The sequence below is a fragment of the Burkholderia sp. AcTa6-5 genome, from assembly GCF_017815075.1.
GTDB classification, from domain to species: domain Bacteria; phylum Pseudomonadota; class Gammaproteobacteria; order Burkholderiales; family Burkholderiaceae; genus Burkholderia; species Burkholderia sola.
Map to the genome: position 1 here is coordinate 170,401 of NZ_JAGIQE010000012.1, position 51,087 is coordinate 221,487.

The 51,087-nt window shown below is 66.7% G+C and carries 47 protein-coding genes (1 of these 47 only partly in view); 33 read left to right on the forward strand and 14 right to left on the reverse strand.

The genetic code is table 11. The annotated features are described in order from the left end of the window. Positions 1 to 41: the final stretch of a winged helix DNA-binding protein gene (locus tag J8I33_RS18115; protein WP_057924555.1), read on the forward strand. 472 nt of this gene lie to the left of the window's left edge; the window shows 41 of its 513 coding nt (coding positions 473–513); the start codon falls outside the window, past its left edge; the stop codon is at positions 39 to 41. Between the two features lie 73 nt (positions 42 to 114). On the opposite strand, the gene J8I33_RS18120 is transcribed toward J8I33_RS18115, so the two are convergent. After that, complete coding sequence (locus J8I33_RS18120; protein WP_124557366.1) at positions 115 to 723, reverse strand: 5-formyltetrahydrofolate cyclo-ligase; 609 nt, start codon at positions 721 to 723, stop codon at positions 115 to 117. Positions 724 to 731: 8 nt separating this feature from the next. On the opposite strand from J8I33_RS18120, the gene J8I33_RS18125 reads away from it, so the two are divergent. The 4 genes from J8I33_RS18125 to J8I33_RS18140 all read left to right on the forward strand — a co-directional run bounded on the left by J8I33_RS18125 (position 732) and on the right by J8I33_RS18140 (position 5,652). Next, positions 732 to 2,684 carry a lytic transglycosylase domain-containing protein gene (locus J8I33_RS18125; protein WP_050014253.1) on the forward strand — a complete coding sequence of 651 codons (1,953 nt, stop codon included), beginning with the start codon at positions 732 to 734 and terminating at the stop codon, positions 2,682 to 2,684. 58 nt (positions 2,685 to 2,742) lie between these two features. After that, positions 2,743 to 3,702, forward strand: a complete 960-nt coding sequence (locus J8I33_RS18130; protein WP_124680326.1) for a complex I NDUFA9 subunit family protein — start codon at positions 2,743 to 2,745, stop codon at positions 3,700 to 3,702. Positions 3,703 to 3,766: 64 nt separating this feature from the next. Continuing rightward, positions 3,767 to 4,414: a glutathione S-transferase family protein gene (locus J8I33_RS18135; RefSeq protein WP_124557368.1), complete on the forward strand. Its 648-nt coding sequence runs from the start codon at positions 3,767 to 3,769 to the stop codon at positions 4,412 to 4,414. Continuing rightward, a complete protein-coding gene (locus J8I33_RS18140) occupies positions 4,411 to 5,652 on the forward strand; it encodes a multifunctional CCA addition/repair protein (protein ID WP_124638315.1) in 1,242 nt (413 codons plus the stop codon). Before J8I33_RS18135 ends, J8I33_RS18140 begins: the two co-directional genes overlap by 4 nt. Positions 5,653 to 5,716: 64 nt before the next feature. Here J8I33_RS18140 and J8I33_RS18145 read toward each other — a convergent pair whose 3' ends face one another. Then, positions 5,717 to 6,496 carry an XRE family transcriptional regulator gene (locus J8I33_RS18145; protein WP_089488900.1) on the reverse strand — a complete coding sequence of 260 codons (780 nt, stop codon included), beginning with the start codon at positions 6,494 to 6,496 and terminating at the stop codon, positions 5,717 to 5,719. A gap of 373 nt (positions 6,497 to 6,869) precedes the next feature. On the opposite strand from J8I33_RS18145, the gene J8I33_RS18150 reads away from it, so the two are divergent. Further along, positions 6,870 to 8,720, forward strand: coding sequence for a M24 family metallopeptidase (locus tag J8I33_RS18150; protein WP_209938462.1), 1,851 nt, complete (start codon positions 6,870 to 6,872; stop codon positions 8,718 to 8,720). Between the two features lie 56 nt (positions 8,721 to 8,776). Here the strand turns inward: J8I33_RS18150 and J8I33_RS18155 are convergent, their stop codons facing one another. From J8I33_RS18155 to flgA, 3 genes are all read right to left on the reverse strand, one after another. Next, positions 8,777 to 9,217 (reverse strand): flagellar protein FlgN, encoded by a 441-nt coding sequence (locus J8I33_RS18155; RefSeq protein WP_124557371.1) that lies wholly within the window; start codon positions 9,215 to 9,217, stop codon positions 8,777 to 8,779. Positions 9,218 to 9,295: 78 nt separating this feature from the next. After that, positions 9,296 to 9,625: a flagellar biosynthesis anti-sigma factor FlgM gene (gene flgM, locus J8I33_RS18160; protein WP_050014260.1), complete on the reverse strand. Its 330-nt coding sequence runs from the start codon at positions 9,623 to 9,625 to the stop codon at positions 9,296 to 9,298. Positions 9,626 to 9,742: 117 nt separating this feature from the next. Then, the gene (gene flgA, locus J8I33_RS18165; RefSeq protein WP_124631183.1) at positions 9,743 to 10,981 is read right to left on the reverse strand and encodes a flagellar basal body P-ring formation chaperone FlgA; all 1,239 of its coding nucleotides are present in this window, start codon (positions 10,979 to 10,981) and stop codon (positions 9,743 to 9,745) included. Between the two features lie 204 nt (positions 10,982 to 11,185). Between flgA and flgB the strand changes: the two genes are divergently transcribed. From flgB to tssF, 21 genes are all read left to right on the forward strand, one after another. Further along, a complete protein-coding gene (gene flgB / locus J8I33_RS18170; RefSeq protein ID WP_050014261.1) occupies positions 11,186 to 11,674 on the forward strand; it encodes a flagellar basal body rod protein FlgB in 489 nt (162 codons plus the stop codon). 55 nt (positions 11,675 to 11,729) lie between these two features. Further along, entirely contained in the window at positions 11,730 to 12,155 is a 426-nt protein-coding gene (flgC, locus tag J8I33_RS18175) for a flagellar basal body rod protein FlgC (RefSeq protein ID WP_050014262.1), read from the forward strand. Between the two features lie 67 nt (positions 12,156 to 12,222). Continuing rightward, positions 12,223 to 12,969 (forward strand): flagellar hook assembly protein FlgD, encoded by a 747-nt coding sequence (locus J8I33_RS18180; RefSeq protein ID WP_050014263.1) that lies wholly within the window; start codon positions 12,223 to 12,225, stop codon positions 12,967 to 12,969. Positions 12,970 to 12,996: 27 nt separating this feature from the next. Then, positions 12,997 to 14,238, forward strand: coding sequence for a flagellar hook protein FlgE (gene flgE, locus J8I33_RS18185; protein ID WP_050014264.1), 1,242 nt, complete (start codon positions 12,997 to 12,999; stop codon positions 14,236 to 14,238). 19 nt (positions 14,239 to 14,257) lie between these two features. Next, positions 14,258 to 15,016 (forward strand): flagellar basal-body rod protein FlgF, encoded by a 759-nt coding sequence (flgF, locus tag J8I33_RS18190; RefSeq protein ID WP_209938468.1) that lies wholly within the window; start codon positions 14,258 to 14,260, stop codon positions 15,014 to 15,016. A 34-nt stretch (positions 15,017 to 15,050) separates the two neighbouring features. Beyond that, positions 15,051 to 15,839, forward strand: coding sequence for a flagellar basal-body rod protein FlgG (gene flgG, locus J8I33_RS18195; protein WP_006477564.1), 789 nt, complete (start codon positions 15,051 to 15,053; stop codon positions 15,837 to 15,839). A gap of 21 nt (positions 15,840 to 15,860) precedes the next feature. Next, positions 15,861 to 16,550 carry a flagellar basal body L-ring protein FlgH gene (gene flgH, locus J8I33_RS18200; RefSeq protein WP_050014266.1) on the forward strand — a complete coding sequence of 230 codons (690 nt, stop codon included), beginning with the start codon at positions 15,861 to 15,863 and terminating at the stop codon, positions 16,548 to 16,550. 5 nt (positions 16,551 to 16,555) lie between these two features. Next, a complete protein-coding gene (locus J8I33_RS18205; protein WP_050014341.1) occupies positions 16,556 to 17,731 on the forward strand; it encodes a flagellar basal body P-ring protein FlgI in 1,176 nt (391 codons plus the stop codon). Next, complete coding sequence (gene flgJ / locus J8I33_RS18210; protein ID WP_089488897.1) at positions 17,732 to 18,724, forward strand: flagellar assembly peptidoglycan hydrolase FlgJ; 993 nt, start codon at positions 17,732 to 17,734, stop codon at positions 18,722 to 18,724. It begins immediately after the preceding gene. A 221-nt stretch (positions 18,725 to 18,945) separates the two neighbouring features. Beyond that, positions 18,946 to 19,701, forward strand: a complete 756-nt coding sequence (locus tag J8I33_RS18215; protein ID WP_050014268.1) for a flagellar brake protein — start codon at positions 18,946 to 18,948, stop codon at positions 19,699 to 19,701. Between the two features lie 183 nt (positions 19,702 to 19,884). Then, positions 19,885 to 21,885 carry a flagellar hook-associated protein FlgK gene (flgK, locus tag J8I33_RS18220; protein WP_050014269.1) on the forward strand — a complete coding sequence of 667 codons (2,001 nt, stop codon included), beginning with the start codon at positions 19,885 to 19,887 and terminating at the stop codon, positions 21,883 to 21,885. Positions 21,886 to 21,907: 22 nt separating this feature from the next. Then, on the forward strand, positions 21,908 to 23,149 hold the full coding sequence (gene flgL, locus J8I33_RS18225; RefSeq protein WP_050014270.1) for a flagellar hook-associated protein FlgL: 1,242 nt from the start codon (positions 21,908 to 21,910) through the stop codon (positions 23,147 to 23,149). A gap of 271 nt (positions 23,150 to 23,420) precedes the next feature. Then, positions 23,421 to 24,728, forward strand: coding sequence for a solute carrier family 23 protein (locus J8I33_RS18230; protein WP_050014271.1), 1,308 nt, complete (start codon positions 23,421 to 23,423; stop codon positions 24,726 to 24,728). Between the two features lie 430 nt (positions 24,729 to 25,158). Continuing rightward, entirely contained in the window at positions 25,159 to 27,630 is a 2,472-nt protein-coding gene (locus J8I33_RS18235; protein ID WP_209938470.1) for a type VI secretion system Vgr family protein, read from the forward strand. 10 nt (positions 27,631 to 27,640) lie between these two features. Further along, positions 27,641 to 28,411: a DUF4123 domain-containing protein gene (locus tag J8I33_RS18240; RefSeq protein ID WP_209928122.1), complete on the forward strand. Its 771-nt coding sequence runs from the start codon at positions 27,641 to 27,643 to the stop codon at positions 28,409 to 28,411. Continuing rightward, positions 28,408 to 30,972, forward strand: a complete 2,565-nt coding sequence (locus tag J8I33_RS18245) for a T6SS effector BTH_I2691 family protein (RefSeq protein ID WP_209938472.1) — start codon at positions 28,408 to 28,410, stop codon at positions 30,970 to 30,972. The genes J8I33_RS18240 and J8I33_RS18245 overlap by 4 nt, the downstream gene beginning before the upstream one ends. A gap of 18 nt (positions 30,973 to 30,990) precedes the next feature. Then, entirely contained in the window at positions 30,991 to 32,067 is a 1,077-nt protein-coding gene (locus J8I33_RS18250) for a DUF6708 domain-containing protein (protein ID WP_235356236.1), read from the forward strand. 27 nt (positions 32,068 to 32,094) lie between these two features. After that, positions 32,095 to 32,568 (forward strand): hypothetical protein, encoded by a 474-nt coding sequence (locus J8I33_RS18255; RefSeq protein ID WP_209928111.1) that lies wholly within the window; start codon positions 32,095 to 32,097, stop codon positions 32,566 to 32,568. 69 nt (positions 32,569 to 32,637) lie between these two features. After that, positions 32,638 to 32,898 (forward strand): PAAR domain-containing protein, encoded by a 261-nt coding sequence (locus tag J8I33_RS18260; RefSeq protein ID WP_050014342.1) that lies wholly within the window; start codon positions 32,638 to 32,640, stop codon positions 32,896 to 32,898. 33 nt (positions 32,899 to 32,931) lie between these two features. Then, positions 32,932 to 33,249: a hypothetical protein gene (locus J8I33_RS18265; RefSeq protein ID WP_209928107.1), complete on the forward strand. Its 318-nt coding sequence runs from the start codon at positions 32,932 to 32,934 to the stop codon at positions 33,247 to 33,249. Positions 33,250 to 33,253: 4 nt separating this feature from the next. Beyond that, positions 33,254 to 35,131, forward strand: a complete 1,878-nt coding sequence (gene tssF, locus J8I33_RS18270; RefSeq protein ID WP_209938474.1) for a type VI secretion system baseplate subunit TssF — start codon at positions 33,254 to 33,256, stop codon at positions 35,129 to 35,131. A 119-nt stretch (positions 35,132 to 35,250) separates the two neighbouring features. Here tssF and J8I33_RS18275 read toward each other — a convergent pair whose 3' ends face one another. Beyond that, entirely contained in the window at positions 35,251 to 36,135 is an 885-nt protein-coding gene (locus J8I33_RS18275; RefSeq protein WP_050014276.1) for a transcriptional regulator GcvA, read from the reverse strand. A gap of 96 nt (positions 36,136 to 36,231) precedes the next feature. On the opposite strand from J8I33_RS18275, the gene J8I33_RS18280 reads away from it, so the two are divergent. From J8I33_RS18280 to gor, 6 genes are all read left to right on the forward strand, one after another. Further along, positions 36,232 to 36,900, forward strand: coding sequence for a chromate transporter (locus J8I33_RS18280; RefSeq protein ID WP_176017039.1), 669 nt, complete (start codon positions 36,232 to 36,234; stop codon positions 36,898 to 36,900). After that, positions 36,897 to 37,424: a chromate transporter gene (locus J8I33_RS18285; RefSeq protein WP_050014278.1), complete on the forward strand. Its 528-nt coding sequence runs from the start codon at positions 36,897 to 36,899 to the stop codon at positions 37,422 to 37,424. Before J8I33_RS18280 ends, J8I33_RS18285 begins: the two co-directional genes overlap by 4 nt. Before the next feature lie 58 nt (positions 37,425 to 37,482). Further along, entirely contained in the window at positions 37,483 to 38,229 is a 747-nt protein-coding gene (locus J8I33_RS18290; protein ID WP_050014279.1) for a YoaK family protein, read from the forward strand. Positions 38,230 to 38,564: 335 nt separating this feature from the next. Then, entirely contained in the window at positions 38,565 to 39,686 is a 1,122-nt protein-coding gene (locus J8I33_RS18295; protein WP_050014280.1) for a porin, read from the forward strand. Between the two features lie 373 nt (positions 39,687 to 40,059). Beyond that, positions 40,060 to 40,284 carry a hypothetical protein gene (locus J8I33_RS18300; RefSeq protein WP_050014343.1) on the forward strand — a complete coding sequence of 75 codons (225 nt, stop codon included), beginning with the start codon at positions 40,060 to 40,062 and terminating at the stop codon, positions 40,282 to 40,284. Positions 40,285 to 40,525: 241 nt separating this feature from the next. Then, positions 40,526 to 41,881, forward strand: coding sequence for a glutathione-disulfide reductase (gor, locus tag J8I33_RS18305; RefSeq protein ID WP_089488890.1), 1,356 nt, complete (start codon positions 40,526 to 40,528; stop codon positions 41,879 to 41,881). Between the two features lie 55 nt (positions 41,882 to 41,936). Here the strand turns inward: gor and J8I33_RS18310 are convergent, their stop codons facing one another. From J8I33_RS18310 to J8I33_RS18345, 8 genes are all read right to left on the reverse strand, one after another. Then, complete coding sequence (locus J8I33_RS18310) at positions 41,937 to 43,238, reverse strand: FAD-binding oxidoreductase (RefSeq protein WP_209938476.1); 1,302 nt, start codon at positions 43,236 to 43,238, stop codon at positions 41,937 to 41,939. A gap of 25 nt (positions 43,239 to 43,263) precedes the next feature. Further along, positions 43,264 to 44,568 (reverse strand): FAD-binding oxidoreductase, encoded by a 1,305-nt coding sequence (locus J8I33_RS18315; protein WP_209938480.1) that lies wholly within the window; start codon positions 44,566 to 44,568, stop codon positions 43,264 to 43,266. A gap of 93 nt (positions 44,569 to 44,661) precedes the next feature. Continuing rightward, positions 44,662 to 46,227: a DUF3138 family protein gene (locus J8I33_RS18320; RefSeq protein WP_204383453.1), complete on the reverse strand. Its 1,566-nt coding sequence runs from the start codon at positions 46,225 to 46,227 to the stop codon at positions 44,662 to 44,664. 112 nt (positions 46,228 to 46,339) lie between these two features. Beyond that, on the reverse strand, positions 46,340 to 47,179 hold the full coding sequence (locus J8I33_RS18325) for an ABC transporter permease subunit (protein ID WP_050014285.1): 840 nt from the start codon (positions 47,177 to 47,179) through the stop codon (positions 46,340 to 46,342). After that, positions 47,176 to 48,162: an ABC transporter permease subunit gene (locus J8I33_RS18330; RefSeq protein ID WP_050014286.1), complete on the reverse strand. Its 987-nt coding sequence runs from the start codon at positions 48,160 to 48,162 to the stop codon at positions 47,176 to 47,178. The genes J8I33_RS18325 and J8I33_RS18330 overlap by 4 nt, the downstream gene beginning before the upstream one ends. Before the next feature lie 10 nt (positions 48,163 to 48,172). Continuing rightward, positions 48,173 to 49,327, reverse strand: coding sequence for a polyamine ABC transporter ATP-binding protein (gene potA, locus J8I33_RS18335; RefSeq protein WP_089488887.1), 1,155 nt, complete (start codon positions 49,325 to 49,327; stop codon positions 48,173 to 48,175). A gap of 186 nt (positions 49,328 to 49,513) precedes the next feature. Next, on the reverse strand, positions 49,514 to 50,629 hold the full coding sequence (locus J8I33_RS18340; protein WP_050014288.1) for a polyamine ABC transporter substrate-binding protein: 1,116 nt from the start codon (positions 50,627 to 50,629) through the stop codon (positions 49,514 to 49,516). Positions 50,630 to 50,691: 62 nt separating this feature from the next. Continuing rightward, positions 50,692 to 51,087 (reverse strand): aminotransferase class III-fold pyridoxal phosphate-dependent enzyme (locus tag J8I33_RS18345; RefSeq protein WP_124557380.1); only part of this gene is annotated, 396 nt, incomplete at its 5' end.

Here is a 51,087-nt window from a genome sequence, read left to right on the forward strand (position 1 = left end):
GCCTCTACGACACGGCCGCGCGCGCGGCGGCGTCGCTGTAACCGAGCGCGGAAACGGTCGGTCGCCGCGACGCGCTCACGGCAAGCCGCGACGATCGCGGCGCCGCGCGCGCCATCATCCGGCGGCCGGGTAAAGCGCACCGTCGGTGACGATCCAGCGCAGCGCGAGATCGTGCGCCTCGGCCGGCAGCGCATCGACGCGGCACGCTTCGTACGCGATGCCGACCGTCACGGGCAGCGTGTCGCCCGGCCAGGCGGCGAGCGTGCGATCGTAGTAGCCGCCGCCGTAGCCGAGCCGGTAGCGCTGCGGATCGAATCCCACGCACGGAATCAGCAAAAGATCGGGCACGACGACGATTCCCGACGCCGGTTCGGGAATCCGGTGATGGCCTTCGCGCATCGGCGTGTGCGCGTCCCACGCGTGGAACGCGAGCGGCGTGTGACGCTCGCCGATCACCGGCAGCGCGGCGCACCGGCCGGGCCCCGCCGCGCACCATGCGAGCACCGCGTCGCGCGCATCGAATTCGCCCGGCAGCGGCCAGTAGAACCCGACCGTGCGCGGCGCCAGACGGTCGAGCAGCGTGCGCAGCCGCGCATCGAGCGCGGCGTTCGCGGCGGGTTGCGACGCGGCGTCGCGACGGGCGCCGGACAGCGTTTTGCGCAGCGCAACCTTCGGGTTCGGCACAGGGTTGCGTGCTATGCTTTCGGTCACTTCGTGCTCCATTCAAAACGATGTCGAACAGCCTTTTCCGAGTATATCGCGCGGTCGCGCTCGCGCTTTCGGCCGCCGCGCTCGTCGCCGGCACGGCCGCATGCGCCGCACCGAACGACGACACGCTCGCCGGGGACGACCAGATCTTCGTGCAGCTTCGCGAAGCCGCACGCCGCAACGACGCCGCGAAGGCCGCGCAGCTCGCGTCGATGATCCCGAACTATCCGGTGCCGTCCTACGTCGAGTATTTCCAGATCAAGCCGCAGTTGTTCGATTCGACGGGCCGCGCGCGCGTCGATGCGCCGGACGCGCCCGTGCAGTCGTTCCTGCAGCGCTACGACGGCCAGGCGATCGCCGATCGCCTGCGCAACGACTACCTGCTCGTGCTCGGCGCGCGCCACGACTGGCGCAATTTCGACGACCAGTACAAGCGCTTCGTGCTCGACGACGACACGCAGGTCAAGTGCTACGCGCTCGAGTCGCGCGCGGCGCGCAACGAGAACGTCGCCGACGCGGCGCGCGCGCTGCTCGTCGAGCCGAAGAACTACGGCGATGCGTGCGTCGACCTGATCACCGCGCTCACCGTCAACCAGCAGTTCACGAGCGACGACGTGTGGCAGCAGGCGCGCCTCGCGTACGAGCAGAACTACACGACGCTCGGCGGCAAGATCGTCGACGCGCTCGGCCCGCGCCCCGTCGGCTTCGACCAGGCGACGAGCGCGCCGCCGCTGTACCTCGCGCGCGGCGTCGGGGCTGACGCCGCATCGCATCAGATCGCGCTGATCGCGCTCAGCCGCATGGCGCGCAACGATCCGGACGCCGCCGCCGGGATGCTGACGACGGTCGCGCCGTCGCTGACCAAGCAGGAGCAGGCGATCGCGTGGGGCGCGATCGGCTACCAGGGCGCGATCAAGCGCTCGCCGATGGCGTCGGTCTGGTATGCGAAATCGGCGAACGCGCCGCTGTCGAATCCCGGCTACGAATGGCGCACGCGCGCCGCGCTGCTCGCCGGCAACTGGCCGATGGTGCGCTGGTCGATCGAGCAGATGCCGCCGTCGCTGCGCAACGACCCGGCGTGGATCTACTGGCATGCGCGCGCGCTCAAGCAGAGCGGCGACACGCTGCAGGCGAACCAGGAATTCGAGCAGGTCGCCGGCCAGTTCAACTTCTACGGGCAGTTGGCCGGCGAAGAGCTCGGCCAGCGCACGACGATTCCGCCGCGCACGAAGGTGAGCGACGCCGAGGTCGACGCGATGGGCAAGATTCCGGGCTTCGCGCTCGCGCAACGCTTCTACGCGCTGAACCTGCGCCTCGAAGGCAATCGCGAATGGAACTGGCCGCTGCGCGGGATGACCGATCGCCAGCTGCTCGCGGCCGCCGAATACGGCAAGCGCGTCGAACTGCTCGACCGCACGGTCAACACGGCCGACCGCACGAAAGCCGAGCACGATTTCACGCTGCGCTATCCGTCGCCGTACCGCACGACCGTCGAGCGCTACGCGCAATCGACGGGACTCGACGTCGAATGGGCGTACGGGCTGATCCGCCAGGAATCGCGCTTCATCATCAGCGCGCGTTCGTCGGTGGGCGCGGGCGGCCTGATGCAGCTGATGCCGGCGACGGCCCAGATGGTCGCGAAGAAGCTCGGCATGGGCACGATCTCGCGTGCGCAGATGCACGATATCGACACCAACATCCAGCTCGGCACCTGGTATCTCGCGGACATCTACAACAACTTCGACAGCTCGCCGGTGCTCGCCACGGCCGGCTACAACGCGGGCCCGGGGCGGCCGCGCCAGTGGCGCCAGGTGTTGACGCAGCCGGTCGAAGGCGCGATCTTCGCGGAGACGATTCCGTTCAACGAGACGCGCGACTACGTGAAGAACGTGCTGTCGAACACCGTCTACTACGCGGCGCTCTTCGAGGGCAAACCGCAGTCGTTGAAGAAACGTCTAGGCATGATCTCGCCCTGATACGCAATCTTCACACTGCCGCGCGAGACGCGGCAGTGTTCTTTTTAGGACTCGAACAATGGATCGCCAGACCGTCGCGCTGCTGGGCGGCACCGGCTTCATCGGCAGCCGGCTCGTCAATGCGCTGATCGACGCCGGCAAGCAGGTGCGGATCGGCACGCGGCGGCGCGACCACGCGCGCCACCTGCAGATGCTGCCGGTCGACATCGTCGAACTCGATGCGCTCGACACGCGCACGCTCGCGCGCTTCGTCGCCGGCGCGCACGCGGCGATCAACCTGATCGGCGTGCTGCACGGCGGCCGGGGCACGCCGTACGGGCCCGGCTTCGAGCGCGCGCACGTTGCGCTGCCGGCCGCGCTGGCGACCGCCTGCACCGAGGTCGGCGTGCAGCGCCTGCTGCACATGAGCGCGCTCGGCGCCGATTCGCACGGCGCGAGCATGTACCAGCGCTCGAAGGGCGACGGCGAAGCCGCGCTGCATGCGGTCGCGGCCACCGATTCGCTCGCGCTGACGATCTTCCGGCCGTCGGTCGTGTTCGGCCCGGGCGACGCCTTCCTCAATACGTTCGCGAAACTGCAGCGCACGGTCCCCGTGTTGCCGCTCGCGATGCCCGACGCGCGTTTCCAGCCGGTGTTCGTCGGCGACGTCGTGCGCGCGTTCGTCAACACGCTCGATCTCGCGGGTGCGCACGGCAAGACCTACGAACTCGGCGGCCCGACCGTCTACACGCTCGAGCAACTGGTGCGCTACTGCGGCACGCTGGTCGGCCGGCAGGCACGCATCGTGCGGCTGCCCGACGCGCTTGCGCGGCTGCAGGCGAGCGTGTTCGAATGCCTGCCGGGGGAGCCGGTGCTCACGCGCGACAATCTCGCGACGATGTCGGTGCCGAACGTGCTGTCGGGGCCGCTCGCGCCGGAACTCGGGCTCTCGCCCGCGAGTCTCGAAAGCATTGCGCCCGCGTATCTCGGCGAAGCGCCGACGCGCTCGCGGTTCGACTGGTTCCGCTCGCGTCGCTAATACCCGCGGGGCGCCGCCGGTCGGCGCCTTTCGTTTCCTGTTTCGCATTTTTCGGAACCCCGTCATGAAGCTCGTCATTGGAGACAAGAACTACTCGTCGTGGTCGATGCGGCCGTGGCTGCTGCTCGCGCATTTCGGCATCCCGTTCGACGAGATCGTGGTCGAACTGCGCCGCGACGACACGGCCGCGCGCATCCGCGAATACTCGCCGACCGGCAAGGTGCCGTGTCTGGTCGACGATCACGGCGCGGCGATCTGGGATTCGCTCGCGATCGCCGAGACGCTCGCCGAGCGCTATCCGCAATTCCCGATGTGGCCGGCCGACCCGCTCGCGCGTGCGCATGCGCGCTGCGTGTCCGCCGAGATGCATTCGGGCTTCATGGCGCTGCGCACGCAGATGGGCATGAGCATCCGCGCGTCGATGCCGGGGCGCGGCGCGACGCCCGACGCGCTCGCCGACGTCGCGCGCATCGACGCGCTGTGGAGCGAATGCATCGAGGCGTCGGGCGGGCCGTTCCTGTTCGGCGAATTCGGGATCGCCGATGCGATGTATGCGCCCGTCGTGATGCGCTTCAACACGTATGCGCCGGCGCTGTCGCCGGAGGCGGCCGGCTATGCGGCGCGCGTGACGGCGCTGCCGGCGGTGCAGCGGTGGATCGATGCCGCGCGCCGCGAAACCAACGTGATCGCCGAATACGAACCGCAGCCATGAACATCTACGCAGTAGGCGGAGCAATCCGCGACGAATTGCTCGGCGTGCCGGTGCAGGATCGCGACTACGTGGTGGTCGGCGCGACGCCCGAGCAGATGACCGCGCAGGGCTTCCGGCCGGTCGGCAAGGATTTCCCGGTGTTCCTGCATCCGCAGACGCAGGAGGAATACGCGCTCGCGCGCACCGAGCGCAAGACGGCGGCCGGCTATCACGGCTTCCGGTTCCATTACGCGCCGGATGTGACGCTCGACGAGGATCTCGCGCGGCGCGACCTGACGATCAACGCGATGGCGCGCGAGGTGAGCCCGGAAGGCGCGCTGGTCGGCCCGGTGATCGATCCGTTCGACGGGCAGGCCGACCTGCGCGCGCGCGTGTTCCGGCACGTGAGCGACGCGTTCGTCGAGGATCCGGTGCGGATCCTGCGCATCGCGCGCTTCGCCGCACGGTTCGCGGATTTCACGGTCGCCGACGAAACGCTCGCGCTGATGCGGCGGATGGTCGACGCGGGCGAGGTCGACGCGCTCGTGCCCGAGCGCGTGTGGCAGGAAATCGCGCGCGGGCTGATGGAGGCGAAGCCGTCGCGGATGTTCGCGGTGCTGCGCGACTGCGGCGCGCTCGCGCGCATCCTGCCGGAGGTCGACGCGCTGTGGGGCGTGCCGCAGCGCGCCGATTACCACCCGGAAGTCGATACCGGCGTGCACGTGATGATGGTCGTCGACTACGCGGCGAAGCAGGGCTATTCGCTGGCGGTGCGCTTCGCGGCGCTCACGCACGATCTCGGCAAGGGCACGACGCCCGCGGACGTGCTGCCGCGCCACGTCGGCCACGAAAGCCGCAGCGTCGAGCTGCTCAAGCCGTTGTGCGAGCGGCTGCGCGTGCCGAACGAATGCCGCGATCTCGCGCTGGTGGTCGCGCGCGAGCACGGCAACCTGCATCGCGTGATGGAGATGGGCGCGGCCGCGCTGGTGCGGCTCTTCGAGCGCAGCGACGCGCTGCGCAAGCCGGCGCGCTTCGCCGAGTTGCTGCAGGCGTGCGAATCGGACGCGCGCGGCCGGCTCGGGCTCGATGCGCAGCCGTATCCGCAGGCCGAGCGGCTGCGCGTCGCGCTCGCGGCCGCGCGCAGCGTCGATGCCGGCGCGATCGCGCGTGGCATCGGCAGCGACACGGAGAAGATCAAGGAAGCCGTGCATCGCGCGCGGATCCAGGCCGTCGCGCAGGCGCTCGCGATCGGCGAGTAGTCGACGAATAGTCGGCGAGTAATCGGCGCGGAACCGGGCGCGCGGCATGTGCGCCCGTCGGCCGTTACGGTTTCTTCCTGCGCGCCGGCGTCGCGGCCGCCGGGCGTTTGCCGGCGGCGGCGCGCGGCTTCGCCGAACCCTTCTTGTCGGCTGCGTCAACCTTGGACGGCCGCGCCGCGGCGGCGTCGCGAACATCCCGTCTGGGCGTCGGCGCACGGCGGCTCACGCGCGGCTCGGCGGGCTTCGACTGCCGGATTTCCGTCGTCGCGGACGCGAATTCCGCCGAACTGTCGTCGAACAGCGGCAGCGTGCTGACGGTGATCAGCTCGACCGGCCCGTCGCCGACATTGGCCACGCGATGCCGCTTGCGCGCGTCGAAGTGCAGCGAGTCGCCGGGCCCCAGCGGGTAATTCTTCCTGCCGACCGTGTAGCAGACGCGGCCGGCCAGCACGTACACGAATTCGTCGCCGCCGTGCGCGACCCATTCCGACCGGTAGCCTTCCATCATCTGCACTTTCAGCGCGTTGATCTGGCTGCCGTCGAACGTGGTGGACAGCCGTTCGTACCATTGCGACGCGGCGTCGAGCGCGTACGGCTTGCGGCTGCCCTCGTGCGAATCGGGCTGCGGCTGGCGAGGCTGCTCGATCAGCGTGCCGAGCGGCACGCCCAGCGCCTTCGCGACGTTGACGAGCGACGACAGCGAGATGCCCGTCAGATGACGCTCGACCTGCGACAGGAACCCGACCGACAGTTTCGCTTCGGTCGCGACTTCCAGCAGCGTCTTCTTCGCTTCCCGGCGCAGGCGGCGAATGCGCTGGCCGATACGCATGAGGTCTGAATCCATGAATCTCTTTCGTGGCAACGAGTCGGGGCGCGGGCACGGCGGCGGTGCGCTCGCCGGGGCGGAGGCCGGCGCATTGTACCGCGCAGCATCGCCGGGTGAATTGGCGCTGTGCCGGGATCCGCAGGCCGTGCGCCGATTTTAGTCCTACGAAAATTTTGGCTTGACCTCGATTTCGGCCTGCTCTAGATTCTGTCGCGCATCAAACAAAGTTAAGTGAGACGAAAATTTGCCGAGAGCGGCCGCTGGAACCGCGGCGCGGTCCGGCGGCGCGTCGCGCCATGCGCGACCTGCGCCGCGGCGACGTGTCGTGTCAGGCAGCAGCGCTGCCGCGACGCGCCGCTAGCCGCGGACAACAATGAATAACGGGCATCCGATGATCGACCGACTGAAATACAGCTTCTCCGGCCTTTCCCCGTACGACGCGTCCGTCGCCGAGACCCAGGCCGGCCTGTCGCGCCTGCTCGATGCCGCGCGACTCGACGCGGTGGTGATCACGTCGCAGGACGAGTACGTGACCGAGTACCTGCCGCGCAGCAACAACCCGCGCTACGCGGTGTCGGGCTTCGACGGCTCGGCCGGCTGCGGGATCTTCCTGAGCGCGGCGACCGCGCAGGCGCTTGGCGTGCCGCCGTTCGTGCTGTTCGTCGACGGCCGCTATCACTTCCAGGCCGACGAGCAGTGCGATCCGGCGCGCGTGCGCGTCGAGAAGCTCGGCATCGACGTGACGATCTGGCAGGCGATGGCCGACTGGCTGGTCGCGCACGCGAGCCGGCTCGCGCGGGTCGGCTACGACGCGCGGCGGATCAGCGTCGCGCAGCGCAACCGGTTGTTCGAGCAGACGCAGGCCGCGACGCTCGACTGGACGAGCCTCGCCGATCGCGAAATCGACCAGGCGATCGCGCTGCCGGGCTGGAACGTCGAGCGGCCGATCTTCGAGATTCCCGCCACGATGACCGGCCTGAGCGTCGCGCAGAACCTCGACACGCTGAACCGCCGGCTCGCCGCGCATACCGGCGCGGCCGACGGCAAGACCGCGTTCTTCACCTGCGCGTCGGACGATCTCGCGTATCTGCTGAACAGCCGCGGCTATCACATCCCGAATGCGTCGTCGCACCTCGGCTTCCTGTTCGCGATCGGCGCTCAGGTGGCGTTGTTCTTGCCGGAAGGCTGCGACCGCTGCGAGGTCGCGCTCGATTCGTATCCGGCGCTGCACGTGATCCGGCGCGACGTCGCGGCGCTCGAGCGCTTTCTCGCGCAGTTCGCGGTCGACCACGTGTGCTACGGGTTCGAATCGGTGAACTGCGCGCTCGTCGACGCGGTGAACCGCGTGTGGCCGCACGCGCGGCATGCCGATTTCAACCCGGTCGAGGCGATGCGGGCGAGCAAGACGCCGGCAGTGCTCGACCAGTTCCGCGACGCGTTCGCGCGCAGCGCCGCGGCGATCGCCGAGACGATGCGCTGGGCAAAGACCGGCGAGCCGGGCGTGCGCCACACCGAGTACGACCTCGCGCGCACGATCAACGACGCATACGGCGCCCGTTCGGCGGTCGCGCTGTCGTTTCCGTCGATCGCGGCGAACGGCGCGAACAGCGCGTTCGCGCATTACACGGCGGCGAGCGCCGACGTCGAGCTGACCGAAGGCGAACTCGTGCTGCTCGACAGCGGCGCGTACTACGAAGCCGGCTTCGCGACGGACTGCACGCGCGTCGTGCTGCGTCGCACGCGGCCGGACACGGTCGCGCAGCCGTGGCAGCGCGAGATCTACACGGTCGCGCTGAAGGCCTGCATCAAGGGGCTCGTCACGCGCTTTCCGGCGAGCGCGACAGGCGGCGACGTCGATGCGCTGGTGCGGCAGGTGTGTCGCGATCACGGCCATGATTTTGGCCACGGCACCGGGCACGGCGTCGGGATTCACGTGCACGAGGGCGGCGTGCGGTTCGCGCCGGGCGCGCGTTACGGGCTGGTGCCGAATGCGGTGATTTCGGTCGAGCCGGGCATCTATCTGCCGGGCAAGGGCGGCGTGCGGATCGAGAACATCGTGATCGTGCGGCCCGACGACGCGCAGCCCGGCACCGTGACGTTCGAGAACATCGTGACGGTCGGCTACGACTGGGACCTGATCGATCTGGATCTGCTGGACGACGCCGAGCGTGCGTACCTGCGCGACTACGAGCGGCGGTGCGTGGAAAGCGGCACGCAGGTCACCGCGTGTCCGCTGCTGTAACGAAGGGAAGGGACAGGCGCGGCTGCAGGGCGGCCGCGCGGTGCGACGTCGGCCGGTCAGCGCGCGAGCGCCGACACGCGTCCGTCGGGGCCGTACACGCCGGACGGCGCGGGCGCCGAGCGCAGCACCGCGAGCGCGCGCTCGTTGTAGTCCATCCGGATCCGGATCAGCATCCCGTTGTTCGCATTGGCCTGGCGCGCGCGTTCGGCGGCCTGTTGCAGCAGTTGCCAGCGGCCCGCGAGGCGCGCATCGCGCTCGGCCGCCTGGTCCATGCCTTTCTTGCCGGCCGGAAAGCCGAGCGCGGAAAGCTGCGTGTCGCGCGTGCGTTCGAGCTGCGCGAGCCGGTCGATCAGTTCGCTTTTCTTCTCGACGATGCCGGGCAGCATCTCGAGCGGCTCGGCCGTCGTCAGCGCCTTTTCCTCGTAGACGAGCAGGGACGCGAACGCCTCGATCGTCGCGTGTTCGTCGTTGACCGTGGCCAGCAGCTCTTCTCTCATCGCGTCATGCTCGTCACGCCGGTGCGTGCGGTGTCGCGCGCGCCGGCAAACCGGGTGACCCGGCCACGAGGCCGGGGCTTAGCTGCCCTGCGGGCGCTGCTGCTGCAGCAGTTCGCGGGCGGTGTTCAATACGCCGTCGGCAATCTTGTTCGCGTCGATCGTCAGCGTGCCGTCGTTCAGCGCGTCCTTGATCGACTGGACCAGACCCGTGTCGATATCGGCGTCGCCCGACGCGGATACCGAACGCAGCTGGCCGGACAGACCCGACAGGTTGACGTTCGTGTCGCTGCCGCTCGATCCTGCATCGGCTGCCTGTGCGGACGACTGGGCCGTGCCGGACGGCGCACGGGCCGCGCCGGTGCCGGTCGGCGCGAGGGGGCTCGGTTTCGGAGTGGAATCGATCTTCACGATGGGTTTCCTGTACGGTTTGACCCAGATAACGGCCGGGTCGGCCCGAACTTTAGCATCGCGAGCCCGAAATGCCCCGAATAAACAATTCTTTACATTTTTGCGGCAGATCCGTTCCTACAGCGGAATTTCGACGGTGCCGGCGTCCTTGACGATCGCCGTGACGATCTGCCCGGCCGCCATCCGCACGCGTACCGACTGGCCCGGCGCCGCATTCGCGAGCACGCTGCCCTCGGCCGAAATCGTGAAGCCGGGGCCGGCCGCGACGACCCGCACCGTCTGGCCGGCCGACACCGACGCCGCGCTCTTCAGCATGTCCTGCCGCAGCGGTAGCCCGGCCGAGATGCGCGCGAGCGCGGTCGCGCCGACGGCCTGCGCGGGATCGGTGATCACCGCGAGCGGCAGCACCGTCAGGTCGCCGTCGCGCGCGACCAGGTCGGCCGCGGAGAGCGGCTCGCCGGGCGCGATCTGCCGCGCGGCGACGTAATAGGTGGCCTGCACGGCGACCTTCGCCTGCAGGTAGACGGTCCACGGCCGCTCGCCCGCGCAGCGCACGCCGACCGTCGTGCGGCCCCACAGGCGCGCGCCGGTCGGCAAGAACGGCTCGAGCGTCGTGCATGCGGCGAGCCCGCGCGGAAAGGCGGTCGTGACCGTCGCGGTGGTCTTGCCGGGCAGGCCGGCGATCTGCTGCTGCAGGAACGCGAGCGCCGCGCGCCGGATCGTTTCGGGGTCTTGCTGGCCGGGCGGCGTCGCGGGCTGGGCCGTAGCGGCGGCCGGAGCCGGGGCCGGGTTGGCGGAAGCGGCCGAGGTGCGCGCTGCCGCTGCGGCCGACGCGGCACGGGCTGCCGCGAGGCGCGCCGAAGCTGCCGATTGCGGCGCCGGCCGCGCGAAAGCCGATGCAGGCTCGGCCGTGCCGGCGACGACCGTCGCGATGGCGGCGGGGTCCGCCGCGCGCGGCGTCGTGCCGTATCCGGCGTTCGCGCGGGCGGCTGCATAGACGGGGAGCGGCGCAGGGGCCTGCACAGCGGCCGGCGGCGGGACGCTCGTCACGACCATCTGGCCGGCCGGTTGTGCCGCGTAGCCATCTCCGGTCGCGGCGCTCGCCGCGCCAGCCGCGCGCCGTCCGCCCGAAGCCGACGCCGAAGCGATCCCCGCATTCCCGCCGAACTGCCCGCCGCTCGCTGCATTGGCGTGCGCGAGCGCGGTTTCGGCCGTCTCGCCGCGCCCGGGAATCACGATCATCCCGTCATCGGCGTGCACGGCGGGCGCGGCGATCCACAGCGCCGCGGCGAGCGCGAACGCACGCCGGGCGTGCGTGAGCCGCCCGTTCCTGCCGCGAAGTGCGCCGCCCGTCATCGCCATGCCTCCGATCCGTTGATCCGCTTCGCATTCTAGGGAGCCGGGGCGTCGCGCAAACGATGAATAGAGGGGGCCTTTGCCGCGTTATTCGCCCGATTGCCGGTTGCGTCCCGCGCCTACCATCGCTGTCATGGAAAAAAGCCTCTCGGGTCGCCATCCGGTGCGAGGGGCGTGCAGCGCTTCATACGGAGAGACGCACACATGCTGGACAAACTCGATGCGGAATTCGCGTTCGGCCGACAGGCGCTCGACGTGCGCGCCTATCGGCAGGAACTGCTGTCGTCGAACATCGCGAACGCCGACACGCCCGGCTACCAGGCCCGCGACGTCGATTTCGCGTCGACGCTCGCGCGCTCGCTGAAGCAGACGGGCGGCGGGCTCGCGCCCAGCAACGCCGCGCAACTGCCGATGGCGCAGCCGGCCGGCGTGACGAGCGGCATGTCGATGGTGTCGACGGCGGCGGGCCACATGGCCGGCACCGCGAAGCTGATCCCGACCGGCGGCCCGTCGGACGACTACGGCCGCGCGCAATACCGGATGCCGCTGCAGCCGTCGCTCGACGGCAACACGGTCGATCTCGACGTCGAGCGCGTGCAGTTCGCGAACAACGCGCTGCACTACGAAACCGGGATGACCGTGATGACCCAGCAGATCAAGGCGATGCTCGCCGCGATCACGACGAACTCGTAACGAACTCGTAAGCGCCGGCCGCTTCCGAATCCGGCACCCAGCACAAGGAGCCTCCATGCCTTCGTTGATGAACATCTTCGGCGTCGCCGGTTCGGCGCTGTCCGCGCAATCGCAGCGCCTGAACGTGACCGCGTCGAACCTCGCGAATGCCGACAGCGCGACCGGCCCCGACGGCAAGCCGTACAAGGCCAAGCAGGTCGTGTTCGCGACCGATCCGATCGGCGGCGCGCGCAGCGCGTCCGGCCAGGGCGTGGGCGGCGTGCGCGTGACCAAGGTGATGGACGACCCGTCGCCGATGAAATCGACCTACGACCCGGCGAACCCGTCCGCCGACGCGAACGGCTACGTGCAGATGCCGAACGTCGACCCGGTGCAGGAGATGGTGAACATGATCTCGGCGTCGCGCTCGTACCAGGCCAACGTCGAGACGCTGAACACCGCGAAGACGCTGATGCTCAAGACGCTGACGATCGGCTCGTAAGCCGCGCGCCGCCCGACCTTTTCCTACCGAGACCCGGACCGACAGTTCCGACAGAAGGCCACCCAGGATGACTTCCTCCAACACGACGATCGGCGGCAACGGCACCAACGTGTCGACGCTGCCGACCGACACGATGAACACCAACAACGTGTCGTCGACCAACGGCACGTCGGCGAGCGACCTGCAGGCGACGTTCCTGAAGCTGCTCGTCACGCAGCTGCAGAACCAGGATCCGACCAGCCCGGTGGACAGCTCGCAGATGACGTCGCAGCTCGCGCAGATCAACACGGTGAGCGGCATCGCGCAGCTGAACACGTCGCTCACGTCGCTGTCGACGCAGCTCGCGGCCGGCCAGCAGACGCAGGCCGCGCTGCTGATCGGCACCAACGTGCTTGCGCCGGGCAACAGCGTCGGCGTGAAGAGCGGCGCGGCGTCGCCGTTCGGCGTGTCGCTCGCGAGCGACGTGTCGAACCTGACGATCACCGTGAAGGACAAGACGGGTGCCGTCGTCAACACGATCAACGCGGGCAAGCAGTCGGCCGGCACCGTGCCGTTCAACTGGACGCCGACGGACGCGGCCGGCAACGCGCTGCCCGACGGCGTCTACACCGTGAGCGCGCAGTACACGGGCAGCGACGGCAAGACGTATGCGCCGACCGTGCTCGCGGCCGCGACGGTGCAGAGCGTGATCAAGCAGGCGGACGGCACGGCGGGGCTCGTGCTGTCGAACGGCACGACGGTGGGGCTCACCCAGGTTGCGTCGATCTTCCCGAACACGAAGTCGTCCTCGACCGGCGACACCACCACCAACTGATCGAGTTTTCTCGTCACGGAGAGCGAAATGGGTTATCAACAGGGTCTGAGCGGCCTCGCCGGCGCATCGAACGCGCTGGACGTGATCGGCAACAACATCGCGAACGCGAACACGGTCGGCTTCAAGTCGAGCACCGCGCAGTTCGCCGACATGTACGCGAACTCGGTCGCGACGTCGGTCAACACGCAGATCGGCATCGGCACGTCGCTGAACTCGGTGCAGCAGAACTTCGGGCAGGGCACGATCAATACGACGAACTCGTCGCTCGACGTCGCGATCAACGGCAACGGCTTCTTCCAGATGTCGAACAACGGCGTGACGACGTACTCGCGCGACGGCACGTTCCAGCGCGACAAGAACGGCTTCATCGTCGACGCGCAGGGCCGTAACCTGATGGGCTACGCGGCCAACGCGGGCGGCGTGATCAACACCGCGCAGACCGTGCCGCTGCAGGCGCCGACCAACAACATCGCGCCGACCGCGACGACCAAGATCACCGGCCAGTTCAACCTGAACTCGCAGGACACGGTGCCGACCAAGACGCCGTTCAGCGCGACCGACAACACGACGTACAACTACTCGACCGCGATCCAGGTGTACGACTCGCTCGGCGGCTCGCAGGCGGTCAACATGTACTTCGTGAAGTCGGCGGCCGGCACGTGGGAAGCGTACGCGGGCGTCCAGGGCGGCGCGACGACCGATCTCGGCACGATCACGTTCGATACGTCGGGCGCGATCAAGAGCACGACGACCGGCACGCCGGCCGCGCCGACCGCGTCGCTCGGCCAGTTCCAGTTCACCGTGCCGAACACCGACGGCTCGGCGACGCCGCAGGCGCTGACGCTGGACCTGACCGGCACGACGCAGTACGGCGGCAAGGACGGCGTGAACAATCTCGCGCAGGACGGCTACGCGAGCGGCAGGCTCACCACCTACTCGATCGGCAGCGACGGCAAGCTGACCGGCAACTACTCGAACGGCCAGACCGCCGTGCTTGGCCTGATCGCGCTCGCGAACTTCAACAACCCGAACGGGCTGGTGAACCTCGGCGGCAACCAGTACGCCGAATCGTCGGCGTCGGGCGTGCCGCAGGTGTCGGCGCCGGGCAGCACGAACCACGGCACGCTGCAGGGCAGCGCGCTCGAGAACTCGAACGTCGACCTGACCTCGCAGCTCGTCAACCTGATCACCGCGCAGCGCAACTACCAGGCGAACGCGCAGACGATCAAGACGCAGCAGACCGTCGACCAGACGCTCATCAACCTGTAAGCGCGGATAACCGGCAGCCATGGACCGACTGATCTATACGGCGATGACGGGCGCGTCGCAGTCGCTCGACCAGCAGGCGATCGTCGCGAACAACCTCGCGAACGCGTCGACGACGGGTTTTCGCGCGCAGCTCGCGATGTATCGCGCGGTGCCGATGAATTTCGGCGACGGCAGCAACATCGACCCGACGACGACGCGCACCTACGTGCTCGCGTCCACGCCCGGCGCCGATTACGCGCCGGGTCCGATCACGCGCACCGGCAATCCGCTCGACGTCGCGGTGCAGGGCGCGGGCTGGCTGTCGGTGCAGACGGCCGACGGCGGCGAGGCGTACACGCGCGCCGGCAACCTGCACGTCGACGAGAACGGCCAGCTCGTCAACGCGAGCAACCTGCCGGTGGTCGGCAACGGCGGCCCGATCTCGGTGCCGCCGAACGCGGAAGTGACGATCGGCAAGGACGGCACGGTGTCCGCGCTGATGCCGGGCGACCCGCCGACGGCGGTTGCGATCGTCGACCAGATGAAGCTCGTCAATCCCGATCCGGCCACGCTCACGCGCGGCAACGACGGGTTGTTCCGCACCGCCGACGGCAATCCGGCCGACGCCGACCCGAACGTGGTCGTCACGCCGAATTCGATCGAAGGCAGCAACGTGAACCCGGTGACCGCGATGGTCGCGATGATCGACAACGCGCGCGCGTTCCAGCTTCAGTCGAAGCTGATCCAGACGGCCGACCAGAACGAGCAGACGGCGAACCAGCTGCTCAATTTCAGCTGAGCGCCCGCGCCAGCCTACGCAGGAGACTGACCAAGTGAATCGTTCGCTCTACATCGCCGCGACCGGCATGAATGCGCAGCAGGCGCAGATGGACGTGATTTCGAACAACCTCGCGAACACCAGCACGAACGGCTTCAAGGCGTCGCGCGCGGTGTTCGAGGATCTGCTGTACCAGACCATCCGCCAGCCCGGCGCGAACTCGACGCAGCAGACCGAACTGCCGTCGGGCCTGCAGCTCGGCACCGGCGTGCAGCAGGTCGCGACCGAGCGCCTGTACACGCAGGGCGGCCTCACGCAGACCGGCAACTCGAAGGACGTCGCGATCAACGGCGCGGGCTTCTTCCAGGTGCTGATGCCGGACGGCACCAACGCGTACACGCGCGACGGCTCGTTCCAGACCAACGCGCAGGGCCAGCTCGTCACGTCGAGCGGCTACCAGGTCCTGCCGGCGATCACCGTGCCGCAGAACGCGCAGTCGCTGACGATCGGCAAGGACGGCGTCGTGTCGGTCACGCAGCCGGGTTCCAGCAACGCGGTGCAGATCGGTTCGCTGCAGATCGCGACCTTCATCAATCCGACCGGCCTCGAGGCGAAGGGCGAGAACCTGTTCGCGGAAACGACGTCGTCGGGCGCGCCGAACGTGTCGCAGCCGGGGCTGAACGGCGCGGGCGTGCTCAACCAGGGCTACGTCGAGGCGTCGAACGTGAACGTCGTGCAGGAACTCGTCAACATGATCCAGACGCAGCGTGCCTACGAGATCAACAGCAAGGCCGTGACGACGTCCGACCAGATGCTGCAGACCGTCACGCAGATGAAGAGCTAACCGGAACGTCCCGTCGCAGCCATGAAGCAGGTTCGCCTCCCCTCGTCAGCCACCGTCCGCGCCGCGTGCGCGGTCGCGGTGGCGGCGCTCGCCGGTTGCGCGCAGATTCCGCGCGATCCGATCATCCAGCAGCCGATGACGGCGCAGCCGCCGATGCCGATGTCGATGCAGGCGCCCGGCTCGATCTACAACCCCGGCTACGCGGGGCGGCCGCTGTTCGAGGATCAGCGCCCGCGCAACATCGGCGACATCCTGACGATCATGATCGCGGAGAACATCAACGCGACCAAGTCGTCGGGCGCGAACACCAACCGGCAGGGCAACACCGACTTCAGCGTGCCGACGGCCGCGTTCCTCGGCGGGCTGTTCGCGAAGGCGAACCTGTCGGCGGCCGGCGCGAACAAGTTCGCGGCCACTGGCGGCGCGAGCGCGGCGAACACGTTCAACGGCACGATCACGGTGACCGTCACCAGCGTGCTGCCGAACGGCAACCTCGTGGTCAGCGGCGAGAAGCAGATGCTGATCAACCAGGGCAACGAATTCGTGCGCTTCTCGGGGGTCGTCAACCCGAACACGATCTCGGGCGCGAACTCCGTCTACTCGACGCAGGTCGCCGACGCGAAGATCGAATACTCGTCGAAGGGCTATATCAACGAAGCCGAGACGATGGGCTGGCTGCAGCGCTTCTTCCTCAACATCGCGCCGTGGTGATGACGATGCAGCTCCCCCTTTTCCACCGCCTGTCGCTGCGTGCACGCGCCGTCGCGCGGTGTGCCGCCGTCGTGCTGGCCGCGTGCGTGCTCGGCGCCGCGCCCGCGCACGCGGAACGCCTGAAGGATCTCGCGCAGATCCAGGGCGTGCGCGACAACCCGCTGATCGGCTATGGCCTCGTCGTCGGCCTCGACGGCACGGGCGACCAGACGATGCAGACGCCGTTTACGACGCAGACGCTCGCGAACATGCTCGCGAACCTCGGCATCTCGATCAACAACGGTTCGGCCAACGGCGGCCCGTCGTCGCTGAACAACATGCAGCTGAAGAACGTCGCGGCCGTGATGGTGACGGCCACGCTGCCGCCGTTCGCACGGCCCGGCGAAGCGCTCGACGTGACCGTGTCGTCGCTCGGCAACGCGAAGAGCCTGCGCGGCGGCACGCTGCTGCTCACGCCGCTGAAGGGCGCGGACGGGCAGGTGTACGCGCTCGCGCAGGGCAACATGGCGGTCGGCGGCGCGGGCGCCAGCGCGAACGGCAGCCGCGTGCAGGTGAACCAGCTCGCGGCCGGCCGGATCGTCGGCGGCGCGATCGTCGAGCGCGCGGTGCCGAACGCGGTCGCGCAGATGAACGGCGTACTGCAGCTGCAGCTGAACGACATGGATTACGGCACCGCGCAGCGGATCGTGTCCGCGGTCAACTCGAGCTTCGGCCCGGGCACCGCGACGGCGCTCGACGGCCGCACGATCCAGCTCGCGGCGCCGGCCGATTCCGCGCAGCAGGTTGCGTTCATGGCGCGCCTGCAGAACCTCGACGTGAGCCCGGACAAGGCCGCGGCGAAGGTGATCCTGAACGCGCGCACCGGCTCGATCGTGATGAACCAGATGGTCACGCTGCAAAGCTGCGCGGTCGCGCACGGCAACCTGTCGGTGGTCGTCAACACGCAGCCGGTGGTGTCGCAGCCGGGGCCGTTCTCGAACGGGCAGACGGTGGTCGCGCAGCAGTCGCAGATCCAGTTGAAGCAGGACAACGGCGCGCTGAAGATGGTGACGGCCGGCGCGAATCTCGCCGACGTCGTGAAGGCGCTGAACACGCTCGGCGCGACGCCCGCGGACCTGATGTCGATCCTGCAGGCGATGAAGGCGGCCGGCGCGCTGCGCGCCGACCTGGAGGTGATCTAAATGGCAGCCACGCTCCCCAACGCAAACGACCTCACGCAGCGCTTCGCGCTCGACGTGCAGGGTTTCGACGCGCTGCGCGCGCAGGCGAAGCAGTCGCCGCAGGCCGGCGCGAAGGCGGTCGCCGGCCAGTTCGACGCGATGTTCACGCAGATGATGCTCAAGAGCATGCGCGACGCGTCGCCCGACGGCGGCCTGTTCGATTCGCATACGTCGAAGATGTACACGTCGATGCTCGACCAGCAGCTCGCGCAGCAGATGTCGACGCGCGGCATCGGCGTCGCCGATGCGCTGATGAAGCAGTTGCTGCGCAATGCGGGCGCCAGCGCGGGCAGCGACACGGCGGCCGACGTCGGCGCGGGCGGCATGGGCGGCATGGGCGCCGGCGGCCTCGGCACGGCCGGCAACGAAGGCAGCCTCGCCGCGATGAACGCGATGGCGAAGGCCTATGCGAACGCGGCGAACAACGGCGGGCTCGCCGGCGCGCGCGGCTACTCGGCCGGCAGCGCGCTGACGCCGCCGGTCAAGGGCGCGAGCGGCGTGCCGAACGCGGACGCGTTCGTCGACCGGCTCGCGGCGCCCGCGCAGGCGGCCAGTGCGACGACCGGCATCCCGGCGCGTTTCATCGTCGGCCAGGCCGCGCTCGAATCGGGCTGGGGCAAGCGCGAGATCCGCGCGACCGACGGTTCGACCAGCTACAACGTGTTCGGCATCAAGGCGAACAAGGGCTGGACCGGCCGCACCGTATCGGCGCTGACCACCGAATACGTGAACGGCACGCCGCGCCGCGTGGTCGCGAAGTTCCGTGCGTACGATTCGTACGAGCACGCGATGACCGATTACGCGAACCTGCTGAAGAACAACCCGCGCTATGCGGGCGTGCTGAGCGCGAGCCGCAGCGTCGAAGGCTTCGCGCACGGGATGCAGAAGGCCGGCTACGCCACCGACCCGAATTACGCGAAGAAGCTGATCTCGATCATGCAGCAGATCGGCTAACGGGCCCGCCCGCTCCCGGCTCGCCACCCCTTTTGGACCGCGCCCGGCACCTTGCCGCGCGCGGTTTCAACGTTTGCGAGAAATAAATCGCCGTTTCGATCTAAACTTTCGGTCAGCACTGCCGCTAAGTGTGAGAGACCTGCGACCGGGCCCCCGTTCTGGCCCGGTTTTATTGCGCACCGGTTGCCCCGGGCGCCCATGACAAGAAAGACCGGCTAGCCATGAATATCGAAACGTCGACGGACCCCAGCCTGGATGCAGGCCACTCCGGGCCCGACTATGCCCGCCGCAATCCGCTGGAAATCGGCGTGCAGCTGCGCAACCTGGTGAACCGCGGCGATTTCCTGACCGTCCAGTATCCGGGGGGCCAGCTCGTCACGCGTCTGCTCGAGGTCGACGTCGGCGAGCGGACGTTCACGTTCGACTGGGGCGCGCTGTCCGAGCAGAACGCCGGCATCCTCGGCGCGTCGCACTGCACGTTCGCGGCCGCGCCGGAGGGCGTGCGCGTCGAATTCACCACGGGCACGCCGCGCGAGACGCGCTACGAGGGGCTGCCCGCGTTCGTCGCCGATTTCCCCGACGTGCTGGTGTGCATCCAGCGCCGCGAATATTTCCGCGTCGACGCGCCGATCGTCGATCCGTTCCTGTGCCGCGGCAAGCTGCCGGACGGCGAAAGCTTCCTGTTCGAGGTGCACAACCTGTCGCTCGGCGGCGTGGGGCTGCGCACGGCCGACGAGCGCGTCGAGGCGCTCGAGGTCGGCACGCTGCTGCCGGACGTCGAGCTCGAGCTGACCGGCCACGGCAAGCTGTCGCTCGACCTGCAACTGGTGTCGCAGCGCTCGACGCAGATGCCGAACGGGTCGCGGCGCTACCAGCTCGGCTTTCGCTACATGTCGCTGCCGGGCAGCGCGGAGAACACGCTGCAGCGGCTGATCACGCAGCTCGAAATGAAGCGCCGCTCGCTCGCGCGGGCCTGACGCGCCGGCCCCCACGGGCCGCCCGCGCAGCGCCGCCGGCGCCTTGCGCCGGGCGCTTCCAGCGGCGACGCACGCCCGTGCGTCGGGCGTGCATTTTTTCCTCAATTTTTTCAATCCGCGGCCGTTATACCGGGAGTCACGCAACCCGGCGGCCGCAGCGCGGCCGGCTCATCAGGATCGCGCATGTCCAACACACTCATGAACCTCGGCGTCAGCGGCCTGAATGCCGCGCTCTGGGGCCTCACGACGACCGGCCAGAACATCAGCAACGCCGCGACGCCCGGCTATTCGGTCGAACGCCCCGTCTATGCCGAGGCGAGCGGGCAGTACACCAGCAGCGGCTACCTGCCGCAGGGCGTGAACACCGTCACCGTGCAACGGCAGTACAGCCAGTACCTGAGCGACCAGCTGAACGGTGCGCAGTCGCAGGGCGGCGCGCTGTCGACGTGGTATTCGCTCGTCGCGCAGCTGAACAACTACGTCGGCAGCCCGACGGCCGGCATCTCGACCGCGATCACGAGCTATTTCACGGGGCTGCAGAACGTCGCGAACAATGCGTCCGATCCGTCGGTGCGGCAGACCGCGATCAGCAACGCGCAGATTCTCGGCGACCAGCTGAAGGCGGCGGGCCAGCAATACGACGCGTTGCGCCAGAGCGTGAACACGCAGCTCACCAGCACCGTGTCGCAGATCAACACGTACACCGCGCAGATCGCGCAGCTGAACCAGCAGATCTCGGCGGCGAGCAGCCAGGGGCAGCCGCCGAACCAGCTGATGGACCAGCGCGACCTCGCGGTGTCGAACCTGTCGAGCCTCGCCGGCGTGCAGGTCGTGCGCAACGACAGCGGCTACAGCGTATTCCTCGCGGGCGGCCAGCCGCTCGTCGTCGCCGACAAGAGCTACCAGCTTGCGACCGTCACGTCGTCGTCCGATCCGAGCGAGCTGACTGTCGTGTCGCAGGGCATCGCCGGCGCGAATCCGCAGGGGCCGAACCAGGCGCTGCCGGATGCGTCGCTGTCGGGCGGCACGCTCGGCGGCCTGCTCGCGTTCCGCCGCCAGACGCTCGACCCGGCCCAGGCGCAGCTCGGCGCGCTCGCGACCAGCTTCGCCGCGCAGGTCAACGCGCAGAACGCGCTCGGCGTCGATCTGGCGGGCAAGCCGGGCGGCAACCTGTTCACGGTGACGAACCCGACCGTCTATTCGAATCAGGGCAACACCGGCAACGCGTCGCTGTCCGTGTCGTTCGCCAATGCGTCGCAGCCGACGACGAGCGACTACACGCTGTCGTACGACGGCACGAACTACACGCTGACCGACCGCGCGAGCGGGTCGGTGGTCGACCAGAAGGCGGGTCCGATGCCGGTCTCGCTCGGCGGGCTGAACTTCTCGTTCTCGTCCGGCGCGATGAATGCCGGCGACCAGTTCACCGTGCTGCCGACGCGCGGCGCGCTGACCGGCTTCGGCCTCGCGACCACGAGCGGCTCGGCGATCGCGGCCGCGTCGCCGGTGGTCGCTGCGGCATCGAAAACCAACATCGGCACGGCAAAGATCACGCAGGGCGCGGTGAGCGCCGGCTACCAGGTGCCGACGACGCCGACCAAGCTGACCTACGACGCGGCGTCGCAGTCGCTGTCGGGCTTCCCGGCCGGCACCACGGTGACGATCGCGGGCACCCCGCCGACCTCGGTGACGATCACGAGCCCGACCGACAGCGTGCCGTACAACGCGACGGCAGGCGCGAAGCTGACGATCAACAGCACCACGCAGCCGGCCCCGGCGGGCGTGATGAACGGCGTGACCGTCACGCTGTCCGGCGCGCCGTCGGATGGCGACACGTTCACGATCGGACCGTACGCGGGCGGCACGAGCGACGGCTCCAACGCACAAGCGTTGTCGCAGCTCGTCACCGCGAAGGCGCTCGGCGGCGGCACGACGACGCTGACCGGCGCGTATGCGAACTACGTGAACGCGATCGGCAACACGGCGAGCCAGCTGAAGTCGTCGAGCGCTGCGCAGACCTCGCTCGTCGGCCAGATCACGACCGCGCAGCAGTCGGTGTCGGGCGTGAACCAGAACGAGGAAGCGGCGAACCTGATGCAGTACCAGCAGCTTTACCAGGCGAACGCGAAAGTGATCCAGACGGCGGCGACGCTGTTCCAGACCGTGCTCGGCCTGTTCAACTGACCGGATTCGAGGGATAGAAGCGATGCGAATTTCCAGCGCCCAGTTCTTCCAGCTGAACGTTTCACAGATGAACGATCAGCAGGCGCAGCTCGCGCAGCTGTACCAGCAGATTTCGAGCGGCACGAGCCTGCAGACGCCGGCCGACAACCCGGTCGGCGCGGCGCAGGCCGTGCAACTGTCGATGACGTCGGCGACGCTGTCGCAGTACACGACCAACCAGACCACCGCGCTCGCGTCGCTGCAGGCCGAGGACCAGGCGCTGCAGAGCGTGAGCAGCGTGCTGACCGGCGTGCAGACGCTGATCGTGCGTGCCGGCGACGGCTCGCTGGCCGACAGCGACCGCTCGGCGCTCGCGACGCAGCTGCAAGGCTATCGCGACCAGCTGGTGACGCTCGCGAACTCGAACGACGGTGCCGGCAATTACCTGTTCGCCGGCCTGAACAATTCGACGGCGCCGTTCACGGCCAGCCCGAACGGCAGCATCAGCTACGTCGGCGACTCGGGCACGCGCCAGGTGCAGATCGCCGATTCGAGCAGCGTGTCGCAGGGCGACACCGGTTCGGCGGTGTTCATGTCCGTGCCGTCGCTCGGCAGCGCGCAGGTTCCGTCGGCCGGCGCCGGCAACGTCGGCACCGGCGCGATCGGCGCGGTGACGGTGACGGACCCGTCCGCCGCGACCAACGATCACCATTTCGCGATCACGTTCGGCGGCACGCCCGCCGCGCCGACCTACACGGTGACCGACAACTCGGCCAAGCCGCCGACCACGACGCCCGCGCAGGCCTATACGTCGGGTGCGTCGATCGCGCTCGGCAGCGGGATGACGGTGGCCGTATCGGGCACGCCGAGCACGGGCGATACGTTCGCCGTGACGCCCGGCCCGCAGGCGAGCGGCGGCGCCGACATCTTCTCGACGCTCGACTCGATGATCGCGGCGCTGAAGACGCCGGTGACCGGCAACCCTGTCGCGGCCGTGTCGCTGAAGAACGCGCTGATGACCGGGTCGATCAAGGTCGGCAACACGATGCGCAACGTGACGACGATCCAGGCATCCGTCGGCGGCCGCGAGCAGGAAGTGAAGGCGATGCAGGCCGTCACCCAGACCGCGTCGCTGCAGACGACCAGCAACCTGACGGACCTGACCAGCACCAACATGGTCACGACGATCAGCCAGTACCTGCAGGTGCAGAACGCGCTGACCGGCGCGCAGAAGGCGTACGTGCAACTGCAGAACCTGTCGCTGTTCCAGTACATCAATCCGTGATGCACGCGGCGCCGGCCTCGATGTGAGCGCACGCTTACTTCGCGGCCGGTGCTTGCCGCTGCCAGCCGCGCATCGTGCGCGGACGGGCGCTTCGCCGAGGCCGCGCGGTCGCGCACCGGCTCTCTCGCGCGGCCTGCCGCGTTCTCGTTTGGCCGGCTCCGCCCGCCGGTTCGCTTGCCAGCCCCATTTCCGCTCCGTAAACTCGCGCCAGATTCCAGACCGGCGCATCCTTCGCAGCCGGCGACCGACGACCGACAGGAGCGCTTTCCCCATGTCCGATTCCTACTTCCCGCGCTGGCGGGTCCAATCGACCGGCGCGGCCTCGCGCGTGGTCGGCCCCGACGAGCGCCTCGCGTGGCCGCAGATGGTCGCGATGGGCGTGCAGCACGTCGTCGCGATGTTCGGTTCGACCGTGCTCGCGCCGTTGCTGATGGGCTTCGATCCGAACCTGTGCATCTTCATGTCGGGCATCGGCACGCTGCTGTTCTTCGTGCTGGTCGGCGGGCGCGTGCCGAGCTATCTCGGCTCGAGCTTCGCGTTCATCGGCCTCGTGATCGCGGTGACCGGCTACGGCGGCAGCGGCCCGAACCCGAACATTCCGGTCGCGCTCGGCGGGATCGTCGCGTGCGGCGTCGTGTACGTCGCGCTCGGCGCGCTGGTGCAGGCGATCGGCACGCGCTGGATCGAGACGCTGATGCCGCCCGTCGTCACCGGCGCGGTGGTCGCGGTGATCGGGCTGAACCTCGCGCCGATCGCGGTCAAGGGCGTGTCCGGCTCGACCTTCGAGTCGGTGATGGCGCTCGTCACGGTGCTGTGCGTCGGCGGCGTCGCGGTGTTCGCGCGCGGGATGATGCAGCGCCTCTTGATCCTCGTCGGGCTCGTGATCGCGTACGTGATCTACGCGATCGCGACCAACGGCATGGGCCTCGGCAAGCCGATCGATTTCGCGATCGTCGCGCAGGCCGCGTGGTTCGGCGTGCCGAGCTTCCGCGCGCCGGTGTTCGATCCGCACGCGATGCTGATGCTCGCGCCGATCGCGGTGATCCTGGTCGCGGAGAACCTCGGCCACATCAAGGCCGTCAGCGCGATGACGGGCACCAATCTCGACCGCTACGTCGGCCGCGCGTTCATCGGCGACGGGCTCGCGACGATCGTATCGGGCAGCGTCGGCGGCACGGGCGTGACGACCTACGCGGAGAACATCGGCGTGATGGCCGTCACGCGGATCTATTCGACGCTGGTGTTCGCGGTCGCGGCGCTGATCGCGATCGGGCTGGGCTTCTCGCCGAAGTTCGGCGCGGTGATCCAGACGATTCCCGGCCCCGTGCTCGGCGGCGTGTCGATCGTCGTGTTCGGGCTGATCGCGGTGACGGGCGCGCGGATCTGGGTCGTCAACAAGGTCGACTTCTCCGACAACCGCAACCTGATCGTCGCGGCCGTCACGCTCGTGCTCGGCGCCGGCGACTTCTCGCTGAAGATCGGCGGCTTCGGGCTCGGCGGGATCGGCACCGCGACGTTCGGCGCGATCATCCTGTACGCGATCCTGCGCAAGGAGAAGGAACCGGGGCCGGTGGTGTGAGCGGGAGCGGGCGGTGCAATGCCGCCCGGCAGCGCGGGTTGACGGTACAAAAACATCGGGACCGCAGGTGTTCGTCCGAGACGTTCCAAGCGACGTCAGATCGGGCGGAAAATACTGGAATCAGCCATTTTGTTGGGCGTTCGTTTCTGGCTTCACATTCTGTAACGGTGTTGGATCTCAAGAGCCAGCCCTGGTCTCGATGGAGACGCTGGTCGGCGTTGATACGGCGCTCGCTCCGCACGACACGTTAGCATTCGTTCAATATTCCTGACACTTCTTCCCGTGTGTCGTCGCGGGGCTTTGTGGTATACGTCTGAGCTTATCGCGGCATGGGCGCGATGCTCTCATCATCCGTCCCCCTTTGCCGGAGTATTCCGGGGCATACGAGTAGCCCACCGGCACGTCGCGCGCAGACCGAGGGACGAGAACAATGCAGAACACGGCACAGGCCCTGAGAGACCTTGCGCTGGGCCCGCAATACAACCGGCAAGTGCAAATCAGCTTTCCGGACGATAACGCGCCTTACGGAATCCTGCTGCCGAACGCATTCGAGGCGGTTGAAGCGTTATCGAAGGATTTCGCGTACAAGATCGAAATCCTGTCGGATAACGATCATCTTGCACCGAAAGATTTCATCGGCAAGCGCATTACGATCAGTCTGGCGCGCGGCGACGGAAGCCTGCGATATTTCAACGGCCATATTTTCGCGTTCCGGCACGTTCGCACGGATGGCGGCTGGGTATTCTATGAGGCGCACGCAGGCCCGTGGCTGCGCTACCTGAAGTACAGCCAGCACAATCGTTTGTTTCTCGACCAGAACCTGCACGACCAGACAGCGGCGGTTTTTCAGGACTACGGCGTGTTGCCGGAATGGGCGTGGCACGTCGGCGAAGACGATCCGCGCATGACGATGGCCTGCCAGTTCGATGAAGACGACCACAATTACGTTCACCGGCGCTGGGAGCATGCGGGCTACCTGTACTGGTACGAGCACACGGCCACGTCGCACAAACTGACCGTTTCCGACCCGACGCGTCCCGCGCCCGCGATCGACGGCAAGATTCACGAAATCCGCTTCCACAATGGCGAGGGGGCGGAAGAGTCGAACAGCATCCGGAGCTGGTCCCCGTTCCAGCAGACGACATCGACGCACGCGGAACTGTCCCGCTTCGACTTCAAGACGCCGACGCCGACCCACGTTCAAACGAGTCTGTTGAGTCCCGATGCCGCGCTGCCGCAGCTCGAATGGAACGAGTACGCAGGCGCGTACGGCTACCGGAACATGGAGCATGGGTATCAGATCGCGAATCGCCGAATGGAGGAAATCGAGGCGACGATCAAGCGCTTCGACGCGACGGGCAACAATCGCTTCGTGCAGCCGGGGCGCTGGTTCCAGCTGACCGACCGTTACGGTTCGGCGCTGAGCCGCGACCCGAACGACGACGAATACCTGATCGTCTCGGTTCGGCACGTGGTGACCAACAACTATTTGCAGGACACGGGCGTGCTGGCGGAATACCGCAACGAGTTCACGTGTGTCCCCAAGGCGACGCCGTGGCGGCCGGGGCGCGGCTACAACAGCATCGACACGAAGATCCTTGCGCCACAGACGGCAACCGTCGTCGGCCAGTCCGGCACGAGCATCCACACCGACGAACACGGCCGCGTGCTGGTTCAATTCCATTGGGATCGCGACGGCAAGTATTCGACATGGGTGCGGGTCGCGAGCGGCTGGGCCGGCGGCGGCCAAGGGATGGCGGCGCTGCCCCGTATCGGTTCCGAAGTGATCGTGCAATGGCTCGATGGAAATCCGGACCACCCGATCATCACGGGCCGCGTGATGAACGCGCGCAACGTGCCGTCGTGGAAGCTGCCGGACGAGCATCCACTGATGGGGATTCGCAGCCGGGAACTGATCGGCGCGGATGGCAACGCGTCGTCCGGCCGAAGCAATCAACTGATCTTCGATGACACGGCGAACGCCATTCAGGCGCAACTTCGGTCCGACCATGCGGCGAGCCAACTCTCGCTCGGCAAGATCACCCGGATCGAGGACTGGCAGGGGCGCAAGGATGCTCGGGGCGAGGGCTTCGAGCTGCGTACGGATGAGGTCGGCGCGATTCGCTCCGGCAAGGGCATGGTAATCAGCACCGAGGTGCGTCCTGCTGCGCAGGGGCACCTCTCGGACGTTAGCGAACCCGCATCGCGACTGACCAAAGCACAAACGTTACACGGGCAGCTTGGCAAGCTTGCGCAGCACTATCAGGCGCAGGACAACGGAGCGGACCAGACACCGATCGCCGATGTGCTGAAATCGCAGGTGGAGGGTATCCAGGGCGCGGGTGCGACGGGCAACAGCGACAAGGGCGACTTCCCGGAACTCAACGAAGCGCACTTGCTGCTGGCCGGCGCGGCTGGCATCGCCGTGACGACGCCCGCGACCGCGCACGTCACGGGCGGCCAGCACGTAGCCGTGACGGCCGGCGAAAGCATGTCGGTCGCGACGGGGAAATCGTTCTTCGCCAGCGTATCGGACAAGTTCTCGCTGTTCGTGCACAAGATGGGGATGAAGCTGATCGCCGCGAGCGGCAAGGTGCAGGTGCATGCGGAAAACGACGAGCTGGAGCTGCTGGCGAAGAAGGTCTTGTCGATCATCAGCACGACGGACTGGATCAACATTACCGCCAAGCAGGGCATTCGCTTGACGGCCGGCAACAGCCAGCTCGAAGTCAGCGCGAAAGGCATCGTGGGCTATACGCCCGGTGAAAACAAGATCCATGCGGGCAGTCACGATACGGTGGGGCCGCAGAGCGTGCCGGCCAACTTCCCTGGCAATGATCTGTGTGAACAGGTTGCCAGTGGCGCAGCCCAGGCTGGCCAGGCATCGGTCGCACTGACATGAGCGAAGGCATATGACTATTGCTCCCCTGCAAGCAGCCCCTAACTTCTCGGGGCCGCTCACACACGGTTTCCTGTTGGTGGAACCGACGACACTAGTTCATGCACCTGAGCTGCTGGCACTGGATATGCAGCCGTGTACCCCGCGCGCGCTGGCACACCGTGAGGAATTGATGCCCCAACTCGTCGATATCTCCGCGCTGGACGACGAAGCGCGTGCGCTGGCAACCGCGTGCTGGGTAGCAGAAACACATATTGAACGCCCGCCTGTGGTGTGCGCATGGCTCAGCAGCGATGCGCCCGCCGACGCGATATGCGAACACGTTGCACGCTATCTGGTCGGTCCGGGCGCAGACGGTAACCCCACGTTCTGGCGTTACTACGATCCACGTGTGCTGAGCCTGACACACGCGGTGCTCGATTCGTCTCAGCAACGGGTATTGTTTGGCCCGATTCAGGCGTGGCAGTTCGCGTGGGCCGGACATCGCTGGTGCGTTACGCGTTCCGGCGCCGACACAGCGGACACCGATCAACCGTCCGGCTGGCCGCGTCGCGAGCAATGGCCGCGCATCAATTGCAGTGAAGCCGCAGATCGGGTGCTACGCCGGCTACCCACCATGTCTGTCGAGCACGCCGCGCAATTCCCCATCGCACTGGACAGGGTGTTCAGTGAGGCGATTCTGAGCGGCCACGCTATGGATGTCGATGCGCTTGTCGAGTATGCATTGCAACACTTGCGACTCGATATTGCACTTGACTCTGAAACTCGAGGATCAAAACCATGACGACCAAAGGTTGCCCGCTGTGCGATCGCCAATCGCTGCTGATCTATCCCGTACGGTACGCCATCGCCTGTCCGCGTGGCGCAGCGAAAGCCCCAGCGCTGTCCGGTAATTTCAAAATTGACGGTCGGGCACCTCAAGCAGTTGCCTCCGCCAAATTCACGTTACGCGCGCTGCGTCAAGGCTATCTATACACCTACGACGAGAAGCGCAAACGGCTCAGCGCTTACATGGTTCTGGATGATGGCAGTCTTTGGTATTTCCCACCCGACACGACGCCACCTCCGGGCGACTCCAAAAGCGCACTCACTCAAAGTTGTATCGCACGTGCCGAAACGGACTTCGAGTCGCTGGGGCGATGTGTCAGTGTTCAGCATACGCCTGGAAGTGACGAGGCGACCAATCTCTGGATTGGCTGGTCGAACGTGCGGTGGACCAAGGACCTCGTACACAACAAAATCAATGAAGACGCTTGGCGCAAGCAGCATATGCAGTGCATCAACGTTCCCGCGATGCTGGCCGGGGGCGCCACCGATACGGGCGAATTTCAAGCCACGCAGAGCAAGATCGCGCATTTTGCGATGGATGCTCAGGCGATGAAGGCAGCGTTCGGCTTTAGCAACCGCACACCCAAGGACGAGATCCGACTACGTCAGCGCAACGTCGCCAAACGAATCGGTGATGCAATGGCTGAATCTCCGAACAAGAAAGGCTTTGTGGTCGCGGTCAACGACCCTGTCGGCGTCGCTAACGATCTCGCGGAACTGACGGTTCCCAACCTGAACAATGGTTTCGACGAACAGATGTATTGGAAGTGGACATCGGCGCAACTGCTCCAACGTGCTGAAGCGGGAATTCGAGCGAATGCGAAGGCCGTTACTGGACTGACCTATGGAACTTCGAAGACCATCGCCGATGCCAATGCCGTCAATATGAAGGTCGGCGCTCCCGTCGCGCCGGATGCGGTCGGTTTTTTTCACGTCATGCGCTCGTGGATTAGGACGGGAAGTCTTGAGCAGGCGATGAAGGAGGAAGACCGAAAGACGGGGGACGTTCCCGCGACGCAGGAAGAGGCGGCGAACGAGGCGTGGGAGGACGCAGCGTTCAAGGTCGGTCCCGATGGGAAGCGAACCAGCGTGCTCGATGAAGAGGCGTTGAAACGCTTCCCACAGGAGTATCAGCAAGCGCTCGAAGCTTTCAAGCCGAAGTGGCAGCCGCTTGTGCAAGCGCATGCGGAATGGCTCAAGTCGCAATTGCTCGCCGAATGGATGGCTGGCGTTCACGATTCGCAGGACCTTCGGAGCGGCTACGCATACAGTGAGTCCTGCGCACAGGCCATTGGTGCCGCTGTCGGCACCGAAGCCTGCAAGAAAGTGCTCGATGACTGGCTGAACGGTCAGGCTTCGAACAACCGCAATCTGTACGTGCGCGCCCTGATGTTCAATCAGGACACGCTGATAAAAGCGGCGGACGCACAGGTGCACGGTTCTGATATCCAATACGAGAACTTCCTGAATCTCTACAAGGAAGCGTTCAAGAAGATCGAAAATCTGGGCAACGCGGCCAGTCTGCGCGATCGGCTCATCGTGACGACCGCCAATCAGATCGTCGGCGTACTCACGAAGACCACGCGCGGTGCCGCGCTCGGCTTCGTGACTATTCGTTTGGCGATACAGTCCGGAGTTCGACTCAAACCGTCACAAGTCAGCAAACTTGCCATTCGCGACTGGGCGTTGCAGCAAGCCCGGGAGTTGGGCGTCAAATTGGACGGAAACCGGACGGAACAGCGCGCATCGGCGACCCAGGTCGGGAAACAGGTTCTGAGGACGGCACCACCGAGTGATCCGAACGTCGTCGCCTACGAGATGGACGTCGACGCTCTGGTTCGGGACGGGAAGCTAGAGGCTGACGCGATCAAGGCCGTCAGGGTTCCGGGCGTGGATACCGCCAAGAAGTGGCTCAACTCGGCCCGGGAGTTCAATCTCGGCGTCGTGACGGTGATATTCCAGATGGCGACGCTTACCTTCGCGGCGAAGGATTGGGCGGGCAGCGATCAGTTCAACCAAGGCGAAACCGGTTTGAAGGCAGTCGGCGCTGTCGTTTCGATCGTCGGGACCGTCATCGAAACCGCGTCGGAAACAGTGGCGAAAGCGCCGGCTCATCCGCTATCGGCGTTCATCATGAAGCAGTGGGCCGGTGCCAGCGAATGGGCCGAAGTCGGAGCGAAGGTTGGGCGCGGCCTTGGTGCGCTAGCAGGCATCGTGCTAGCGGGGTATGACATCTTGAAGAACATGCCAGAGGCATACGCCAATAAAGAATATGGTCTGACTACTCTCTACGCTTTCAGCGGGATTCTAGGCGTATACGTTGCGGTTGCTGCATTCTTCAGCCTGCCCCTATTCTGGCCTGCTTTGGTCCTATCCATCTTAGTGGGTATCGCGATCGCGATTTTCAAAGCGTCGGCGCTCAAAGACTGGGTCTCTCGCTGCAAGTTCAGCAAGGGGGAGCACTACGATTCGCTTGAGGCGGAAATCAAGGCATTTAACTCGGCGGCGGGAGGCTAACAGGTGGACGAGCGCGTCATGAAAAAATGTATCGGCAAACCAGTGCCACAGTGGGATCTGGCGCATCGCTTGCTGATCAATCGAGCCGTTGGTCCAGATGTCCAGGATTTCGGTGCAACGTTCAGCGTCAATTCAACTTATATGGATGTAATCGAGCCGTCTTTTCTCGAACGGCAGTGGTTCATTACTGGCGCTGTACTGGCCTTTTTGGGTATGGGAATTGGTCCATACGTCTATCTTCTAACGCACGCCGATCCAGCTCCTGCGTTTTGGATGTTTGTATTTAATTGCCTAGCGATTGTGCCTGTCGTCCTTTTCGGTTCGATAGTCTGGAAACTTGGGCGCGGCCTGTTCTTTGGTCTCCGCTATCGCCCGATCCGTTTCCATCGCGAAGCTCGCAAGCTTTTTGCGATTCGCGCACGACGCTTTTTCGCGAAACCCGGCGAAGGTGACATCGTTTGGGAAGCACCGTGGACGGAAGATTCGATCTTTTGTCTGCACCGCGAAGACACGTCCTTCGGCACGATTTTCCACATTCGGCACTATACGGTCGACGACCACGGCAATGTCACTCGCGTGTTCTCGATAGGTCGGGAATGGACCGGCAAGCAGCAGGTTGAAATGGCACTCGCGCAGTGGAACTACTGGTGCGCGTACATGAACGGCGGGCCGAACGGTTTGCCCAAACCGATGCTGTTTCACACGCAGCGCGAGACGCCACGCGAGTCGTTCCTGTTTTCTCTGTATAGCTTCGGGATGCGCGCGCCGGTCTTCATTCGTTTGCTGATGATGCCGCTGATTCTGATCTTTACCGTCATGCGAATCATTGCGAATGCGACCTGTCGCGATCCTGTCTGGCCTGCCGCCATCGAGCAAATTTCCGCGATCGCGCCCGATGATCTTTACGCGGAACCGCGCTCAGGGACGCCTGTCGGATGGGGAGACACTGTGTTGGCCCAGCAGCGCGGCGAGTATCCGAATGGGTCGAAAGCGCGGGTCGAAGACTGGAGGGGTGAACCCGACGGCGGAATGTACGCGGCAGCTTGGCTCGAGAATCCTGCTGCCAACATGGCAAACTCGGCAGTGCGAAGCTAACGGTGCTTGACGAAGAGGATTTCCGGCATGATTGAAAGGCACATCGTAGCGGCGCTAACCACGGCACTTGTGTTGTTCGCTGGATGCTCGTCAAGTGCATCTGCGAAATACGATGCAGCGGAAGAAGCGGTCAAATCAGCATTGGTCGATGCCCAAGACATCGATTTTTTTGATTTATACGAAAACACGCTTGATTTGCACGGGATAAGTTCGACGCCGAACTACACGCGCACGTTCATTTGCGGATACGTCACCTACAAAAATCGGGCCGGCCAGCTGGTTCGCGCGCGTTTTATCTATGTGACCCGTTCGGATGATCCGTCACTTGCCGACTATGGCCCGCTCAGCCTGGAGAAGCCTGAGCTGAATTACGGAATTCGTGATGAGGACAATGGAGGCAGGTACGCGACCGCGTTCGAATTCTCCGGATGGAATCGAATTTGCGCCAATGCTCGGCATCCGAAAACTTTTAGCGGAGTCGCTCCGAAGAGCGACGGTTGACCTGGATGCGGGACCGATCAGGTCTTGCTTGTTCAACGGCATGACAATGCAAACGATGCGGAAAGGATGATGAAGGATGAAAACGGACGTGGCGTGATCCGCCTGAATGACAAGACGACGCACGGTGGCCACGTGATCACCGCGAGTGACGATCTGAAAGCGCAGGGCATTCCCGTCGCGCTCGAAGGGCACCTGACCGAATGTCCGAAGTGCGGCGGGCAGTTCAGGATCATTCCCCAAAACAGTACGCGCAACCATCACGGTACGCCGGTAGCCTTTCACGATGATCCGACGGAGTGCGGAGCGCGACTGATTTCGTCGCTTGAATAGAGGTCATCGCGTATGGGCGGTTCGGTAGATCCGATGAAGGAAACGGCATTGATCGGCGAATCGTCGCCCGACGCGCAGGTTGTGCATCATTGGCTTTATTTGAACCGGCTACGCCACTTCCCGGAGCCTGGCAAGCGCACGCGGGCGGAACGGCTAGCGGAAATCGAACATCTCTATGACCGACACGTCGTCGGCCCGGCGATTCTCGACGCCGAGGCGGCCGAATCTCTCCCGTCGTACGGCCCGCGGCATGAAGTGATCCGGATGCAGCCATACGGCCCACAAGGAGGATTGCGCAAACTTATCTTCGTCGGCCCGACACTCGTGCGTTCCGACCGACTAGGGCTGTAGCTGAATGGATCACCTGCTGTCGCATTACGAATATGAACTCGGGTTGTTCGCGCGGGCACTCGGCGATTTCGCGATCCGCTATCCAAAGATCGCGGCTCGGCTCGGCATCCAGAGCGGCCGAAGCGACGATCCGCATGTGGCGCGTCTGATTCAAACCTTTTCGTTTCTGGCCGCACACCTCGATTCGAAGCTGGCCGACGACTATCCCGAGTTCACCGAGGCGCTGCTCGAGGTCGTCCACCCCCACTATCTGCGCACTGTACCGTCGTGCGCGATTGCCTCGGTCGAACCACGGACGATCGTCGGTCAACTGACGGAGCCGATCATCGTGCCGCGAGGCATGGCGTTGAATGCGCGCACCGCCCCGATACGGTTCCGGTCGGCCTACGACGTGACCCTCTCGCCATTGCAAATCCGGTCCGCGCGGTATGCCCCGGCGATGCTGGCGCCGTCGGCCGTGAGATTGCCGACAGACGCAACCGGCGTGCTGTCGATCAGCTTCGCGTCGGCTGCCGGTCCATTCACGGCGGCTATTCCGGACGGGCCTGTCCGGATCTATCTTTCCGGCGAACGGCCGTTCGTCTCGTCGCTGCTGGACGCTTTGCTGCTGCGCGCGGCGGCCGCGTATGTCGAGGTCGATCAATGTGGGCGCTGGCGGGCCATATCGAAGGTGCCGTTCGAACCGGTCGGTTTCGCCGATGACGACCGCTTGCTGCCGGACAACCGAACCACCAGCCGCACCGCGACCACCTACCGCTACTTGCTGGAATACTTCGCGTTTCCCGAACTGTTCGATTTCGTCGATCTCGACATCGGCCGCGTGCGGCGGGCAGCAAGCGCTCCCGACGCTCGGGAACTAACGTTGCACGTCGTATTGCGCGATACGCCTGCCGACTCGGTCGCCGCGCTGGCGCTTGCATCGCTGGACGCGGCGGCGTTCAAGCTGTTTTGTACGCCCGTCGTGAATCTCTTTTCTCAACCGGCCCTGCCCATTGTGTTGAAGGGGCAGGACGCCTATCCGGTCCAACCCATGCGACTGGCGAAACATTCGCCGCTGGGCGTGTATTCGGTCGACGCGGTCTATCTCGGCGAGTTATCAAGGAAGAAGGACAAAGACGAGGACGTATCGCTCGACAGTGATCGGCCTAGAACCCTGGTGCGGCCCTATCAGGCGCTGAGTCACGATCCGCGCCCGGATTCGGCGGCGGTCTATTGGGTTGCGTTTCGTGACCGCGATGCGGGATCGCACGGGCGTCAATCCATGATGCTGTCGCTGGTCGGACTGGACGGACAGTCGGTCCGGCCAAAGCTGCCCCAAATCGATGTGGTGACGACGGTGACAAACGGCGACTTGCCGGCGCGCTTGTCGATCGGCAATCCGGTGGGCGATTTGCTGCTCGAAAGCAAGGCGCTGGATTGTCCGATCCAGTTGATTACCCGACCGACGTTGACGGCTGATCTGCCGCGTGGCCACGGTGCGTTGTGGCGCGTGTTGTCGACGCTTGCGCCGCATCCGCTGGACCTGACGCGGGACGGGTTATCGGGGCTGAAAGCATTCCTGCGGCTTCACGCGGTGCGCACGACGCCGTTCGCGCTGCGCTGCATCGACGCGATTACCGAACTGGACTACAAGCCGGCAATGAAATGGATGTCGCTGGATAATCAGTTCCCGTCGTTCGTGCGCGGCATCGAAATCATGTTGTCGCTTGACGAGACCGCGCTGCGCGAAGTCAGCCTGGTCGTGTTCACGAAGCTGCTCGAACGGTTCTTCGCGCCGTACGGGCCGACGAACAGTTATGTCCAACTGGTGATCCGTTCGGCGCAGACCGGCCAGGAATTGACGCGAGGCGCGGCCATGCCCGGTACGCAGCCGCTGATCTGAACGCATCGGCCAGGATTCTCGTCATGAGGCGGCGGGGTGATCCGGATCAGCCCTGACCAAGCGCTCGACCGTATGTTGTCTGACCCGGGTGGGCGGCGCAACGCTGCCGATCGCTTGCATTACGCGCCAGTATTCGACTGCCCCTGCAACCACGCACAGAACTGCGCGACGAGCGGATCGTCGGCCGGCGCGCCCGGCGCGATCCACCAGTAGCTGCGCGTCGCGATACGCGGCCCGTCGAGCGGCATCACCAGCCGCCCGCTCGCGAGTTCGTCGTCGATCAGCGGCAACGGGCCGAGCGCGACGCCCAGCCCGTCGACCGCCGCCTGCAGCGCCAGGTAGAAGTGGTCGAACGACTGCCGCTTGCGCCCCTTCATCGCGACGCCGGCCGCCGCGAACCAGTCGCGCCAGCCTTCCGGCCGCGTATCCGAATGCAGCAGCACGTGCCGCGCGAGATCGTCGGCCCGCGTGATCGGCGCGCGCTTGAGCAGCGCCGGGCTGCACACCGGAATCACGCTTTCGTCGAGGAAGTGGCCGCTCGTGCAGTTCGGCCAGTGGCCGGGCCCGCGGCGGATCGCGACGTCGAAGCCGTTCAGCGTGTCGAGCGGCGCGTTCGACGTCGACAGCTTCAGCTCGACGTTCGGCACGTCGCGCTGAAACCGCGACAGGCGCGGCAGCAACCATTTCATCGCGAAGGTCGGCAGCGCGTTGATGCGCAGCACGCGCGCCGCGCCGGTGTTGCGCAACTGCTCGGTCGCGTGCGCGATGCTGTCGAACGCCGCGCGCACGGTGTCCAGGTAGCGGCGGCCTTCGTCGGTGAGCTTCACGCGCTTGCCGTAGCGGTGGAACACCGGCTTGCCGAGCCACGCCTCGAACCCGGCGATCTGCCGGCTGATGGCACCGTGAGTCACATGCAGCTCGTCGCCGGCGGCACTGAAGCTTTCATGTCGTGCCGCGGCTTCAAAGGCCCGAAGCGCGGAAAAGGGCGGGAGATCGCGTGCCATGCTTGTGATTCTAGATCACAAGGGCGCGCCGATAAAATCGTTTTGCCGGAATCCTGAACGGCGGTAACCTCGGTTCACCGTTTGATGAGGAGCCCCATGCAATCCGCTTTGCCGCCCGCCTTCCCGCCGCCTGCCGAGTCCCCCCGCAGCGTCGGCCTCGCCGAGCTGTTCACCGGTTTCCTGTCGCTCGGCCTGATGTCGTTCGGCGGCGCGTTGCCGTTCGCGCGGCGCACGATCGTCGACGAGCGCAAGTGGCTCTCCGCCGACGAATTCACCGATCTGCTCGGCCTGTGCCAGTTCCTGCCGGGCGGCAACGTGATCAACCTGTCGGTCGCCGTCGGCATGCGCTTTCGCGGCGTCGCCGGCGCGTTCGCCGGGATTCTCGGGCTGATCGCCGGCCCGACGCTCGTCGTCGTCGCGCTCGGCGTGCTGTACGCGAAGACGCAGAACGATCCGCGCGTGCAGCACCTGTTCGCGGGGCTCGCGGCGGCGGCGGCCGGGTTGCTCGTCGCGATGGCCGTGAAGGTCGCGAAGCCGCTGCTTCGGGCGCCGCGCACCGCGGCGGCGATTGCGGCGCTCGCATTCGTCGCGATCGCGGTGCTGCGACTTCCGCTGCTGACCACGATGCTGGTGCTGACGCCCGTCAGCATCTGGCTCGCGTCGCGCCGCCGCGAGGCCGGCGCGCCGCGGCCGGTGCCGGATGCCGCGCGAGACACGCACGATGCGCACGACTCGCCCCACACGCAACAGGAGCGCCGGCCATGAGCGACACGCTGATCGCCATCGCGACGATCTTCAGCCAGTTGTCGCTGCTCGCGTTCGGCGGCGGCAACACGATCCTGCCGGAGATGCAGCGGCAGGTCGTCGACGTGCACCACTGGATGAGCGCGCACGAGTTCACCGCGCTGTTCGCGCTGGCCCAGGCGGCGCCCGGGCCGAACATGATGATCGTGTCGCTGGTCGGCTGGCACGTGGCCGGCTGGGCCGGGCTGCTCGTCGCGTCGGTCGCGAAGTTCGGGCCGTCGTCGATCGTGACGGTGCTCGCGCTGCATGCGTGGGAGCGCTTTCGCGACCGGCCGTGGCGCCGCTACGTGCAGCAGGGGATGATGCCGGTGACGGCCGGGCTCGTCGCGGCCAGCGCGGTGCTGATTTCCGAGGCGTCGAACCGCACCGCGATCCAGTGGGGCATCACGGCCGCATGCGCGGTGCTCGCGTGGCGCACGCGCATCCATCCGCTGTGGCTGCTCGCGGGCGGCGCGCTGATCGGGCTCACGGGCATCGGGCAGTGAACGGCGCACAACCGCCCTCCCGTGCGCGATACTGGCGCGACTTTTCACGGGAGGATCGATGGATCTCGACGGCGCCAGCCGCAATCTCACTGTCGCCGCATTGCTGACGCTGTCCGGCGGCTACCTCGACGCGTACACGTACGTTGGCCACGGCCACGTGTTCGCGAACACGATGACCGGCAACGTCGCGCTGCTCGGCATCAACCTGTCGGCCGGCGAATGGGCCGCCGCGCTGCATCACGTGCCGCCGCTCGGCGGCTTCGTGCTCGCGGTGTTCGTCGCGCATCTGCTCGCCCTGGCCGCGCAGCGCGGCTGGATGCGGCATACGGCGTTCGTGAGCCTGATCGTCGAAATCGCGTTTCTCGGCGTCGCCGCGAGCGGCGTCGTCGGCGCGTCGAGCGCATGGCTGATCCCGGGCATCTCGTTCGTCGCGACGCTGCAGACGCTGTCGTTCACCCATCTCGAGGCACTGTCGTACACGTCGGTGATGACGACCGGCAACCTGCGGCGCGCCGCGCAGAAGCTGTTCGTCGGGCTGATTCCGCGCTACGACGCGGGCGCGCTGCACGACTCGGCGCTGCTCGCGACGATCAGTTTCTGTTTCCTGGGCGGCGCGGTGGTCGGCGGCCTCGTGACGCGGCTCGTGCCGGACATCGCGCTGTGGGGCGCCGTGCTGCTGCTCGTCGGCGCGTTCGCGGAAATCGTGCGGCGTGCGTGGCGTCGCGCGGGGAACGGCGGTGCGGGTGGCGCGGGCGGTCAGGGTGGTCAGGGCGACAGCAGCGACGGGGCGACGCAAACGGCCTGACGGCAGGCTGCAACCCGCAACCCGCCGCAACGATCGCACCGGCGATTTCTCCGCGATCCGCGTGACCACGCCGCACCATCGCCGAACCTTGCAGCGCCGCGCGTGCCCCCCGGCGCCGGCGCCCACCGTGCCGCCGCCGCACGAAAACACGCCCCGCGCGGGAAACGTTGTTCCCGGACGACAATCGCGCGATTGCCGCGCATTTCAATTTCTTTCAGCCTCCGTACTCATCCTATGATTCACCCCACGTCGCGCGCGCCATGAGCGCGCCGCGATCGCCACCCGGCTGCGCACGCGGCCGGTCATGAATGGAGACACCTAAAAAAGGAACGCTCATGAAGCAGACCACCCGACTCGCAGTCATCGCAGGGGGCGCGGCGCTGGCCTTCGCCAGCCAGTACGCAGCAGCACAAAGCTCGGTCACGCTGTGGGGCGTGGCCGACGCCAGCATCCGTTACCTGACCAACGCCAACGCGAAGAACGACGGCCTGCTGTCGATGACCAACGGCGCGATCACGAACAGCCGCTTCGGCATCTACGGCACGGAAGACCTCGGTGGCGGCCTGAAGGCCGTGTTCAACCTCGAGAGCGGCGTGAACCTGCAGAACGGCGCATTCGCCGACAGCGGCCGCCTGTTCAACCGCGCGGCGTACGTCGGCCTGCAGAGCCCGTACGGCACCGTGACGCTCGGCCGCCAGAAGACGCCGCTGTTCGACCTGCTGGCGGATACCTACGATCCTCTGACCGTCGGCAACTACCTCGAAAACGCATGGTTGCCGGTCGCGCTCGGCGGCGGCCTGTATGCGGACAACCAGATCAAGTACACGGGCAAGTTCGAGGGCCTGACGGCGAAGGCGATGTACTCGACCGGCACCAACTACGAATCGACCGGCGCCGGCGGCTTCTCGGGCCAGATTCCGGGCTCGCTCGGCAAGGGCAATGCATGGGGCGTATCGCTGTCGTACGTGATGGGCCCGCTCAGCATCGCGGCCGGCGCGCAGCAGAACAGCGACAACTCGGCGCGCAAGCAGACGATCTACCACGCGAACGTCGTGTACGCGTTCAGCAAGGCGAAGATCTACGCGGGCTACCTGCGCTCGAAGGACGACACGGGCTTCGTCGACAGCCTGCTCGCGCAGCAGTCGATTCCGGTCGCGAAGGGCACCGGCCGCATCGACGACGGTCCGTTCGCGGGCGTGAGCTGGCAGGTCAGCGCGCCGCTGACGCTGACGGGCGCGTTCTACTACGACCACATGCGCAATGCGATGACCACGAACGGCACGCTCGCGAGCGGCAACCGCTACGCGATCGTCGGCATCGCCGAGTACGCGCTGAGCAAGCGCACCGAAATCTACGGCACCGTCGACTTCAACAAGACGAACGGCGCGGCGAACGTCGAGCTGCCTGGCCGCAGCAACCAGACGGGCATCGCGATCGGCCTGCGCAATATCTTCTGACGAACGTCGGAACGCGTGCGCCGGCTTCGTCCGGCGCGCATCGAAGAGGCTCCGCGCGGAGCCTCTTTTTTTTCGTCACGCGACCTTCATACGCGCAACCGATTATTCGGCAAACGCTCCATTGCGCCAGGCCCGCGCCGTAAGCGATCCGTCGGCGATCCAGAACACACTTTTACAGTCCGCGCGCGGGCTTTCCGCTACGCTGCGTGCATCGCGCGTGGCATGCCGTCAGGCGTGCGCGTGCGTCGTTCCGGTCGCGCGCCGCGAGCGCGGGCGGCCTGTGCGTAACTTGTGTATCCGGCGATGACAAACGCGGTCCGCCGGTTTCTTTCGTGGGACGATGCGCTCACGATTTTCTTGAAAGGGGATGACGATGGGTATCCTGAACGTTGTGGGCGAAATCGCCGGCGCAGTGGCTGCCGTCGAAGGCGTGGAAAAGGTGGATCCGGATGCGGGCCTGCTGACCAAGGCGGCCGCGGCCGTCGCCGGTTTCAAGGGCGCGGAGGCGATCGAAGGCCTGCTCGAGAAGAAGGACGAGCAGCCGCAGCAGGCGGACGATACGCAGGCGACGGACGGCAGCGACACGTCGCAGGCATGAGCATGGCGGCCGGTCCGGCCGCGGGCGCGCCCTTCGCGCGCCTGGGCCGACCGGTGCCGCGCAATCGGCAGGTCGGGCATGCGGTCGATCGGTGACGCATGGCACAACCGCCAGCCGGTTTGACCGGCGAGAGGCCACGTCTCTCGCCGTTTTTTATTGGACGCGCGGCACGCACCGCGCGCCGCACGAATCCCCGAATCTTGCTATCGTCACCCCATCCGAACTGCGATGAGGGAATGCGATGGATTTCGACTACGACCTGTTCGTCATCGGCGCCGGCTCGGGCGGCGTGAGGCTCGCGCGCATGTCCGCGTCATACGGCGCACGCGTCGGCATAGCGGAAGAAGAGCAGATCGGCGGCACCTGCGTGCTGCGCGGCTGCATCCCGAAGAAACTGCTGGTCTACGCATCGCATTACCCGCATGAACTCGACGACGCGAAGGGCTTCGGCTGGACCTTCGGCGCCGGCACGCTCGACTGGCCCGCGCTGATCGCCGCGAAGGATCGCGAGATCAACCGGCTGAGCGACATCTACATCAGCCTGCTGCGGCAATCGGGCGTCGACATGCACGCCGGCCGCGCGACGCTCGTCGATGCGCATACGGTCGCGATCGGCGATCGCTCGATCCGCGCGCGCCACATCGCGATCGCGACCGGCTCGCGGCCGTCGTTGCCGCCGCGGCCCGGCATCGAACATGCGATCACGTCGCGCGAGGCGCTGTCGCTCGCGACGTGCCCTAAGCGCATCGCGGTGGTCGGCGGCGGCTATATCGCGGTCGAGTTCGCGGGCATCTTCAACGGCTTTGGCAGCCACGTCGACCTGTTTTATCGCGGCGAAAAAATCCTGCGCGGCTTCGACGACGACGTGCGCCAGTTCCTGACCGACGAGATGACGAAGCAGGGCGTCACGATTCACCCGCGCGCGGTGATCGAATCGATCGAGCGCGCGGACGACGGCGCGCTGTTCGTGCGTGTCGGCGACGCGCGGCACGGGCCGTACGATCAGGTGCTCTATGCGACCGGCCGCGTGCCGAACGTCGACGGGATCGGGCTCGAGCAGGCGGGCATCCTGCTCGATGCACGCGGCGCGATTGCCGTCGATGCGTATTCGGCGACGTCGGTGCCGTCGATCCACGCGATCGGCGACGTCACGTCGCGGCCGCAGCTCACGCCGGTCGCGACGCGCGATGCCGGCTTGCTCGCGCGCACGCTGTTCGGCGGCTCGCGCGTGGCGGTCGATCACGCGTACGTGCCGTCGGCCGTGTTCAGCCAGCCGGAGGTCGCGACGGTCGGCCTGACCGAGGCCGATGCGCGTCGCACGCTGGGCGACGTCGACATCTACCGCACGTCGTTCAAGGCGCTGCGCCACACGCTGTCGGGCCGCGACGAGCGCACGCTGATGAAGCTCGTCGTCGCGCGCGACAGCCAGCGCGTGATCGGCGCGCACATGGTCGGCCGCGACGCGGGCGAGATCATCCAGGGCATCGCGATCGCGATTCGCGCGGGCGCGACGAAGACGCAGTTCGACGACACGATCGGCATTCATCCGACCGCGGCCGAGGAGTTCGTGACGATGCGGCAGAAGGTGGGCGACTAGCGGGAAGCGGGCGGCCGCGTTTTCAACGCGGCCGTGTGTCGCGGGCGTACGCCGCTCAATGCACGCCGAACGCGTCCAGCAGCCGATACCAGCTCATCGCGAGCACCAGCGCCGGCGTGCGCAGCGCCGCGCCGCCCGGGAAGTCGCGATGCCGGATCTTGTCGAACAGGTCGAAGCGGCTCGCCTGTCCGTCGATCGCCTCGGCGATCAGCTTGCCCGCGAGCGCGGTCGTGTTCACGCCGTGCCCCGAGAACCCCTGCGCGAAGTAGGTCGTCGGCGTGATGCGGCCGAAATGCGGCGCGCGGTTCATCGTGATGTCGACGAAGCCGCCCCACGCATAGTCGACCTTCACGTCCGCGAGCTGCGGGAACGTCTTCAGCATGTCCGCGCGCATCGCCGCGGCGAGATCGCGCGGCTCGCGCGTCGAATAGCTGACCTTGCCGCCCCACACGAGCCGCGTGTCGGGCGCCGGCCGGAAATAGTCGAGCACGAAGCGGCTGTCGCAGATCGCCGCGCGCGCGGGCATCAGCGCGGCGGCGCGCGCTTCGCCGAGCGGTTCGGTCGCGATCACGTAGGTGCCGACCGGCATGATCTTCTTCGACAATGCGGGCGCGAGCGTGCCGACGTAGGTGTTGCACGCGAGCACGACGAAGCGCGCGCGCACGTTGCCGCTGCTCGTCTCGACGACGTGGCCGCCGGACACGTCGCGCACGTGCGTCACGCAGCTGTCCTCGTGGATGCGCACGCCCGCGTCGGTGGCCGCCCGCGCGAGACCGAGCGTGTAGTTGAGCGGATGGAGGTGGCCACTGTCGGGGTCGTACAGGCCGCCGCAATAGCGGGCCGACTGCACGTAGTCGCGGAGTTCGTCCGCTTCGACGAAGTGGAAGCGGTCGTAGCCGAAGCGCTTCGCGGCTTCGTCGCGCCAGCGTTTCAGCGCATCGGCGTCGCGCTCGGTGTTCGCCGCGGTCAGGTAGCCGGGCACCAGCGCACAGTCGATGTCGTGCCGCGCGATGCGCGACTTCACGAGCGACAGCGTTTCGAGCCCCATGTCCCAGATCCGCTTCACGTCGCCTTCCGGCATGAATTGCGCGAACGTGTCGATGTCGCACGCGAAGCCGCCGATCAACTGGCCGCCGTTGCGGCCGCTCGCCGCCCATCCGACCCGCGACGCTTCGAGCACGGTCACCGAATGGCCGCGCTCGGCGAGGTTGAGCGCGGCGGACAGGCCCGTGAGGCCCGCGCCGATCACGCATACGTCGGCGTCGGTCGAGCCGGCGAGCGGCGCGTGGCGGGTCGTGTCGTTGGCGGTCGCCGCATAGTACGACGCGACGTGCGGCTGGTTGGCGAATGTCTGCATGATGAGGAGGGCGGAGTGAGAGGGCTCAGAACAGCTCGCGCACGCGGTGATACAGCATCCCGAGCTCGAGTGCCGGTTGCCGCCATGCGTCGCCGCCGGGAAAGCGCCGGTGACGCACGCGTGCGAACAGATCGAACGCGCGCGTGTCGCCCGCGATCGCGCCGGCGACCGCGCGTCCGGCGATCCCGGTGAGCGCGACGCCGTGCCCGCTGAAGCCCTGGACGTAGAAGAAGTTCGGATCGATCGCGCCGAAGTCAGGCGCGCGGTTGCGCGTGACGTCGACGAAGCCGCCCCACGCGTGCTCGACGCGCACGTCGCCGAGCTGCGGGAACACGCCGACCATGCGCTGCCGGATCGCTTCGGCGAGCGCGGCGGGCGACGCGCCGGCCGAATTCGCACGGCCGCCGAACAGCATCCGGTCGTCGGCCGACAGCCGGAAGTAGTCGAGGAAGAAGTTGTTGTCGCACACGGCTTCGCGTCGGGCGATCAGCGCGTCGGCATGCGCGCGGCCGAGCGGCTCGGTCGCGATGATGTAGGACGCGATCGGCGCGATGCGCGCGGCGGTCGCGGCCGGCAGCACGCCGCCGGGGCCCGCATTGCAGCACGACACGACGAAGCGGCAGCGCACTTCGCCGGATGGCGTGCGCACGACCGGCCGCGCGCCGCGCACGACGTCGAGCGCGGGCGTGTGCGCGTACAGCGCGACGCCTTCGCGGCGCGCGGCATCGGCGAGGCCGAGGCAATACTTGAGCGGATGCAGGTGGCCCGACAGCGGGTCGTGCACGCCGGCCAGATAACGCGTCGACGCAATGCGCGCGTGGATCTCGCCGGTATCGAGCCACGCGAGCGACGGGTGGCCCCAGCGCGACGTCGCGGCATTCATCCACGCGCGCAGGTCGTCCACGCGGCGCGGCTTCGTCGCGACGGTCAGGTAGCCGCGCGTGAAGTCGCAGTCGATCCCGTAGCGCGCGATGCGCTCGGCGATCAGCGCGACGCCGTCGAGCGACAGCGACCACGCGGCGCGCGCACCGTCGGCGCCGAGCTGTTTCTCGATCACCTCGTCTTTCGCGAAGCCGGTGATCGCCTGGCCGCCGTTGCGGCCCGACGCGCCCCAGCCGGGCCGGTGCGCATCGATCACCGCGACCGACAGCCCGCGCGTGCGGCAGTCGAGCGCCGTCGACAGGCCCGCGAAACCGGCGCCGATCACGCAGACGTCGACGTCGATCGCATCCTCGAGGATCGGATCGTCGGCCACGGGTCGTGTGGCCGTGGCTTCGTAATACGAGTCGCGCGCGAGCGCCTCGGCGCGGCGGGTGAAAGACTGCGTCATGAAACTGACTCCTCGACAAGGCTGCGAACGGCGCGCAGCCGGAAAACGGCGCGGGACGCCGTGCGTGCGGCACGGCGCCCCGCGCGTGCTGCATCAGAACGAATAGATGAACTGCGTCGCGAGCAGGTCGTTGGACTTGCCGTACGACCCGTCGTTGCGCAGGAACACCTTGTTGTTCGCCCAGTCGTGCCGGTATTCGACCTTCACGGTGATCTGCTGGGTCGGATAGAACAGCAGGTCGAGCGCGACGTCCTGGCGCACCGCGCCCTTGCACTCGAAGCCCAGGCCGCCGCCGGCCTTCGACTGCGCGAGGCAGTCCGCATCGACGCCGAAGCCGTTGCTCGGGTCCATCCCGTTGCCGTTCAGCGCGATGCCGCCGCCGCCGCCGCCGTTCTTCGAGTTCGCGAGCAGGTCGTAGCGCAGCGTCACGCCCATGCGGCCGACCACCGGTGCGTTGAACTTGCGGTGCGCGAGCAGCGACAGCCCGTACCACTGCGCGAGCCCGCCGTTGAACGCGGCATGCTGCTGCCGGCCGTAGTCGACTTCGGCGTTGTACTGAATATCGGCGAGCGTGTAGGTCGCGTCGAGTTCGCCGAAGAAGAACGAACCGTACCCGCTCGGCGCCGCGCCGCCCGGGCCGTAGTGGACGACGCCGTCCGAATCGATCGCACTCGACAGCGTCTGCCGCCCGATGTTGAACGAGCCGCCGAGATCGAGCGCGCTCGACCACGTGTAGTCCGCGCGCGCGGTGAAGGTCGGCACCTTGTTGCTCGTGGTGATCGGGTCGCCGAGCGCATTGGTGCCCGTCTGCGTGACCGAACCGTAGGTGCGGTACTGCTCGTTGCCGAGGAAGAACTTCCACGCCCAGGCGCCCTTCGTGTAGTTCGCGCCGACACCGACGTAGCTGCCCGGATCGGAGAAATCGTACAGCAGGTTGTGCGTGAGCGTGAGCATCTGGTTCGACTGCTGCACTTCGTAGCCGCCGAAGCTCGGGATCAAACCGGCGACGAGCGTCGTTTCCGCGGTGATCGGCACGTTGATGACCGCGGTGTTCAGCAGGTTGTCGGTGATCGAGCCGCGCGAGTTCTGCAGCAGCGTGATGCCGTTGCCGCGGTTCGGCATCAGCGTGATTTCGGCCGACGGCGCCATCGGGCCGACGCCGAACGTCTTCTTGATGTCGAGGTAGAGGTCGCCGAACGTGCTGTTGAAGTAGTTGTACGCGTTCTCGTGGTTCGCGAACAGGAACGACGACGTGCCGGCCGCGCGGTTGTAGATGTAGGTCGGATCGATGTAGCCGGTGACCGACAGGCCGGCGAGCGGGCCCGTGGTGGCCGCGTCGGTCAGCGAGTCGACCTTCAGCTGCTGGTTCGCGATCTGCTGCTTCATTTCGCTGACCTCGTCGTTGGTCAGCGTGGCGCGTGCGCGGCCGTAATCCGGCGAGCCCGGATCGGCGGCGACCGCGACCGCGTTGCCGCCGCCGGCCATGCCGCCGCTCGCGCCGCCCTGCTTCGCGGCGAGTTGCGCCTGCATCGCCTTCATCTGTTTCTGCAGCGCCGCGACCTGCGCCTGCAGCGCCTTGATTTCGGCGGAGGTGGAACCGGCCAGCGCGACGCCCGGCAACGCGCCGGCCACCAGCAGGCAGATCAGTTTCTTCTTCATTGCGGATTCTCCTAGTCGTGCGCCTGTCAAAACGGGATCGAATCGCGCCCCCCCCCGGGGCGGCGCGTCATGCTTGTCTGCACTGCTTGTTATCGTTGAAGGAGTCGAGCGTTCACGCCATCGCGAACGCGGCCTTCAAGTCGGCCATCCGGCGCCGCTCGCGCGCGATCATCATCCGGTTCACGACGATCACGCCGATCGTCACGGCCGTGATGAACAGCGTCGCCAGCGCATTCATCTCGGGGTTCAAGCCCAGGCGCACGCGCGAGAACACCACCAGCGGCAGCGTCGTCGAGCCCGGCCCGGACAGAAACGCCGACAGCACCAGATCGTCGATCGACAACGTGAACGACAGCAGCCACCCCGACAGCAGCGCCTGCGAGATCAGCGGCAGCGTCACCACGAAGAACACCTTCAGCGGCGTCGCGCCGAGATCGAGCGCGGCCTCCTCGAGCGACTTGTTCATCTCCTTCACGCGCGACTGCACGATGATCGCCACGTACGACACGCACAACATCACGTGGCCGATCCAGATCGTCGCCATCCCGCGCCCCTTCGGCCAGCCGAACATCTGCTCCAGCGCGACGAACAGCAGCAGCAGCGAGATCCCCTGGATCACCTCCGGAATCACCAGCGGCGCGTTGATCATCCCCGTGTACAGCGTGAAGCCCTTGAAGCGGCCGAAGCGCGCGAGCACGAAGCCGGCCCACGTGCCGATCACGACCGACGCGGTGGCCGTCAACAGGCCGATCTTCAGCGACAGCCACGCGGCGGTCAGCAGCTCGTCGTCGTCCAGCAGCGCCGCGTACCACTTCAGCGAGAAGCCCGACCACACCGTCACCAGCTTCGATTCGTTGAACGAATACACGACGAGGCTGATGATCGGGATGTACAGGAACAGGAAGCCGAAGGCGAGAACGCCCGTCGACAGCGGTTTGCTCGGCTTGATCATTTCGCGTCCTCCAGTTCCTTGACCTGGTAGTACTGGAACAGCGCCATCGGCACCAGCAACAGCAGCACCATCGCGACCGTCACCGCGGACGCCATCGGCCAGTCCATGTTGTTGAAGAATTCATCCCACATCACGCGGCCGATCATCAGCGTGTCGGCGCCGCCGAGCAGTTCGGGAATCACGTACTCGCCGACCGCCGGGATGAACACCAGCAGGCTGCCGGCGATGATCCCGTTCTTCGACAGCGGCAGCGTGATGCGCGTGAACGCGACCCACGGTTTCGCGCCCAGGTCGTACGCGGCTTCGAGCAGCGTCAGGTCCATCTTCACGAGGTGCGCATAGAGCGGCATCACCATGAACGGCAGGTACGAATAGACCATTCCGATGTAGACGCCCGCATCGCTGTGATAGAGCCGCAGCGGCGTGTGGATGATGCCGAGCGCGATCAGCGTGTGGTTCAGCAGGCCGTCGTCCTTCAGGATGCCGATCCATGCGTACACGCGGATCAGGAACGACGTCCAGAACGGCAGCATCACGGCCATCATCAGCACGTTGCGGCGGTTCGGCTCCGAGCGCGCGATGTAGTACGCCATCGGATAGCCGATCAGCAAACACAGCACTGTCGACACGGCAGCCATCTTCAGCGAGCTGAGGTAGGTCGCGATGTACAGGTCGTCCTGCAGCAGGAACGCGTAGTGCGACAGCTGCAGCGCGAAGTGCACGACGCCGTCCTTGAACTCGACGAGCGACGTGTACGGCGGGATGCCCATCACCTGGTCGGCGAAGCTGATCTTCAGCACCAGCACGAACGGCAGCGCGAAGAACACGGCCAGCCACAGGAACGGCACGCCGATCGCGACGGTGCGGCCCGACGGCAGCAAGCGCGACAGCGCGGCGAAGCGGCGGCGGCGGGCGTGACCCGCGCCGGTGCGTGCGGCGCCGGTCGACACCGGCGCGGAAGGCGTGGAAGCGGAGGTTCTCATCGTCGCGTCCTCATTGCGTCAGCACGACGCCGCTGGCCGGCGACCACGACACGAACACGTCGTCGTTCCACGCGGGCGCGCCGTCGTTCATCAGGTGCGAGCTCGACAGATTCGACACCACCGTCTTGCCGCTCGGCAGACGCACGTGGTACAGCGAGTAGCTGCCCATGTACGCGATGTCGGTCACCACGCCGCGCGCCCAGTTGTGCCGCGCGCCCGGCTTCTCGCGCGACACGTGCACGCGCTCCGGGCGCACCGAGATGCCGACCGGCATCCCGAGCGGGCCGGTCACGCCGTGGCTCACGTACATGCGGTTCTCGAGATCGTCGCTTTCGACGAAGATGTGATCGGGCTCGTCCTCGACCACGCGCCCCTCGAACAGGTTGGTCGAGCCGATGAATTCGGCCGAGAAGCGGCTGTTCGGGTATTCGTACACTTCGCCGGGCGAGCCGATCTGCACGATCTTGCCTTCGCTCATCACCGCGAGGCGGCTCGCCATCGTCATCGCCTCTTCCTGGTCGTGCGTGACCATCACGCAGGTCACGTCGACCTTCTCGATGATGTTCACCAGTTCGAGCTGGGTTTTCTGGCGGATCTTCTTGTCGAGTGCGGACATCGGCTCGTCGAGCAGCAGCAGCTTCGGGCGCTTCACCAGCGAGCGGGCGAGCGCGACGCGCTGCTGCTGGCCGCCCGACAGCTGATGCGGCTTGCGCTTCGCGTACTTGGTCATCTGCACGAGCGCGAGCGCATCGGCCACGCGTTCCCTGATCTCGTTTTTCGGCGTGCCTTCCTGCTTCAGGCCGAACGCGACGTTCGATTCGACCGTCATGTGCGGGAACAGCGCATACGACTGGAACATCATGTTGACCGGGCGGCGGTACGGCGGCAGCGACGCGAGGTCCTCGCCGTCGACGAAGATCTTGCCGGAGGTCGCCGTTTCCAGCCCGGCGAGCATGCGCAGCAGCGTGGACTTGCCGCAGCCCGAACTGCCGAGCAGCGCGAACAGCTCGTTCTTCGCGATCGTCAGGTTCACGTTGTCGACGGCCGTGCTGTCGCCGAATTTCTTCACGACGTTTTCGATGCGCACGAACGCATCGTTTTGCGTACGGGGTGCGGCGGCAGGTTGGGTCTGGCGTGCAGCAGCGGAAGAGGGTATCGATTGCATGGGAGTCACCATTCGTTCTTCACGGATTGCAGGCGTGAGCGTCCCCACGCGAGGCGCGCAACGCGACTCGCGAGCAACGGCTCGTGCCGGATGGAACAGCGCGCGTGGCGCGCGGGCGGACGGAGGTCCGCGAATGTCAGGCGGGCAGGCGGACCGCGATGCCTGCGCCGCCGTGAGGCATCGCGATCAGTGGCCCGTCTTCAATTGGGCCCACAGACGGTTCTCGAGGCGCAGGATCTCGGCCGGCATCGGCTTCATCAGCACCATCTTCTTCAGCACGTCTTCGGGCGGATAGACGGTCTGGTCCTGCGCGACGGCCGGCGTGACGAACTGATGCGCGGCTTTGTTCGCGGTCGGGTAGAACACCGTGTTGGTGATCGCCGCGTTGACCTTCGGGTCGGAAATGTAGTTGATCCACTTCAGCGCGGCCTCGGGGTGCGGTGCATCCTTCGGGATCACCATCACGTCGAACCACAGCAGGCCGCCTTCCTTCGGATTCGAGAACTTGATGTCGTACGAACGCTTCGCTTCGGCCGAGCGGCGGTGCGCGATGCCGACGTCGCCCGACCAGCCGAGCACGACGCATACGTCGTTGTTCGCGAGGTCGTTGATGTAGCCGGACGAGTTGAACTGGGTGATGTACGGGCGGACTTTCTTCAGGACTTCGAACGCAGCCTGGTAGTCGCCGGGGTTCTTGCTGTTCGGGTCCTTGCCCATGTACTGCAGCGTGGCAGCGAACACGTCGACGGCCTGGTCGAGGAACGACACGCCGCAGCTCTTCAGCTTCTCCATGTTGGCCGGATCGAACACCAGCGCCCAGCTGTCGACCGGCGCCTTGTCGCCGAGCGCCTTCTTCACCGCCTGTGCGTTGTAGCCGATGCCGTCCGTGCCGTACGCCCAGGGCACCCCGTACTGGTTGCCCGGATCGGCATCCGAGATCATCTTCATCAGCAGCGGGTCGAGGTTCGCGAGGTTCGGAATCTTCGACTTGTCGAGCTTCTGGTACACGCCGGCCTGGATCTGCTTGGCCATGTAGTTCGACGTCGGCACGACGATGTCGTAGCCGGAGCTGCCGGCCAGCAGCTTCGCCTGAAGCGTGTCGTCGCTGTCGTAGTTGTCGTACTTGACGTGAATACCCGTCTGCTTCTGGAAGTTCGGGATCGTGTCCGGCGCGATGTAGTCGGACCAGTTGTAGACGTTCAGGTCCTCGGCATGAGCCGACGGACTGGCGACCGACGTGAACGCGGCCACCGCGGCAAGGGCCGCGATGGAACAGGCTTGGCGAAGTAAGCAGGCACGCATGGTGGAATTCCCTTGGGTGATGGCGGCGTGCGGCGCCCGCCGCACGCCTGTAGGCAAAACCGTTACGAAATACCCAGTTGCTGGGCGGTGGCATCGACGGCCTTCTTTGCCTTCGACACGAGTTCATCGATTTCCTGGCGCGAGATCACGAGCGGCGGCGACAGCAGCATCCGGTCGCCGGTCGCCCGCATGATCAGGTTGCCGTTGAAGCAGAAGTCGCGGCAGATCGTGCCGACGTCGCCGCCGTTCGCGAAGCGGCGGCGTTCGGCCGGCGCTTCGGCCAGTTGCAGGCTCGCGACCATCCCGTGCCCGTGCACTTCGCCGACGATCGGATGACGCGCGAAGGTTTCGCGCATCAGCGCCTGGAAGTACGGGCCGGTGTCGGTCTTCACGCGCTCGACGATCCCCTCGTCGCGCAGCAGCTTCAGGTTCGCGACCGCGACGGCCGCCGCCACCGG

Excerpts from the sequence above, each read along its gene's own strand:
- J8I33_RS18120 (WP_124557366.1), bottom strand. The coding sequence starts at position 723 with ATGGAGCACGAAGTGACCGAAAGCATAGCACGCAACCCTGTGCCGAAC.
- J8I33_RS18125 (WP_050014253.1), top strand. The coding sequence starts at position 732 with ATGTCGAACAGCCTTTTCCGAGTATATCGCGCGGTCGCGCTCGCGCTT.
- J8I33_RS18130 (WP_124680326.1), top strand. The coding sequence starts at position 2,743 with ATGGATCGCCAGACCGTCGCGCTGCTGGGCGGCACCGGCTTCATCGGC.
- J8I33_RS18135 (WP_124557368.1), top strand. The coding sequence starts at position 3,767 with ATGAAGCTCGTCATTGGAGACAAGAACTACTCGTCGTGGTCGATGCGG.
- J8I33_RS18140 (WP_124638315.1), top strand. The coding sequence starts at position 4,411 with ATGAACATCTACGCAGTAGGCGGAGCAATCCGCGACGAATTGCTCGGC.
- J8I33_RS18145 (WP_089488900.1), bottom strand. The coding sequence starts at position 6,496 with ATGGATTCAGACCTCATGCGTATCGGCCAGCGCATTCGCCGCCTGCGC.
- J8I33_RS18150 (WP_209938462.1), top strand. The coding sequence starts at position 6,870 with ATGATCGACCGACTGAAATACAGCTTCTCCGGCCTTTCCCCGTACGAC.
- J8I33_RS18155 (WP_124557371.1), bottom strand. The coding sequence starts at position 9,217 with ATGAGAGAAGAGCTGCTGGCCACGGTCAACGACGAACACGCGACGATC.
- flgA (WP_124631183.1), bottom strand. The coding sequence starts at position 10,981 with ATGACGGGCGGCGCACTTCGCGGCAGGAACGGGCGGCTCACGCACGCC.
- flgB (WP_050014261.1), top strand. The coding sequence starts at position 11,186 with ATGCTGGACAAACTCGATGCGGAATTCGCGTTCGGCCGACAGGCGCTC.
- flgC (WP_050014262.1), top strand. The coding sequence starts at position 11,730 with ATGCCTTCGTTGATGAACATCTTCGGCGTCGCCGGTTCGGCGCTGTCC.
- J8I33_RS18180 (WP_050014263.1), top strand. The coding sequence starts at position 12,223 with ATGACTTCCTCCAACACGACGATCGGCGGCAACGGCACCAACGTGTCG.
- flgE (WP_050014264.1), top strand. The coding sequence starts at position 12,997 with ATGGGTTATCAACAGGGTCTGAGCGGCCTCGCCGGCGCATCGAACGCG.
- flgF (WP_209938468.1), top strand. The coding sequence starts at position 14,258 with ATGGACCGACTGATCTATACGGCGATGACGGGCGCGTCGCAGTCGCTC.
- flgH (WP_050014266.1), top strand. The coding sequence starts at position 15,861 with ATGAAGCAGGTTCGCCTCCCCTCGTCAGCCACCGTCCGCGCCGCGTGC.
- J8I33_RS18205 (WP_050014341.1), top strand. The coding sequence starts at position 16,556 with ATGCAGCTCCCCCTTTTCCACCGCCTGTCGCTGCGTGCACGCGCCGTC.
- flgJ (WP_089488897.1), top strand. The coding sequence starts at position 17,732 with ATGGCAGCCACGCTCCCCAACGCAAACGACCTCACGCAGCGCTTCGCG.
- J8I33_RS18215 (WP_050014268.1), top strand. The coding sequence starts at position 18,946 with ATGAATATCGAAACGTCGACGGACCCCAGCCTGGATGCAGGCCACTCC.
- flgK (WP_050014269.1), top strand. The coding sequence starts at position 19,885 with ATGTCCAACACACTCATGAACCTCGGCGTCAGCGGCCTGAATGCCGCG.
- flgL (WP_050014270.1), top strand. The coding sequence starts at position 21,908 with ATGCGAATTTCCAGCGCCCAGTTCTTCCAGCTGAACGTTTCACAGATG.
- J8I33_RS18230 (WP_050014271.1), top strand. The coding sequence starts at position 23,421 with ATGTCCGATTCCTACTTCCCGCGCTGGCGGGTCCAATCGACCGGCGCG.
- J8I33_RS18235 (WP_209938470.1), top strand. The coding sequence starts at position 25,159 with ATGCAGAACACGGCACAGGCCCTGAGAGACCTTGCGCTGGGCCCGCAA.
- J8I33_RS18240 (WP_209928122.1), top strand. The coding sequence starts at position 27,641 with ATGACTATTGCTCCCCTGCAAGCAGCCCCTAACTTCTCGGGGCCGCTC.
- J8I33_RS18245 (WP_209938472.1), top strand. The coding sequence starts at position 28,408 with ATGACGACCAAAGGTTGCCCGCTGTGCGATCGCCAATCGCTGCTGATC.
- J8I33_RS18250 (WP_235356236.1), top strand. The coding sequence starts at position 30,991 with ATGAAAAAATGTATCGGCAAACCAGTGCCACAGTGGGATCTGGCGCAT.
- J8I33_RS18255 (WP_209928111.1), top strand. The coding sequence starts at position 32,095 with ATGATTGAAAGGCACATCGTAGCGGCGCTAACCACGGCACTTGTGTTG.
- J8I33_RS18260 (WP_050014342.1), top strand. The coding sequence starts at position 32,638 with ATGAAGGATGAAAACGGACGTGGCGTGATCCGCCTGAATGACAAGACG.
- J8I33_RS18265 (WP_209928107.1), top strand. The coding sequence starts at position 32,932 with ATGAAGGAAACGGCATTGATCGGCGAATCGTCGCCCGACGCGCAGGTT.
- tssF (WP_209938474.1), top strand. The coding sequence starts at position 33,254 with ATGGATCACCTGCTGTCGCATTACGAATATGAACTCGGGTTGTTCGCG.
- J8I33_RS18275 (WP_050014276.1), bottom strand. The coding sequence starts at position 36,135 with ATGGCACGCGATCTCCCGCCCTTTTCCGCGCTTCGGGCCTTTGAAGCC.
- J8I33_RS18280 (WP_176017039.1), top strand. The coding sequence starts at position 36,232 with ATGCAATCCGCTTTGCCGCCCGCCTTCCCGCCGCCTGCCGAGTCCCCC.
- J8I33_RS18285 (WP_050014278.1), top strand. The coding sequence starts at position 36,897 with ATGAGCGACACGCTGATCGCCATCGCGACGATCTTCAGCCAGTTGTCG.
- J8I33_RS18290 (WP_050014279.1), top strand. The coding sequence starts at position 37,483 with ATGGATCTCGACGGCGCCAGCCGCAATCTCACTGTCGCCGCATTGCTG.
- J8I33_RS18295 (WP_050014280.1), top strand. The coding sequence starts at position 38,565 with ATGAAGCAGACCACCCGACTCGCAGTCATCGCAGGGGGCGCGGCGCTG.
- J8I33_RS18300 (WP_050014343.1), top strand. The coding sequence starts at position 40,060 with ATGGGTATCCTGAACGTTGTGGGCGAAATCGCCGGCGCAGTGGCTGCC.
- gor (WP_089488890.1), top strand. The coding sequence starts at position 40,526 with ATGGATTTCGACTACGACCTGTTCGTCATCGGCGCCGGCTCGGGCGGC.
- J8I33_RS18310 (WP_209938476.1), bottom strand. The coding sequence starts at position 43,238 with ATGCAGACATTCGCCAACCAGCCGCACGTCGCGTCGTACTATGCGGCG.
- J8I33_RS18315 (WP_209938480.1), bottom strand. The coding sequence starts at position 44,568 with ATGACGCAGTCTTTCACCCGCCGCGCCGAGGCGCTCGCGCGCGACTCG.
- J8I33_RS18320 (WP_204383453.1), bottom strand. The coding sequence starts at position 46,227 with ATGAAGAAGAAACTGATCTGCCTGCTGGTGGCCGGCGCGTTGCCGGGC.
- J8I33_RS18325 (WP_050014285.1), bottom strand. The coding sequence starts at position 47,179 with ATGATCAAGCCGAGCAAACCGCTGTCGACGGGCGTTCTCGCCTTCGGC.
- J8I33_RS18330 (WP_050014286.1), bottom strand. The coding sequence starts at position 48,162 with ATGAGAACCTCCGCTTCCACGCCTTCCGCGCCGGTGTCGACCGGCGCC.
- potA (WP_089488887.1), bottom strand. The coding sequence starts at position 49,327 with ATGCAATCGATACCCTCTTCCGCTGCTGCACGCCAGACCCAACCTGCC.
- J8I33_RS18340 (WP_050014288.1), bottom strand. The coding sequence starts at position 50,629 with ATGCGTGCCTGCTTACTTCGCCAAGCCTGTTCCATCGCGGCCCTTGCC.